This window comes from Halorarius halobius (assembly GCF_024298865.1).
Taxonomy (GTDB): domain Archaea; phylum Halobacteriota; class Halobacteria; order Halobacteriales; family Haloarculaceae; genus Halorarius; species Halorarius halobius.
In genome coordinates this window covers 226,861-283,043 of sequence record NZ_CP101162.1, presented here as the reverse complement: position 1 = coordinate 283,043, position 56,183 = coordinate 226,861, and the positions used below count along the sequence as shown (strand labels likewise).

Annotated in this window: 59 protein-coding genes, 1 pseudogene and 1 riboswitch (1 of these 61 running past the window's edge); of the genes and pseudogenes, 21 read left to right on the top strand and 39 right to left on the bottom strand. The window is 59.4% G+C overall.

The annotated features are described in order from the left end of the window. The 4 genes and pseudogenes from NL112_RS21150 to NL112_RS21135 all read right to left on the bottom strand — a co-directional run. Nucleotides 1–27, bottom strand: the 5' end (the start) of a protein-coding gene (locus NL112_RS21150) for a pirin family protein (protein WP_255152820.1). The gene continues 738 nt to the left of window position 1, outside the view; 27 of the gene's 765 nt are visible here — the first part of the coding sequence; it begins with the start codon at nt 25–27; its stop codon lies beyond the left edge, outside the window. 93 nt (nt 28–120) lie between these two features. Continuing rightward, complete coding sequence (gene crcB, locus NL112_RS21145) at nt 121–471, bottom strand: fluoride efflux transporter CrcB (protein ID WP_255152819.1); 351 nt, start codon at nt 469–471, stop codon at nt 121–123. After that, nucleotides 471–881 carry a fluoride efflux transporter FluC gene (locus tag NL112_RS21140; RefSeq protein WP_255152818.1) on the bottom strand — a complete coding sequence of 137 codons (411 nt, stop codon included), beginning with the start codon at nt 879–881 and terminating at the stop codon, nt 471–473. Before NL112_RS21140 ends, crcB begins: the two co-directional genes overlap by 1 nt. 6 nt (nt 882–887) lie before the next feature. After that, nucleotides 888–952: riboswitch (Fluoride riboswitch) on the bottom strand. Between the two features lie 293 nt (nt 953–1,245). Beyond that, nucleotides 1,246–1,427: pseudogene (locus tag NL112_RS21135) on the bottom strand (DUF8129 domain-containing protein). 231 nt (nt 1,428–1,658) lie between these two features. Here NL112_RS21135 and NL112_RS21130 point away from each other — a divergent pair. Together NL112_RS21130 and NL112_RS21125 are read left to right on the top strand one after the other, a co-directional pair. Next, the gene (locus tag NL112_RS21130; protein ID WP_255152817.1) at nt 1,659–2,378 is read left to right on the top strand and encodes an SDR family NAD(P)-dependent oxidoreductase; all 720 of its coding nucleotides are present in this window, start codon (nt 1,659–1,661) and stop codon (nt 2,376–2,378) included. A gap of 88 nt (nt 2,379–2,466) precedes the next feature. Continuing rightward, nucleotides 2,467–3,450, top strand: a complete 984-nt coding sequence (locus tag NL112_RS21125; protein WP_255152816.1) for a glutathione S-transferase family protein — start codon at nt 2,467–2,469, stop codon at nt 3,448–3,450. Nucleotides 3,451–3,920: 470 nt separating this feature from the next. Here NL112_RS21125 and NL112_RS21120 read toward each other — a convergent pair whose 3' ends face one another. The 4 genes from NL112_RS21120 to NL112_RS21105 form a co-directional block, all read right to left on the bottom strand. Next, nucleotides 3,921–5,486 (bottom strand): FAD-dependent oxidoreductase, encoded by a 1,566-nt coding sequence (locus NL112_RS21120; protein WP_255152815.1) that lies wholly within the window; start codon nt 5,484–5,486, stop codon nt 3,921–3,923. A gap of 28 nt (nt 5,487–5,514) precedes the next feature. Beyond that, nucleotides 5,515–6,159, bottom strand: coding sequence for a cysteine hydrolase family protein (locus NL112_RS21115; RefSeq protein ID WP_255152814.1), 645 nt, complete (start codon nt 6,157–6,159; stop codon nt 5,515–5,517). Between the two features lie 2 nt (nt 6,160–6,161). Continuing rightward, on the bottom strand, nt 6,162–6,395 hold the full coding sequence (locus tag NL112_RS21110; RefSeq protein ID WP_255152813.1) for a hypothetical protein: 234 nt from the start codon (nt 6,393–6,395) through the stop codon (nt 6,162–6,164). A 353-nt stretch (nt 6,396–6,748) separates the two neighbouring features. Further along, nucleotides 6,749–8,083 carry an APC family permease gene (locus tag NL112_RS21105; protein ID WP_255152812.1) on the bottom strand — a complete coding sequence of 445 codons (1,335 nt, stop codon included), beginning with the start codon at nt 8,081–8,083 and terminating at the stop codon, nt 6,749–6,751. Between the two features lie 139 nt (nt 8,084–8,222). On the opposite strand from NL112_RS21105, the gene NL112_RS21100 reads away from it, so the two are divergent. Further along, a complete protein-coding gene (locus tag NL112_RS21100; RefSeq protein ID WP_434084212.1) occupies nt 8,223–8,480 on the top strand; it encodes an ArsR family transcriptional regulator in 258 nt (85 codons plus the stop codon). 255 nt (nt 8,481–8,735) lie between these two features. Next, on the top strand, nt 8,736–9,854 hold the full coding sequence (locus tag NL112_RS21095; protein WP_255152811.1) for a redoxin domain-containing protein: 1,119 nt from the start codon (nt 8,736–8,738) through the stop codon (nt 9,852–9,854). Between the two features lie 254 nt (nt 9,855–10,108). Here NL112_RS21095 and NL112_RS21090 read toward each other — a convergent pair whose 3' ends face one another. The 5 genes from NL112_RS21090 to merA form a co-directional block, all read right to left on the bottom strand. After that, complete coding sequence (locus NL112_RS21090) at nt 10,109–10,414, bottom strand: putative quinol monooxygenase (RefSeq protein ID WP_255152810.1); 306 nt, start codon at nt 10,412–10,414, stop codon at nt 10,109–10,111. Nucleotides 10,415–10,626: 212 nt separating this feature from the next. Next, the gene (locus NL112_RS21085) at nt 10,627–11,400 is read right to left on the bottom strand and encodes a DUF63 family protein (protein ID WP_255152809.1); all 774 of its coding nucleotides are present in this window, start codon (nt 11,398–11,400) and stop codon (nt 10,627–10,629) included. Nucleotides 11,401–11,463: 63 nt separating this feature from the next. Continuing rightward, the gene (locus NL112_RS21080) at nt 11,464–11,703 is read right to left on the bottom strand and encodes a glutathione S-transferase N-terminal domain-containing protein (protein WP_255152808.1); all 240 of its coding nucleotides are present in this window, start codon (nt 11,701–11,703) and stop codon (nt 11,464–11,466) included. 144 nt (nt 11,704–11,847) lie between these two features. Then, on the bottom strand, nt 11,848–13,224 hold the full coding sequence (lpdA, locus tag NL112_RS21075; RefSeq protein WP_255152807.1) for a dihydrolipoyl dehydrogenase: 1,377 nt from the start codon (nt 13,222–13,224) through the stop codon (nt 11,848–11,850). 118 nt (nt 13,225–13,342) lie between these two features. Next, complete coding sequence (gene merA / locus NL112_RS21070; protein ID WP_255152806.1) at nt 13,343–14,800, bottom strand: mercury(II) reductase; 1,458 nt, start codon at nt 14,798–14,800, stop codon at nt 13,343–13,345. A gap of 118 nt (nt 14,801–14,918) precedes the next feature. On the opposite strand from merA, the gene NL112_RS21065 reads away from it, so the two are divergent. The 4 genes from NL112_RS21065 to NL112_RS21050 all read left to right on the top strand — a co-directional run bounded on the left by NL112_RS21065 (nt 14,919) and on the right by NL112_RS21050 (nt 17,446). Continuing rightward, nucleotides 14,919–15,284 (top strand): ArsR/SmtB family transcription factor, encoded by a 366-nt coding sequence (locus NL112_RS21065; protein ID WP_255152805.1) that lies wholly within the window; start codon nt 14,919–14,921, stop codon nt 15,282–15,284. Next, a complete protein-coding gene (locus NL112_RS21060; protein ID WP_255152804.1) occupies nt 15,274–15,510 on the top strand; it encodes a hypothetical protein in 237 nt (78 codons plus the stop codon). Before NL112_RS21065 ends, NL112_RS21060 begins: the two co-directional genes overlap by 11 nt. Before the next feature lie 562 nt (nt 15,511–16,072). Next, entirely contained in the window at nt 16,073–17,053 is a 981-nt protein-coding gene (locus NL112_RS21055) for a hypothetical protein (protein WP_255152803.1), read from the top strand. Nucleotides 17,054–17,185: 132 nt separating this feature from the next. Further along, nucleotides 17,186–17,446, top strand: a complete 261-nt coding sequence (locus tag NL112_RS21050; RefSeq protein WP_255152802.1) for a winged helix-turn-helix domain-containing protein — start codon at nt 17,186–17,188, stop codon at nt 17,444–17,446. A gap of 17 nt (nt 17,447–17,463) precedes the next feature. Here the strand turns inward: NL112_RS21050 and NL112_RS21045 are convergent, their stop codons facing one another. Genes NL112_RS21045 through NL112_RS21030 form a run of 4 tightly spaced genes read right to left on the bottom strand, consistent with a single transcriptional unit; the run spans nt 17,464 to nt 21,722 of the window. Further along, nucleotides 17,464–18,249, bottom strand: coding sequence for a sulfite exporter TauE/SafE family protein (locus NL112_RS21045; protein ID WP_255152801.1), 786 nt, complete (start codon nt 18,247–18,249; stop codon nt 17,464–17,466). Further along, nucleotides 18,246–19,514, bottom strand: a complete 1,269-nt coding sequence (locus NL112_RS21040; protein ID WP_255152800.1) for a M20 family metallopeptidase — start codon at nt 19,512–19,514, stop codon at nt 18,246–18,248. Before NL112_RS21040 ends, NL112_RS21045 begins: the two co-directional genes overlap by 4 nt. A gap of 19 nt (nt 19,515–19,533) precedes the next feature. After that, entirely contained in the window at nt 19,534–20,016 is a 483-nt protein-coding gene (locus tag NL112_RS21035; RefSeq protein WP_255152799.1) for a dihydrofolate reductase, read from the bottom strand. Then, a complete protein-coding gene (locus tag NL112_RS21030) occupies nt 20,013–21,722 on the bottom strand; it encodes a glutamate synthase-related protein (RefSeq protein ID WP_255152798.1) in 1,710 nt (569 codons plus the stop codon). Before NL112_RS21030 ends, NL112_RS21035 begins: the two co-directional genes overlap by 4 nt. 268 nt (nt 21,723–21,990) lie before the next feature. Here NL112_RS21030 and NL112_RS21025 point away from each other — a divergent pair, with 268 nt between their 5' ends. The 3 genes from NL112_RS21025 to NL112_RS21015 all read left to right on the top strand — a co-directional run bounded on the left by NL112_RS21025 (nt 21,991) and on the right by NL112_RS21015 (nt 24,463). Continuing rightward, on the top strand, nt 21,991–22,395 hold the full coding sequence (locus NL112_RS21025) for a hypothetical protein (RefSeq protein ID WP_255152797.1): 405 nt from the start codon (nt 21,991–21,993) through the stop codon (nt 22,393–22,395). 55 nt (nt 22,396–22,450) lie between these two features. Further along, nucleotides 22,451–22,849: a hypothetical protein gene (locus NL112_RS21020; RefSeq protein ID WP_255152796.1), complete on the top strand. Its 399-nt coding sequence runs from the start codon at nt 22,451–22,453 to the stop codon at nt 22,847–22,849. A gap of 141 nt (nt 22,850–22,990) precedes the next feature. Next, complete coding sequence (locus NL112_RS21015) at nt 22,991–24,463, top strand: potassium channel family protein (RefSeq protein WP_255152795.1); 1,473 nt, start codon at nt 22,991–22,993, stop codon at nt 24,461–24,463. Nucleotides 24,464–24,468: 5 nt separating this feature from the next. On the opposite strand, the gene NL112_RS21010 is transcribed toward NL112_RS21015, so the two are convergent. The 3 genes from NL112_RS21010 to NL112_RS21000 form a co-directional block, all read right to left on the bottom strand. Further along, complete coding sequence (locus NL112_RS21010) at nt 24,469–25,701, bottom strand: cation:proton antiporter (RefSeq protein WP_255152794.1); 1,233 nt, start codon at nt 25,699–25,701, stop codon at nt 24,469–24,471. A gap of 43 nt (nt 25,702–25,744) precedes the next feature. Continuing rightward, nucleotides 25,745–27,730 carry a thiamine pyrophosphate-binding protein gene (locus NL112_RS21005; RefSeq protein WP_255152793.1) on the bottom strand — a complete coding sequence of 662 codons (1,986 nt, stop codon included), beginning with the start codon at nt 27,728–27,730 and terminating at the stop codon, nt 25,745–25,747. A 119-nt stretch (nt 27,731–27,849) separates the two neighbouring features. Next, on the bottom strand, nt 27,850–28,929 hold the full coding sequence (locus tag NL112_RS21000) for a two-component system sensor histidine kinase NtrB (RefSeq protein ID WP_255152792.1): 1,080 nt from the start codon (nt 28,927–28,929) through the stop codon (nt 27,850–27,852). 155 nt (nt 28,930–29,084) lie between these two features. On the opposite strand from NL112_RS21000, the gene NL112_RS20995 reads away from it, so the two are divergent. Further along, a complete protein-coding gene (locus tag NL112_RS20995; RefSeq protein ID WP_255152791.1) occupies nt 29,085–30,305 on the top strand; it encodes an MFS transporter in 1,221 nt (406 codons plus the stop codon). Between the two features lie 30 nt (nt 30,306–30,335). On the opposite strand, the gene NL112_RS20990 is transcribed toward NL112_RS20995, so the two are convergent. The 4 genes from NL112_RS20990 to NL112_RS20975 form a co-directional block, all read right to left on the bottom strand. Further along, on the bottom strand, nt 30,336–31,850 hold the full coding sequence (locus NL112_RS20990; protein WP_255152790.1) for a hypothetical protein: 1,515 nt from the start codon (nt 31,848–31,850) through the stop codon (nt 30,336–30,338). A gap of 124 nt (nt 31,851–31,974) precedes the next feature. Further along, entirely contained in the window at nt 31,975–32,331 is a 357-nt protein-coding gene (locus NL112_RS20985) for a hypothetical protein (protein ID WP_255152789.1), read from the bottom strand. Between the two features lie 89 nt (nt 32,332–32,420). Further along, the gene (locus NL112_RS20980) at nt 32,421–33,857 is read right to left on the bottom strand and encodes a dihydrolipoyl dehydrogenase (protein WP_255152788.1); all 1,437 of its coding nucleotides are present in this window, start codon (nt 33,855–33,857) and stop codon (nt 32,421–32,423) included. 244 nt (nt 33,858–34,101) lie between these two features. Beyond that, nucleotides 34,102–34,524 (bottom strand): hypothetical protein, encoded by a 423-nt coding sequence (locus tag NL112_RS20975; protein WP_255152787.1) that lies wholly within the window; start codon nt 34,522–34,524, stop codon nt 34,102–34,104. Between the two features lie 118 nt (nt 34,525–34,642). On the opposite strand from NL112_RS20975, the gene NL112_RS20970 reads away from it, so the two are divergent. Beyond that, nucleotides 34,643–35,326, top strand: a complete 684-nt coding sequence (locus tag NL112_RS20970; protein WP_255152952.1) for a haloacid dehalogenase type II — start codon at nt 34,643–34,645, stop codon at nt 35,324–35,326. 99 nt (nt 35,327–35,425) lie between these two features. After that, a complete protein-coding gene (locus NL112_RS20965) occupies nt 35,426–36,088 on the top strand; it encodes a class I SAM-dependent methyltransferase (protein ID WP_255152786.1) in 663 nt (220 codons plus the stop codon). Between the two features lie 24 nt (nt 36,089–36,112). Here the strand turns inward: NL112_RS20965 and NL112_RS20960 are convergent, their stop codons facing one another. The 3 genes from NL112_RS20960 to NL112_RS20950 all read right to left on the bottom strand — a co-directional run bounded on the left by NL112_RS20960 (nt 36,113) and on the right by NL112_RS20950 (nt 38,774). Next, complete coding sequence (locus NL112_RS20960; protein ID WP_255152785.1) at nt 36,113–36,820, bottom strand: class I SAM-dependent methyltransferase; 708 nt, start codon at nt 36,818–36,820, stop codon at nt 36,113–36,115. A gap of 4 nt (nt 36,821–36,824) precedes the next feature. Beyond that, nucleotides 36,825–38,276: a radical SAM protein gene (locus NL112_RS20955; RefSeq protein ID WP_255152784.1), complete on the bottom strand. Its 1,452-nt coding sequence runs from the start codon at nt 38,274–38,276 to the stop codon at nt 36,825–36,827. A gap of 87 nt (nt 38,277–38,363) precedes the next feature. Beyond that, nucleotides 38,364–38,774, bottom strand: coding sequence for an arsenate-mycothiol transferase ArsC (locus NL112_RS20950; RefSeq protein WP_255152783.1), 411 nt, complete (start codon nt 38,772–38,774; stop codon nt 38,364–38,366). A 90-nt stretch (nt 38,775–38,864) separates the two neighbouring features. Between NL112_RS20950 and NL112_RS20945 the strand changes: the two genes are divergently transcribed. Further along, nucleotides 38,865–39,842, top strand: coding sequence for a DUF3179 domain-containing protein (locus NL112_RS20945; protein ID WP_255152782.1), 978 nt, complete (start codon nt 38,865–38,867; stop codon nt 39,840–39,842). A 34-nt stretch (nt 39,843–39,876) separates the two neighbouring features. Here the strand turns inward: NL112_RS20945 and NL112_RS20940 are convergent, their stop codons facing one another. From NL112_RS20940 to NL112_RS20925, 4 genes are all read right to left on the bottom strand, one after another. Beyond that, nucleotides 39,877–40,359, bottom strand: coding sequence for a hypothetical protein (locus tag NL112_RS20940; RefSeq protein ID WP_255152781.1), 483 nt, complete (start codon nt 40,357–40,359; stop codon nt 39,877–39,879). Nucleotides 40,360–40,474: 115 nt separating this feature from the next. Next, a complete protein-coding gene (locus tag NL112_RS20935; protein ID WP_255152780.1) occupies nt 40,475–41,599 on the bottom strand; it encodes a DUF3179 domain-containing protein in 1,125 nt (374 codons plus the stop codon). Between the two features lie 302 nt (nt 41,600–41,901). Continuing rightward, nucleotides 41,902–42,210: a hypothetical protein gene (locus tag NL112_RS20930; RefSeq protein WP_255152779.1), complete on the bottom strand. Its 309-nt coding sequence runs from the start codon at nt 42,208–42,210 to the stop codon at nt 41,902–41,904. 9 nt (nt 42,211–42,219) lie between these two features. Beyond that, complete coding sequence (locus NL112_RS20925) at nt 42,220–42,504, bottom strand: PadR family transcriptional regulator (protein ID WP_255152778.1); 285 nt, start codon at nt 42,502–42,504, stop codon at nt 42,220–42,222. A gap of 630 nt (nt 42,505–43,134) precedes the next feature. On the opposite strand from NL112_RS20925, the gene NL112_RS20920 reads away from it, so the two are divergent. Then, entirely contained in the window at nt 43,135–43,257 is a 123-nt protein-coding gene (locus tag NL112_RS20920) for a hypothetical protein (protein WP_255152777.1), read from the top strand. Between the two features lie 105 nt (nt 43,258–43,362). Here the strand turns inward: NL112_RS20920 and trxA are convergent, their stop codons facing one another. Then, on the bottom strand, nt 43,363–43,704 hold the full coding sequence (trxA, locus tag NL112_RS20915; protein ID WP_255152776.1) for a thioredoxin: 342 nt from the start codon (nt 43,702–43,704) through the stop codon (nt 43,363–43,365). A 150-nt stretch (nt 43,705–43,854) separates the two neighbouring features. Here trxA and NL112_RS20910 point away from each other — a divergent pair, with 150 nt between their 5' ends. Continuing rightward, nucleotides 43,855–44,193 carry a DsrE family protein gene (locus NL112_RS20910; protein WP_255152775.1) on the top strand — a complete coding sequence of 113 codons (339 nt, stop codon included), beginning with the start codon at nt 43,855–43,857 and terminating at the stop codon, nt 44,191–44,193. A gap of 9 nt (nt 44,194–44,202) precedes the next feature. Here NL112_RS20910 and NL112_RS20905 read toward each other — a convergent pair whose 3' ends face one another. Next, entirely contained in the window at nt 44,203–45,126 is a 924-nt protein-coding gene (locus tag NL112_RS20905; protein ID WP_255152774.1) for a sulfite exporter TauE/SafE family protein, read from the bottom strand. 726 nt (nt 45,127–45,852) lie between these two features. On the opposite strand from NL112_RS20905, the gene NL112_RS20900 reads away from it, so the two are divergent. Next, nucleotides 45,853–47,280 (top strand): FAD-dependent oxidoreductase, encoded by a 1,428-nt coding sequence (locus NL112_RS20900; protein WP_255152773.1) that lies wholly within the window; start codon nt 45,853–45,855, stop codon nt 47,278–47,280. Nucleotides 47,281–47,293: 13 nt separating this feature from the next. Beyond that, nucleotides 47,294–48,007 (top strand): DUF547 domain-containing protein, encoded by a 714-nt coding sequence (locus NL112_RS20895; protein WP_255152772.1) that lies wholly within the window; start codon nt 47,294–47,296, stop codon nt 48,005–48,007. 6 nt (nt 48,008–48,013) lie between these two features. Here NL112_RS20895 and NL112_RS20890 read toward each other — a convergent pair whose 3' ends face one another. The 3 genes from NL112_RS20890 to NL112_RS20880 all read right to left on the bottom strand — a co-directional run bounded on the left by NL112_RS20890 (nt 48,014) and on the right by NL112_RS20880 (nt 50,842). Continuing rightward, nucleotides 48,014–48,337, bottom strand: coding sequence for a DUF7853 family protein (locus NL112_RS20890; RefSeq protein ID WP_255152771.1), 324 nt, complete (start codon nt 48,335–48,337; stop codon nt 48,014–48,016). A 114-nt stretch (nt 48,338–48,451) separates the two neighbouring features. Next, a complete protein-coding gene (locus NL112_RS20885; protein ID WP_255152770.1) occupies nt 48,452–48,958 on the bottom strand; it encodes a redoxin domain-containing protein in 507 nt (168 codons plus the stop codon). A 12-nt stretch (nt 48,959–48,970) separates the two neighbouring features. Beyond that, nucleotides 48,971–50,842: a plastocyanin/azurin family copper-binding protein gene (locus NL112_RS20880; RefSeq protein WP_255152769.1), complete on the bottom strand. Its 1,872-nt coding sequence runs from the start codon at nt 50,840–50,842 to the stop codon at nt 48,971–48,973. A gap of 535 nt (nt 50,843–51,377) precedes the next feature. Between NL112_RS20880 and NL112_RS20875 the strand changes: the two genes are divergently transcribed. After that, on the top strand, nt 51,378–53,150 hold the full coding sequence (locus NL112_RS20875; protein ID WP_255152768.1) for a bifunctional metallophosphatase/5'-nucleotidase: 1,773 nt from the start codon (nt 51,378–51,380) through the stop codon (nt 53,148–53,150). Between the two features lie 51 nt (nt 53,151–53,201). On the opposite strand, the gene NL112_RS20870 is transcribed toward NL112_RS20875, so the two are convergent. From NL112_RS20870 to NL112_RS20865, 3 genes are all read right to left on the bottom strand, one after another. Further along, a complete protein-coding gene (locus tag NL112_RS20870; RefSeq protein ID WP_255152767.1) occupies nt 53,202–53,594 on the bottom strand; it encodes a winged helix-turn-helix transcriptional regulator in 393 nt (130 codons plus the stop codon). A 362-nt stretch (nt 53,595–53,956) separates the two neighbouring features. Next, nucleotides 53,957–54,124 (bottom strand): DUF7837 family putative zinc-binding protein, encoded by a 168-nt coding sequence (locus NL112_RS23065; RefSeq protein WP_491543654.1) that lies wholly within the window; start codon nt 54,122–54,124, stop codon nt 53,957–53,959. 201 nt (nt 54,125–54,325) lie between these two features. Beyond that, on the bottom strand, nt 54,326–55,321 hold the full coding sequence (locus tag NL112_RS20865) for a DUF3179 domain-containing protein (protein WP_255152766.1): 996 nt from the start codon (nt 55,319–55,321) through the stop codon (nt 54,326–54,328). A 114-nt stretch (nt 55,322–55,435) separates the two neighbouring features. Here NL112_RS20865 and NL112_RS20860 point away from each other — a divergent pair, with 114 nt between their 5' ends. Continuing rightward, nucleotides 55,436–56,161 carry an NAD(P)H-hydrate epimerase gene (locus NL112_RS20860; RefSeq protein WP_255152765.1) on the top strand — a complete coding sequence of 242 codons (726 nt, stop codon included), beginning with the start codon at nt 55,436–55,438 and terminating at the stop codon, nt 56,159–56,161. Nucleotides 56,162–56,183: the final 22 nt, after the last annotated feature.

Sequence of the window (56,183 nt, the reverse complement as noted above, 5' to 3'; positions counted from 1 at the left end):
GGTCTGTGCCGAAGGCGACTCGTCCATTACCTGCTGGTAGTCGTTCACCCGCTAAATGGGTTCTGCGCGACAGTGGCGTCTATGAATGTCACCGCGGAACGCGACAACAACTGATCAGAATTAAACTATCGTCGCGACGGTTGCTCCAACAGCTGCCCCGAGCAGACAAAGCAGGAGTGTACCGCCCGCATAGAGTATCGCCCAGAAGCGATCACCACTCTCCCATAATTGGACTGTTTGGACAGAAAATGAGGAGTATGTTGTGAAAGAACCACACGCCCCCGTACCAACAAAGAGGACGACTTCATCGGTGAGGGTGGCGAACACAACCAGTCCAAGGACGAAACTACCGAGAACGTTCACTACGAGCGTTGGGAAAGGGAAGCGATCGTGGGAAAATGCTAGCCCGACGAGATATCTGAGAATTGCCCCAATCGCGCCACCAGTCCCGAGCAGATGGGCGGGCTCCATTATTCACTCACCTCAGTGGAGTGGGCTGTTTCAGCCGTTATCCAGCGGGCTGCTTCGCGACCGAGCAAGACAGCTCCGAATCCCAGCGCATAGCTCCCGATGATGTATCCAATTGCGACCGTTGGCGTTGTTGTGAGTGCGTCGATGACGAAAGTACTGTAGGTGGTGAAGGAGGCGATGAATCCAGTCGCCATGAGTGTCCGGCTGGCTTCAGAGATCCGCCCCGACAAGAGATTCTCGTATATTATGAAACCGAGAGCTAGGGAACCTAGGATGTTGACCAGCATCGTTGCTGCCAGTGAGTTCGGAACATACAATTCAACGAAGTATCGGAGATTCGAGCCAGCGAATCCGCCGATTCCGACGACTACGACAGATTCCAGATGTTCGAGGGGATGTGTTCGTGCCATGGCTGATTCATAGTAGGAGTCATCAGCCGGGATGGCGGTTGGGACAGGCGGACTCCATCGCCCGAACAGCCCACAAGAGGGCGCTGTATTCGGTTTTCTCCAGTTGCTATGTTAAAATTGCGATGTTCGAGTTGTTTAGGTGGTAACTCCGCACGCAGTTTCTGTAATAGTCGGTCCGTGGCAGATAGACACTCTGTTCGCCGACGATTCTTATTGACGGGACATGGGAATTTCGTAGCCTACTCAAGTCTTGAGAGGTCGCTGCTGGTTGTCCAGCACCCGTTCAGGGGCCAGAAAACGGGACTACTTCGCGTTAACCAACTATAGGCAATCTTACGCCCGGATGGTTGGTTAAGGACTAGTCCTACTCTTCGTCCTCACGCAGCTCTTCAGGCTCCCACTTGAGCCGTCGCAGAATTTGCGTCCGATCCTGGGGGAGTTCTCCTAAGCAACACCCTCCTGGAGGGGTTCCATATCTGGAATTGTCTCGATCCCCGCCTTGATCAGGCGCGTGTTCAGTGTTTCCAGTCGTTTCTCCGGGGACAACTCGTCACTGTCCTGTCGTCAACTGTCCTCATCTCGAAAAGCCTCCAGCCCTGTGGGTCGATAAAAACGATTCTCTATACAATATCATCCTTTCCCGATTCGTTGAGCGGGAACTGCTCAATCGCGCGCTTACCAACCTCGGTGAGAGTGGTGAACTCGCTTCCCGGCTGTCGACCGATCAGTAGGCGGCCCGTCACCACGGCTTTGCCGGTCCGGTTCGTAGGTCGGCCCATGGCTCGCACAGCAGTTATTGCAGGTGTCGGTCCTGGACTCGGTGAATCGCTTGCACGGAAATTTGCAACTGAGGGCTGTCAGGTCGCACTCTTCGCTCGGTCGGAGAACTACATCGAGGAACTCGCTGAGGATCTTCCGGACCCCGGTGAAGGGCTTGCCGTCCAGACTGATCTCACCGACGTCGATCAGATCCGAGACGGGTTCGACGCGGTGCACGATGAATTCGGGCCGGTCGATATTCTCGTGAACCACGCCAGCGCCGCCTCCTGGAAGGGACTCATGGACGTGGATGCTGAGGAATTCGAACGGGCGTGGGCGGTCAACGGACGAGGTGCGTTCGTCTGCTCGCAGGAAGCCGTTGGCGACATGCTTGAGACGGGCGGTGGGACGGTCATCTTCACAGGCGCGACCTCTGCAGTACGGAGTCTTGGGGGCGCAATCGGATTTACGGCCGCGAAGTTCGCCGCTCGCGGGATGGCGATGGACATGGCACAGGAGTTCGGCCCCGATGGGATTCACGTCGCGCACGTCGTCATCGACGGACAGATCGACACGCCGGGCGTCCGTGACCAGTTCCCTGACCGGGAGGACGAGACGTTCCTCGACCCTGACGAGATGGCCGAGACCTACTGGCACCTCGTCGAACAGGACGATATCAGTACACAGCCGTTCGAGGTCCACATTACGAACGGCCCGCAGAACTCCGAATTCATCTGACTGATTCGCAATCACGACACGCACCGGTTGTGCTTGATGAGCACGACTGGGCGGCAGGACTGTATGCGAGAAGCTCTTCTACTGTACTATGGGCCGGAATATGCTCGTCGACGGGGAGTGGAAGACGGATATCGAACCATACACCGACGAGAGTGGCGCGTTCGATCGGGCTGAAACCTCGTTTCGTGACTGGATTCAGGACGCCCAGGGTAGCAAATTCCAGTCGGCCACCGGTCGCTACCACCTCTACATCGCAAGGAACTGTCCGTGGGCACACGGCGCTGCGCTCACGCGCCGACTCGCTGGGCTGACCGACATCGTCTCGATGGACATCGTCGACCCGTGGCGTGAAGACGAGGGCTGGGAGTTCACACCCGAGAAAGATGGCTGCACTCCCGACACCGTCAACGGCTGTGAATACCTCCGGGACGTGTACGTCGCGGCAGATCCCGAGTACACTGGTCGGGTGACTGTTCCGGTTCTCTGGGATCGGGAGCACGAGACCATCGTCAACAACGAATCCATCGAGATCATGCGGATGTTTGCCACCGAATTCGCCGACTACGGCGACGATGGCCGTGAGCTGTATCCGGAGGGCTACCGCGACGAGATTGATCGGATCATCGATTCGATCTATGATTCGATCAACAACGGCGTCTATCGAGCCGGCTTCGCGGACTCACAGGCCGCCTATGACGAGGCAGTCACCGACGTCTTCGATGCCCTGGACCACTGGGACGAAGTCCTCGCCGACCAACGCTACCTCGCCGGCGACCGGCTGACACTCGCCGACGTGCGCATGTTCCCCACGCTGATTCGGTTCGACGAGTGCTATCACACGGCGTTCAAATGCAACCGCCAGTACATCCACCAGTACGACAACCTCTGGCCGTATCTGCGGGACCTCTACCAGACGCCGGGGTTCGCGGAGACGGTACGGATGGAACACATCAAAGATGACGGCTACTACCAGGGGGATATCACACCGATCGGGCCAGGACTCGATTACGAACAACCGCACGATCGCGACCGTCTCCCGACTGCCGACGGAACGACGGCCCAAACGCCGTAGTCCTGGGCTGGTGAAATCTCTCGAAACGACGTACAGGCTGGCGAAGTCAAGGTTTCTGAACGGCGAGTCTTAGAGTTCGAGTTTGGTCGCCGATTCAACCTCAACTTGGAGGACTTCGGCCTTGTTGAAACCCTTCATCACTGATATTCGAAAGAGACGCTCTCCCTGCCGCCCACGACCAAACCCGTGGAAATGATTCTCTATACGAAACCGCAAGACGTGAAGAGGATTTCAACAGAGCCAGGAATTCATATTCACCTGCGAGCAGGTCGGAAAGCGCCTTCTCGAACGCTCGAAAGTGGTCGGTCTAGGAGTGGATCTTCAATTGAATGCCGTTTTCGTACTGTTCGAAGAATCGCCCAACGTTCGGCTCCGAGACGTTCGTGCCCGGCGTGGTAGTTGTCTGTCTCGGTTTTCCGTTCGATGGTTCCCACCGCGTAAGTCAGAATTCTGCTCTCGTCGATAGAATGTTAGCGGATGGTTTTTGTTCGATTTTTTGATCTCGGTACGGGCTTCTCGGCGAGGTCTTCTTGGGCAGGGCCATCGATGACGGTCCCATCCCTATTATACCGGGACCCGTCACAGGGACAGTCCCAGCTTTCCCCGGCGCCGTTCCACCGGAGCACGCAGCCACTGTACGTACAAGAACCGGAGACAGCGTGCCATTCGCCGCTGGCGTCCCGGTAGACACCGACCGGCTCGTTGTCTCTGGCCACGACCGTTCCCTCACCAGGATCGAGAGGCGGCAGATCGTCCTCCTCGCTAGGATTACGGTGCCCTTTGATGAACTGCTTCATCATTTTAGCGCCCGCGTTGGGCAACCGCTTCAGGGACTTCAATGGCGGCATCCGATTGGGGGTGTACAGCTCCGCCCACTCGTTGTCCCGTCCCGCAATTAGGTCACTCAGCAGCAGTCCGGCCACCGTTCCGTGAGTCATCCCCCACCCACCGAATCCAGTGACGACGTAGACGCTCTCGGAGAACGGCGAGATGGGCCCCATGTAGGGAACCCGATCCATCGTCATGAAGTCCTGTGCGGACCATCGATGGGTGATGTCCTCGACCGGGAAATGCGAGGTGGCGAACGACTGGACCTGTCGGGTGAGTTCCATGGTGTCTTCCCCGATCCCGGTCGGGTGCTTCTTCCCCTCCACGAGCAGCATCGTGCCGTTTTGGGTCGGAACCGGACGGAACGAATGCAGGTCCGTACCGGCATTGTAGTACATGCCCTCTGGCGGTTCGCCCTCGACGTTCACGGTGATGATGTGCTCCTGTCCGGGGAGCGTTCGCGGCAAGTACAGCATCCGCTTGACAAACGGGTAATGGGTCGCCACCACGATGTCGTCTGCTTTCACCTGACCCTCGGGGGTTTCGAGTCGGTGTGGAGGGCCGTATTCGATGTCTCTCGCGCGGGTGTTCCCGTAGACCCGTCCCCCTTCCGCCTCGAAGGTCTCGAGCAGGGAGAGGAGATACGCCCGTGGGTGAAAGTGAGCTTGCTCATCGTACCGGATGCCAGCCGCCACGTCGACGGGGGCTGGAACGTCCTCGACGTGTTTCGCATCGAGACCGAGACGGCGAGCCGCAGTTACTTCGTCTTCGATTTGCTGCGTGTCGTCTCCCGGTGGAACGTACGAGTAGGCCGGTGCCCGTCGGAACGCACAGTCGATACTCTGGTCGGCGACGCGGGACGAGACTTCCTCGAGGGCCGTCCGGTTCGCGTCCGCGTAGAGTTTCGCCTTCTCTTCGCCGAACGTATCGATCAGGTAGTTGTAGCGCAGTCCGTGGGCGACGGTCACCTTGGCCGCTGTGTGGCCAGTTGTCTTCGTTGCGATCCCGTTCGCGTCCAGGAGGACGACGGAATGTCCATCTTCGGCGAGGAATGTCGCTGTCGAGAAGCCGGCGATGCCCGCTCCGACCACAGCCACGTCCGCCGCGACATCCTCGGCCAGATGAGGATGTGCCGGTTGGTCAGTCGAATCGACCCAGTACGACACTGCGGAGTCGGGTAACGAGACGGCGGGCGTGTCTGGATGCATGGTGGGAATCGGAGTGAAAGAGAGGGTGTTAGTCGGTGCTGCTCGCGACCGTGGTACTGTCCTGCAATCGTGAAACGACGTCGTCGGTTTCGGCGGTTTCGTGGGCGATGAAGCCGAAGTTCGTCAGCGCCGCCTCGAGCGCCTCCCGACCGGCGGCGGCAGTGGCGTCGGTGACGGTCAGCACCTCGAAGCCGTTCTCGACGGCGTCGCGTAGGTGCGACTCGACGCAGAGGTTCGCGCTCATGCCCGCGAGCACGAGCGTGTCGATGCCACGCTGGCGCAGTTGGATCTGAACGTCGTTGCTCCAGAACCCCGAAAGCTGCTTGTGCGGGGAGAGCACGAACGTGTTCTCGTCCGGTTCGAGTTCGGGGATGATGTTGGCGCCATCGCCCGCAGCGTCGAACATTCGGGTGTCGAACATGATCTGGTCGATGTTGTTGAGGTGCTCCCACTCCTCGTACTCCGCGTCCTCGTACACGTGAGGGGAGTAGAACACGGGAATATCGCCTTCGTTGGCGGCATCTCGGAGTCGAGAGAGATTTTCGACGACCGCGTTCTCCTCCACGGTCTCGCCGACCTTGTCCCAGACGACGCTCTCGGGCTTCAGAAAGTCGACCTGCGGGTCGGTGATCAGCAATGCAGTTCTGTCGGGATCGAGTTCGATCTCGGCCATGGTTACGCAAACGCCTCCGGGAAACCGGGCATCTCCGTCTGACTGTCCGCAAAGCGGTTCTCCGTCTTTGTGTCGTTCCCGCCGTAGGGGAGGTATCCCTGGCTCCCGTCGCCGGAGTCGCTGTCCCCATCTTCTTCGTCGCCGTTTTCGTCGTGCTCACTCGCCTGAACTGTCCCCGGTTCTGGCGATGTTCCCGTGCCGGTATCTATCGATTTCATCAGGTTTCCACGTTCCATGTGTCATCTCCTCAGTCGGCGGTTCCGCCCTCTATACCATCTGTGAGTATAGCCAGCCCATGGTAATAAATTGTTGACAATTTTATCCTCATCTGGTTTTTGATTAGACGAATAACGGGTTCTGCCCGAAAGTCCTCTTGATGACAGATAGGCGGGAGGTGTTCGTTGTCAACTGACACGTTTAACCGAATCACACCGACACGCCCGAGTGGAAGCAGATCGACCTATTCATTCCAGGGGCTCTGTTGAGATTTCCCGTCAGTGACAGGTTTTGATTGGCGTACGAGATACAGCTCGCATATTGATCTCGAAAAGACGATGAACGGACAGGGTGAGCTGCTCTCGTCGACAGCTCAGAGACCCGGCTCGAACTCCTTGATTTCCTCCTCGATGATATCGCGCTCGAAGTAGAGGAGTTCAACGGCGATCACGACGACGGCGATACCAAGCACTACATAAAACGTGTTCGGCTCGCGAGTGTAGAGGTTGTACAGCATCAGCGGGAAGAACGCCAGCGCGCCGATTGCCCCGACTGCGGGAATGACAGCGTTCACCTTGTCGTGATCACGCTGGCGGAACGCGAGGTAGCTCATCGACCCGAATACGAGGATGAACGCCAGCGATGCGAACGAGGTGATAGCACCGAGCCCCCCGAACCACGTGAACGCCGCAGTGATCGCACCCAAGACGAGGACCATCCGCTTGGGAAGGCCGTCAGCGCCCGAGCTTCCGATCTGGTCGGGGAGGAGATCGTCGCTCAGCATTCCCTTGGCCAAATGCGCCGACGAAAACAGGGTGGCTGTGATGGCGCTGCCCGTCGAGAATAACGCCGACAGCGCGAGAACGACCGCTCCGACCTGTGCCAGCCCGTAGGGCTGCATCATCAGTGAGGCGGCATCCTTCAGCGCGACGTGCGGGTGGGATGTGAGCGCCTGTGGAACGAGGTTCACTGTCACCATTCCTACGACGATATAGATTGCAACGGCGACCGGGATAGAGATGTACACTGCCTTCCGGATGGTCTCGACGGGATCCTCAATACTTTCCTGGTCGTAGTACAGGAGTTGCCAGCCCTGGAACGCGACGAACGAGATGGCCGCCGCCATCAGGGGCCCAAACCCACCAAGTTGCCCACCGCCATATTCGAACCGCATACCACTGAACCCGAACGCATACACCAGTCCGAGAATACCGAACACGACAAGAATGCCGACCTTCAGTGCGACGAGGACGTTTTCAGCGGCTCCGGTGATCCGCGACCCGAGCAGGTTTAGCCCGACGAACCCGGCCACCGCCACGACCGAGATGAGCGGCCGGGTTGAGAAGCCCCCAACACTCCTCGGGATGACGGCGAAGGCGGCCGTGAACTCTCCGAAGGCGAAGGCGTACATGGCCATCGAGCCGATGTAGCCGAACAGGAGTGTCCAACCTGCCATCCCGGCTACCGTGGAGTTGCCGAGATAACACTGGACGAATGTCACACTGCCGCCCTGGTTGTCCGTGAGGCTGTTGAGCTTGTTGTACGAGTATCCTGCACACAGAGCGACGATGCCAGCGAGGAGGAACGCGAGCCATATGGCGGACATCGTGATCTCTGCTACCACGCCGAGAACGGCGTAGATGCCCCCTCCGATCATACCGCCAAGAGCCATTGAGATGCCCTCTTTCAGTCCAAGGCTGTCAGTCATGGCATCGTCTTCTTTCTAAACTTCTCCTCCCTAAGTCGTAGTGGCTTTCAAAAATTGAATCTTTGGCTCGTATCAATTTACTTGACTGGCCTCACGCACCCGAGGAATTGTTGTGGTAGTTCCCGTAGGTACGCATATCGTGGCTCCGGATGCGAATGAACACCTTGCTGATGCGCCACCAAGCGCCAAACTCGTCTATAAAACGCTGGAATACGAGGGGGAGCTGACCCAGAGTCAACTCGTCGATGAAACGCTGCTCTCAGCACGTACTGTCCGATATGCACTGACGGAACTCCAAGATCGAGACGTGATTTGCGAGGAGATATATTTCGCCGATGCTCGTAAACGCCTCTACTCGCTCACTTCAGCCGACGAGTCATCTGAGACCACTGGATAGGACAACCGACCCGGTGTGAAGGATTACTCATCACCCGACCGCTTGGTCTGTATATCCTGATCACGGATATGGCAATAATGGATCAAGTGAAACACTCATTGCCGCTGCTCTGCCCATTCGATGAGCGGCTCGAGACGCTCGCGCCCTTTCGGGCGGTCGGTGAGAATGGGGGCTTGTACCTCAATACAGGTGAGACAGTAGCAGCTCAACGGTGCCGTCGAGTATCCTTTTCTGGGTCGGCCGCTTCGTGGGTGTATGAACGATACTGAAACGAGTTCGTCTGATGAACTGTCCGTAGAAACGGTACTCGACCGTGTACGGACGCACGAATTCCACCCTGTTGATGAGACGAGCTTTACGGTCGATAGGACGCTCGAAGAGCACGGTATCGCGGATCTCGACGCCGACGATTGGCGCGTCCGACTGCTCGCCGTCCGTGACCTCGTTCGGCTCGGTGACGCCAAAACGTCTGAAATCGCCGTCGGACTCGAGGACGATGACGTACAGGTACGCTACGTGTGTGCAACGACTCTGGGAATTCTGCGAGCCCAGAGCGAGATCGAATCGCTCGAACGGGTGGTCCGCGAAGATCCGGACGCACTAGCACGATCGCAGGCTATCGTCGCGTTGGGGCAAATCGGTGCCACCCGGTCGATGGACTTGCTACGTGACCGGCACGCGAACGACGACTCGAAAGACGTCCGTCATCAAGCCGAACTCTCGATTGACCGCATCGAAAAGGGCGCGGTCGCCGAGCCCAAGCTGGAGGCCGCGTACCGAAATCTCGACGAGGACACGTTCGAACAGCTGGCAGTCGGTGAGTCTGCGCCCTCATTCGAATTGCCGGATACTGACGGACGGACGTGGGACCTCGAGGACTCGATTGGAGACGACGAGTGGACGGCTCTGATCTGGGTGTTCGCCGACTGGTGTCCTGTCTGTCACCGTGAGTTCGATGAACTGATCGAGCTTCGCGAGGAACTACAAGAGGCAGACGTCAATGTGGCGACGATCGAATGTCACGGCGGCTACCGCGGTAGAGTGATGGTCGGTCGGGAACTCGCACCGGAGTACTGGTTCGCTGAGGAGTCGTTTATTGAGTCGTACGCGGAGCAGATCTGGTGGCCACACCTACTCGACCGTGCAGGAGCGATCGGCGCGAAATACGGCGTTGATCCGATGGCCTATGCCGTCCACGCCGAGTATATCAATCGGCCTGCGACGATCATCATCGATCCGACCGGAACTGTTCGGTTCGCGTATTATGGAACATTTTGGGGCGATCGGCCGTCTATCGAAGAGACGTTGGAAATGATCCGATCGGAGCAGTTCGAGTTCGAGCATCCGGAACGACGTCAGATTGCGTCCGAATGATGCCCGTTGACCCAGAAACACACCTCGTTGCTGTGACGGCACACAAAGCCTTCTCGTCGCGGTCCTCCGACAGATACGATGCCGATCAGCGAATCAGGTATCCGGAACTGATAGAGTACCTCGTCCTCGCCACGGGTATTGTGGAAAAAGATCTCCCCCTCGGTTGGGATGGGGGGCGTTGACCGCCCTGAGGCTAAAACGACTCCGCATAAAGCACTGACTGATATCGGATGGAGTCCTCGGAGTCCCTATCGTCAGAGCTCGAGTTCAGTCGCTGAGTCGACCTCGAACCGGAGAACTTCGGGCTCACCTGCGAGCAGGTCGGGGAGCCGCTCTTCGAACTCTTGGAAGTGGTCTCTCTGCGAGTGTGCTTCGAATGCATCGGCGTCTTCGTACTGTTCGAAGAACCGCACGACGTTCGAGTCCGCGATGTCCGTCGCGGCGCGGTAGTCGACCATCCCGTCTTCCTGCTGAGATTGTTCGACGAGGTTTTCAATCAGATCGAGCGCTTCGTTACGGGTTGCCGGATCGAGTGGGAATGTCGCGTGTAAAACAATCACTGTGTGACAACTAGAGGGAACTCCACAATAAATCCTCACCGGATTGGTGCTTGAACCACCCGAACGAATTCAGTGACAGGCTGTTCTGTGGACGGTCATCGACGCGAATGGCGTTCTCTCAGGTAGGATTCGCGTCCGTCTGGTGAGTCGATCTGATTTCACGCATTCCCAATAGGGAGCGATATAGCGACTTACTGTGGTGCGATGCCTGGTTAGTGGATTGTAAGCGCGAACAGGGTGAGATTGTGAACCGCAGGGATGAGACCGGCGCCAGCGGCGATGACGAGCAGGCCGACGGTCTCTCGACCGAGCTGGTCTCTATCTATGTCGAGGGCGGCTAGGATGAGCATGGCGGCCGTTATTTTTACGAGGAGAAAGAGGACGACGCCGGACGGGCCGATGCCGTCTCCTACCTGAATGATCGTCGCGGAGATCGGATTCCGTTCGTTCGTCCCGAGGTACTCGAGTCCGATCCCAGTGGTCGTTGCGTCGAGGACGTGCGCGAAGAGGACTCCACCACCGAGCCATCCGTGGGTAGATAGATATCGATCCTGAACCGCTCGCAGAACGAGTCCGGTGATACCGATCGCCAACACGATTGCAACGGCGTTCCAGACGAGAACCCGCCAGTGGAGCGCCTCCGTTGCGAGAAGACTCACTCCGCCGACGGCGATAGCTGTGAGGACACCGCTTACGGCTGTCCATCGTGAGATATCGTTCACATCGGCGGCATCGAGTATCATCCACAGTCCTGCAACTAGCGCCGCAACCACGAGGTATACCGTTGGGCTCTGAAAAAATCCAGCGGCCAGTCCCGACAAGGGTGTCGAACGTCCGATAGCAACCGCGACGCCGATGACGGCGAACCACGGAAGTGTAGCCGCGATCTCGACGCCGGTCACGGCAACGTGGCGACGACGAAGGGCCCACGCTATCGCGACAACTGAAACACTGGCGAGGACGAATGCGATGACGGAGTCGGTCATTTTGGCGGTGTTGGACACCGGTGTGCGGAGGATCGCCGTCCTCGACAGTCGTCTGGAACCACGTCAGGCGTACGTGTTCTCAAGATGGGTGACGATGTCGTCGCTCTCTGCCATTCCCTCGATCCCGTGTTCGGGGTCGACAAGCACCGGTACCCCGGACTGACCGCTCACCGATTTCACTTCGAACCGGAGGAACCGGAAGGGGAGGACAGTACGCGATTTGTAGTCGAGATCGAGATCCTCCAGCGCGCGTTCAACTTTTGCACAGTAGGGACAGCCAGGGAGTCGATAGAGTTCCAGCATCGAATCTTGGTAAAGCGCAGGTGGGATCATACTAAACCCCGTCGCGGATGCGAAACGAAACTGCACGACCGTTGGACGGCTCAGTTGCGAGAGAACGGGATCGAACGCCTCGCGATCGGTTTCCAGACAGTGACCCGAGACGTGCTACGATGGCTTGTGAACGCCACCGGCAGCAGAGTTGATGCTTTCCGGAAGTGTTGGATGGATGTGCATCGTCTCCGCGATCTGGTCGGCCGTTGCGCCGAGTTCGATCGCGAGGACGAGTTCGTGGACGATTTCGGCACCCTGGCTTCCGACGACGTGTGCACCGAGTAACTCGTCGGTGTCGGCGTCCGTGACGAGTTTGACGAACCCAGCCGTCTCACCGAGTGCCTTCGGCTTGCCCTGGTCGGCGAAGTCCTGGCGGCCGATGCCCACCTCGTACCCCTCGTCCCGGGCTTCTTGTTCGGTCAGCCCGACGTGGCCGACCTGCGGGTCGGTGAACACTGCCCACGGAACGGTTCGGCCCTCGGTGCTGATCGCCTCATCTTTCGCGAGGTGGCGGTACAACAGGTCTGCGTCGTCGCGCGCGGAATGGGTGAACATCGGCGGCCCGCTCACGTCGCCGATGGCGTAGACACCGTCAGCAGTCGTGCTGAAGCTGTCGTCTGTCTCGACGAACCCCCGCTCGTCGAGTGACACGCCGACATCTTCGAGCCGGAGACCGTCCGTGTTTGGTGTCCGTCCAGCGGCGAGCGCAACATCCGAGACGGTGATGGCGTCAGTACCATCGGCGTCGACACGGATACCGGAATCAGTCTCTGAAAGTGCTGTCACAGGCGCGTCGGTTTGGACGGTGATTCCCTCGTCTTCGAAGGCGGTCTCGATGACTTCGCTTACGTCCGGATCTTCATCAGGGAGGAGGCGATCACCGCGCTGGAAGACGGTGACGTCAGCCCCGAATCGACTGTACATCTGGGCGTATTCACAGCCGACGTACCCTCCGCCAATGACGGCCAACGAGTCGGGGACCGAGTCACGCTCCAGCAGATCCGTGCTGTCGTGAACATTAACGTCGTCGAGACCGTCGATTGGCGGCTTCGTCGGTCTGGCACCCGTGTTGATGACGATGTTCTCGGCCGAGAGAGTTCGGTCGTCGACCTGGATTTCGTGAGGGGAGGCGAAAACTCCGTGCCCCTCGATGAAGTCGATGTTCTCGTTGCTCTCGACGTTCTCGTAGGCGCCCTCGCGGATGCTCTCGACGATGTCGTCTTTGCGGTCGACGATCGCGTCCATGTCGGCCTCGATGGCGCCGTCGATGTCGATGCCGAACTCCTCGCTGCGGCGGGCGAGGTCCGCGATCTCTGCACTCCGGAGCATCGTCTTCGTCGGAATACACCCACGATTGAGACAGGTTCCGCCGAGAAGATCCTCCTCGACGAGTGCCGTCTCCATTCCAGAATACGCGCACTTCATCGCGACCGGGAGGCCGGCCATTCCGCCCCCGAGAACGAGCAGGTCGTAATCGTATCCGTTACTCATCGTCCTGCCCTCGGGGCTGTCTGGTGTCGTCGGCTGCCGTTGCTTCTCGGGTGGTGCATAGTCCAGGAATCACTGTATTGTTAGATTCGGTCATAATTCGAATAATGCTGGTGGGGTTTTACTCGATGCAGCAGCTCATCGTCGACGTATCCCGCCGGAACGCCTGACACGCCTGCTTGAATGCCTCGCTGAACGTGGGGAACGGGTGGACGGTGTCGATGATATCGTCGACGGTGAGGTCGAACTTCACCGCCAGCGTCGCTTCCATGATCATGTCGGCGGCACGGGGCCCGACCATGTGGACGCCGACGATTTCGTCGGTCTCGTGGTGCTTGACGACTTGGACGAGTCCATCCGTGTTCTTGACGGCTTTCGCTCGCGGGACGTCTTCCATCTGGACGGTCCGGCAGGAACAGGTGCCGTGTTCGTCCATGTACTCCAGTTCGGTGGTGCCGACTGCGGCGACCTCGGGACTGGTGAATACGACTGCTGGGACTGCATCGTAGTCGATGCTGACGCCCTCGTTGCCGAACGCGTTCTTGACGGCATGGTTGCCTTCCTTGGCGGCGACTGTCTCCAGTTCGGGTTTGCCAATCACGTCGCCGGCAGCGTACACGTCCGGGTTCGTCGTCTGGAAGTGCTCGTCGACGTGTATCGTCCCGTCGTCGTTCGTTTCGATTCCCACAGTTCCGAGCCCGATTCCTTCGCTGTTGGGCTGGATGCCAGTCGCGACGAACAGCGCGTCGCCGGTGACTGTTCGCTCGGTGCCGTCGACGGTTGTTTCGACGGTGACGCCTGACTGTATCGTTTCGGCTCCACCGTCGGCTGCTGACGTGCGAACGCGCTGGAAATCGTTGCCAGTAACCACCTCGATGCCTTCCTCTTCGAAGGCGCGCTGCATTTCGCGACCGAGTTGGCCCTCCATGTCTGAGAGGACGCGCTCGGAGCGCTGGAGGATGGTCACGTCGACGCCTACGCGGTGGAGAATCTGGCCCCACTCTAACGCGATGTAGCCGCCACCGAGCATGACGATACTCTCGGGGAGGTCCCGCTCCTTGAGGATGGTCTCGCTCGTGTAATAGTCGACTTCGCCCAGGCCGTCGATGGGTGGCGCCCACGGTGAACTTCCGGTCGCGACGAGCGCCTTCTCCCCGGTGATGCGCGCGCCCTCGTCGGCGCCGTCGACGACCTCGATGGTCGTGTCGTCGACCAACTGGCCGTAGCCCTCGTAGATGTCAGTCTCGAAGTGCTCGGCGACATCGATGTAGTTCTCCTTGCGGAATCCCTCGACAAGTTCGTCGGTGCCGTCCAGCGCGGTCGCCCAGTCGACGGTCGGTTCGCCGTCGCTGTACTGGACCGCCTCGAACGGATTCTCCTGCGGTGTGGCTGCCTGTTCGCCCAAAGCGAGCAGGTGCTTGCTGGGGACACAGCCGACGTTCACGCAGGTGCCGCCGAGCGGCAACCCTGTATTCACCAAGGCCGTCGAGAGTCCTCGGCCACTTGCTTCGGTGATGGCAGCGAACGCGGCTGCCCCACCGCCGAGAATCACGAGATTGTAATCGGTTGACTCAGACATTCTAATAGTCGTTGTGTTGTTTGGAGCTTTAACATTCTGCTCTAGATGGCTATAGAGGCCATTCTCTGCCTCCTCTTCTCCGAAAGGACTATGACCAAATGGAAGTTTGGTTATTGTAATGAGTATCAATCTCCTCCAATCGAACGACGACGTGAACGAGGCCCGCGCGAACATCTTCAGCGCGCTCGGTGATCCAACCAGACTCCGGATCTTCCAGACACTCGTCGAGGCCGACGAACCGCTCAACGTCAGTGAACTGTGCGATCGCGTCGATCTCGGGACGAATCTGGTTTCGCATCACCTCCAGTGTCTCAAGAACTGCCAGTTGGTCGACGCGGAGCGCGACGGCCGCAAGAAGTACTACGAGGTGAGCCGGCCAGAAGCCGTCGAAATGCTCTCACTGGCCGATGACTGTATTCGCCAGAATATTGAGAGCGTCCTCGGGTGCGAGGTCGTTACCGAGGCTGAGACCGATGAGCGATGACGCTGACTCGTGGCTCCCGTATGCGGGAGTCGGTGGCGTCGTCGCGTGCTGTCTCGGCCTCGAGGTGCTCGGTGGGGCGGTGGTGGTCGGTGGCCTTGCGACCACCATCGGTCTCTCGATGGGCGTGACGTATCTGGCGGTTGTCGGCCTGGGCGGGTTGGTTGCGTTGGGCCTCGCTGCTGGCTATCACCACATCGGAGAGGCGAACGATGGCTTCCTCGGCTGATGGGTCGCCCTGGGGGCTCCTCGGACTTGCGGGGGCACTCAGTCTCTGTTGTATCGGCACTGCGACCCTCGCAGGCGGGGCTGCAGTCGACGGCGGAACAGCTGCTGGCGTGACTGCTGTCAGCGGTGCCGTGGGTGGACTCGGTGGAATTCTCGTGACCGCACTCGTGACCGCACTGCCGCTACTCGTCATCGGGCTCGTTCTCCGTCGGAGGGGGCGACAATGACGGGACGGGTCTGGTCTGTGGCGACGCTTCTGCTGTCGTATGCTGTCCTCCAGAACGCAAAGGGGGTAACACAATATGCCGTATGAGTGGGTTCGGCCTCCAGACAGATGCCACCGTATTCACCCTGTATCAATGATTTCGCGACAGCAGACTGACCGTTCGGAGAGCCATGATCAGCGTACAGCACGGAGGATGGATTACCGTCTCCTGATTCAGGGGCTGGTCCTCGCCGGTGCATTACTGTTCGTGCCACCGGTAGCCGCCCATAGCGGCAGTACCCACGCCAGTACCCCACACTGGGCGTTTCTCGTGCTGATCCTGGGTGGGGGCGTGGGTATGGGAGGCAGTGCGCTTCTCGGAAAGCGAGTGTGGAGTGACCACCCGAAACGGACTCTCAGCGGGGTTCTGATCGGGCTCGGAGTGGCGCTACTCGGGACGATTGCCATCATCCAGATCCAAATCGAACCCGTCGGGACGACCCCAACGCTCCACGCGTGGTATCCGCCACTTGCCGTGGTCACAGCTGGGTTGCTCACGACGGGGAGCCTGTTGCTCGGCGTCTGGCGGTGGCCCACTCGCCTCGAATACAGCGTGCTCGGACTGGCACTCGGTATCTGGGTGGGGTATCCAGCCCTGATGCCGAACAGCGGGTATCGACACCCGGTCGGGTACCTGCTCGTGGTCGTCGTCCCGCTTCTCGTTGGCTACATCCTGTGGGTAGATGTGTGGCCCGTGGTCCGGAGCGACGCAGTCGATCAGCTCGCTGGACACGTGGGCGGTCTCGTCGCAGCCATGTTCAGCGTGTTCTTCTTGTTCTCCGCGGGGTTATTCACCGTGAATCCGGAGCAGGGGGTAAACGGCCCGACGACCGCGTTCGTCACGACGGCGAGCTTTGCGAATCCGCTGGTTGTCTGGCCTGCCGTCGAATTCTACGTTCCTTCGATCCCGCTTGCGGGGGCGATGTCGGTCGGGACCGCACTGCTCATTGGCACGCTGGTGGGGCTTATCGGGTTGAATGCATCGTTGATGACTGCGGTCTGGCAGCACAGTATGGAGTTTTCCTCCTCTGGCGGCATTCTCGGTGGGCTTGCCACGACGGGCGCGACGGCCTGTTGCTGCTGTGGACCTGCGGTGTATGCGGTTGCAAGCGTGTTCTTCGGCGTCTCAGCAAGCCCACTCTACTGGGCGTTCATCGATCCGGCATCGCCGCTCGGATCGCTCTTCTTCGCGGCTGCCGTCATTCTCTTGGTTTGGAGTGTCACGAGATTTGCGACCCGCCTTTCTGAGCCCGCCGTGTGTCGAGTATCCGCTGACTGACGATGGAGATGAGGTACGAACTATTTTTAGGTGGGCCTCGACGGCCGAGGTACTGCAAACGAGTGTACGGGTGTGCAATGTAATCGCACGTCTGATAGTCTGTTAAGACGGGCCCGTTCCCTCTTGATATTGATGACTGATCAGCCGTCTCTTACAACTCAGAAGACTTCTGCTACCCTCCACGATCTCCCGCCGAGTGCCAAACTCGTCGCGAAAACGCTCGAATACGAGGGTGAGAGTACGCAGTCGGAACTCGCCGAGTCAACACTTCTTCCACCTCGGACCGTTCGGTATGCCCTCACGCAGCTTGAAGAGAACGGAATCGTCACCTCCCGTATCTCGTTTATGGATGCGAGACAGCGGATTTATTCGCTCGAATCGGGTGACAGCTAACGTATTGGCGCCGACGTCTAGATCAGTCCCAGTCCACCCCCGACCAGACGAAATCCAACGACAGTGAGGAGACCCAAGACGACGAGTCGGCGAGTGCGCTCGCTGGTAGTAACTCGGAGGCGCTTGCCTACAGCGACCCCGATCGCGGCTGGAACGGCAGCGGCGACGGAAACGAGCAGGAGTATCCGGCTCGGATACAACCCGAACAACCCCGCCACAGCAACGCGAATTCCGTTGAGTCCCAGGAACACGAGCGCGACGACGCCGACGAATAGTCCGTGGGAGAGGTCGAAGCTCCGAAGATACGCGATGAGCTGTACCCCGACGTTCGTCCCGCCGAACAACAGTCCTGAGATGCCGCCGACACCGAGCATTCCGACTCGCGTTCGTGCGAACGTACCGATCCCACCTGCCGACCAGTCCGGGAGTGGAATCCGTCGCTGAGCAGTCGCGACGAACCCGAGCGTCAATACTCCGAGGCCGACACGTAGGGGGCCGGTCGGAATACGACTGAGGATCGCCATCCCGATAACCGTACCGATCAGCGCGGCACCGATGAGTGGGCCAAACCGTCGACTACAGGTTCGAAGCTCTTCTTGAGAGAGATCACGGACCAGCGAGAGATTCACCGCGAGAATCGGGATGATCATGAAGACGACCGCCGTTGCCGGATCGATTACCGTTGCGAGCGCCATCGTCCCGACGAGAGCGAACCCGAAGCCAGCAAGTCCATTCGTCGTCCCGGAGACCAGAATAACGAGCGTCATCAGCGCGACTGTCGGCTCCCCGATGGCTGCAATCATTCGTCAGCTCTCGTGAGTTGCTCGTAGAGGACTGGGAGTGTACCGTAGCTGATGGCGTTTCGAACCAGGGCCTCGGTCGTCGTGTATTCGTCAGTGCCGTGCGCTGTCTGGGTGCCGAAGCCGAATTCGACCGTTGGAATCCCCTCGTGTCGAAGCACTTTGGCGTCACCGCCACCGGTTGCGCTCCGCCGGTAGACTTGGTCGTCGACGACGTGGTCGGCTGCCCGCGCGCTCGCTTCGACGATCGGACTCCCGAGCGGCTCGTACGACCCACGGGTCCACGAAATATCAGTGATCTCAATGCCGTCCATCCCGGCCAAGCAGTTCCGGATCCCGCTGAGTGCTTCTCTGGTGTCGACGCCAGCAGTCAGGCGGATATCAACTCTCGCGCATGCCGAGGCCGGCACCGTGTTGATCGCCGTTCCACCCTCGATGATGCCGAGATTGATCGTCGGGTACCTGTACAGGCTTCGGGTGGCGTCGGCTCCAGCCTCAGGCTCGTAGAAGGCGACGGACTCCTTGATGATCTCGTCCATCGATGGATCGACCGACAGTTCCTGCTGACCGAATTCATTTCGCAACTGCTCAATCGCCTCGGTCAGGCGATCGATTGCGTTCTCTCCGATCATCGGTCGTGAGCCGTGTGCAGCAGTCCCTGATGCTTCGAGTGTGAGCCAGATGTTCCCCCGATCAGCGACCGAGACGGAGTATCGGCCGTTCCGAGAGGTGGTTTCGCCGACAACGCAGGCGTCAGGGTCGAACTCGGTCGTCTCTAACAGCGTCGTGAGGCCGGCGTCACCGCCTGTTTCCTCGTCGCTCACGAACGCGAACTGGAGTGTTACTGGCGGTTCTGTCCCGGTCCGGGCGTACGCGAGTGCGACCTGTAACATCGCGGCGACGGCCCCTTTCATATCGGTCGCCCCACGTCCGTAGATGCGATCGTCGTTTCGCTCCCCGAGCGGATCGTACGACCAATCGCCCTCGTCGAACGGGACGGTATCGAGATGGCCGTTGAAACACAGCGTGCGGTCGGTCTGTCCGGGAAACGTGGCGATGAGATTCGGCTTTTCGGGGTCGACTTCGAAGCGCTCGACGGACAACGCCGATTCCTCGAGCGTGGTTTCGAGCCACTCGATGATATCGACGGTTCGCCCGGGTGGGTTCTGCGTATCGTACCCGACGAGCGTCTTCGTGAACTCGAACAGGTCCGTACGATTCTCGGAGAGGTACTCGGCAACGGCCGTGGGTAAATCGGATGTATCCATACTTGAAGAGGGACGTTAGTTAGCTCTGTTTTCGAACCCACTCTTCGAGGGTGAAACTGTCGTAGGGAGTGCTGTCGACGAGGGTCCACTCATCGGTGTCCCAGTCCGGAAAGTACGTGTCACCGTCGTACTCGCCAGGAATCCGGCTGAGCACCATTCGGTCGATGACGGGCTGGAAGAGGTCGTATATACCTGCCCCACCGATGACGTAGGCATGGTCGCTCCCGAGCGATTCGACTGTTGCGACCGCATTGTCGATGCCCGACGCGTGGTGTGCTGACTCGACGTCGAACGCCGATTCCGACCGGCTCAACACGATCTGTGCGGTTCCCGGGAGGTCATCGCGCATCGAATCGAATGTCCGTCGCCCGAGAATCACGGGCGACTCCGCGATCCGATCTCTGTATTGTTGTTTGTCGGCCGGGATACTCTGCCACGGTATTTCTCCATCTTGCCCGATAACACCGTTCTCTGCCACCGCAGCGACTGAAATGAGGTTCATTGGTTTGGTTTCCGATCGTTCCCGACACCGGCATACTCAACGCCGGTCAGGTCGGCAATGTCTTGTTTCCAGGTCGTCAGATCCCGGCGTTCGAATCCCGAGAGACTGTCGTGGCCGCAGGCCCGGGCCATCACCTTCATCAGTTTAATTGTCGCCTCGAAATAGTTCTGTAGCCCGTCAGCGGCCGAGTCGATGACCAGCCGGTTTCTGAGATCCTCTCGTTGGGTGGCGATCCCGACCGGACAGTTGTTCGAGTCACAGGCTCGCATGCCGAGACAGCCGATGGCCTGCATCGCGGCGTTGGCGACCGCGACGCCGTCGGCACCGAGTGCCATCGCTTTGATGAAATCCGATTCCGTCCGGAGGCCGCCCGTCGCGATGAGCGTCACGTCCGACCGGCCGCGCGCGTCCAGATGACGGCGGGCACGGGCGAGAGCGGCCATCGTCGGGACCGAGATGTTGTTCTTGAACACGTCCGGTGCCGCGCCGGTGCCGCCGCCGCGACCGTCGAGGATGAGGTAGTCCGCGCCGGCCTCGAGTGCGAAGTCGATGTCCTCCTCGATATGCTGGGCGGAGAGTTTGAATCCGATCGGGATGCCACCGCCGACGTCGCGTACCCGGTCAGCCATTTCGGCGAAGTCCTCGGGCGTTTCTAAATCTTCGAATCGCGAGGGACTCACCGCGTCTGTTCCCGGTTCGAGGTCGCGAACTTCGGCGATCCGCCCCTGTACTTTTTCGCCGGGGAGGTGGCCGCCGGTCCCCGTTTTTGCGCCCTGTCCGGCCTTGAAATGGAACGCCTGGACTCGTTCGACGAGGTCGATGTCCCAGCCGAACTTCCCTGTCGCGTACTCGTAGAAGTACCGGGAGTTCGCTTCCTGCTCCTTGGGAAGCATGCCGCCCTCTCCGGAACAGATGCCCGTACCCGCCTGGTCTGCGCCTGTCGAGATTGCGATCTTCGCTTCTTGGCTGAGCGCGCCGAAGCTCATGTCGCTCACGAAGATTGGAATCTCGAGTTCCAGCGGGTTCTCCGCGTTCGGGCCGATCACCAGTTCGGTGTCGACGGCTGCCTCGTCGTCGAGCGGCGTTCGGGCGAGCTGGGCCGTCAGGATCTGCAGGTCGTCCCACGACGGCAGCTCCGCGCGTGGGACGCCCATCGCGGAGATGTCACCGTGTTCGCCGATCCCCTCGGGCCCCTGCTGGGCCAGCGTTTGGATGTAGTGAGAGTACGGCTCCTTCTCGTGCTCGGGGTCGCCGTAGAATTCAGGGTTGACGGCGCCGCCATCAATGTCGTCGGCGGATCCTTGCATCGCCCCGTCGCCGCCATCCCCGGGCTCAGGGTCGTCATAGGGTTGGGGGTTGTCTGCCGCCCAGGCAGCTACTTCGGCTGCGTCGACGTAGACGGCGTCTTCGTCCTCGTCGACCCACGCGGAGAACGTTTCTAACACATGGGAGTTGTCGTACTCGCTGATCCCGGTGTCGACCCGGTAGTCCCAGCCGTGGACGCCACAGATGAGGTCGTCTCCTTCGACGTGACCGTCCCCGAGAAGCACACCGCGGTGGAGACATCGTCCATAGAGTACTGACACCTCGTCGTCGTACCGGATGACAACGAGATCCACGCCCTCGACGCGTGCGTGTACCGGCTCTCTGTCGGGGAGGTCGCTCCAGGTGGCGACGTGTTCGGGGCGGGTGTCGGATGGACTCATCGGACCCATCCGTCGCTTATTTCGGGGTCAATCGTTCGGTCGGTCAGTCGCATCAGGGGTGTTCGCTGTTGGGGGTCAGTTCGCGCTGCCATGCTCGTTTGGCTTTGGCGTTCCATCGCATCGGGTCTTGGGGTGCCCTGTCGAGTCGTTGGAGGCATGTTGTCGACTTGAGAAACCGTCATCCGGACGTCTTAGAAGGTCTATGCGTCCGTGTAAGTGAGCCCCACGGCCGATGTGACCCTATGTACCACGGTAATGAATGTGGGGTATGGCATCCGAATACCCGGATCGTCAACCAATCGACGAGATAGAATCGACTGTCGGCTCGATCAAGAAGATGCTCATGGTCGGTGCCGTCTTCGCCGGCGTGGGCTACCTGTTGGTCGGTGCGGCGCTGTTCTTCGAGCTGACCGAGTTCCACCCGTTGCTTGAGAACTTCTTCACGACGTACCCCGACACGAGTCTCGCCGGCGGGAGCGGCGGCACCCGCGGCGCCGCGGTCAACGGCGCACTCGCCGCGATCCACAAGTGGCCCTCGACGCTGCTGTGGCTCAAGCTCGGCGGCGTCGCCCACATCCTCGTGGGAATCTTCTTCTCGCTGGTCGCCATCGTCCGCGCCCTGAGCATCATGCCCCACCGGCTGAGCTACGAGATGGAGCGCGCCCAGGAGTAACGCGAGGGACTCAGAGCGGAGCAATTACTCTTTCCCGCACGAATTTCAGTATCGTATGGACACACACGAAATCGGCGGCGGTGCACTCGTGGCCGGATTCCTGGTAGTGCTCCTCGCACTCTACCGGGACCCGGTGAATGGGATAGCTGCCGCGACCGACGGAGTCGCGACAACCGTCTACTTCGTCGTGCTCCCGGTCGCTGGCCTCCTTGCCGGCGTGTACGCCTACACCGACGGCCCTTACAGCGTCGTCCCGCTGTTTCTCCTCGGGAGCTACCTCGGGATATTCGGCCTCGCACTGATACTCGGGAGCGTCCTGGGCCCGAATCCGGTCGGGCTCCCCCTGGGAATCGGAGTCGTCCTCCTGTCGCTCGCTCTGGTGGCGCTGGTGGCGGGCGTCCTGCGGACGACTGCGTCCGTTCGATCCGACCTCTTCCGGTCCCCTTCCAATTGATATGGATATGAAGAATACAGTGACCCATCGACGACCGGACACTCCGCACACGCGTCGAGGCACTCACGCGAGGCGTGTAGCGTGACCGGCTGTACCGTTCGGTACACCGTGGATGGGTCGGAGCGGTGCTGTCCACGGTCGGTGGCCGCCGATCACGACCGGTGCGTGTTCCACCTTACGCCCGAAGAGCGCGGGGCGGCGGACGTCACCTTGTCGGCACTGCGGACGGCGTTCCTCGCGGATGTCGACGCGGACGACCCCGCTCGGCGGGAGTACGTCGACATTCACCTCGACGAACTGGACCTCTCCGCCCTCGTCGTCGATGGGAGCGATGTCGGCCGTATTACGCTCTGTGACGTCACAGTCGATGGGACGCTCGACCTCTCTGGGGCGGTCGTTCGACACCCAGTCCACATCAGAGACTGTCACATTTCGCAACTGGACACTACTGCAGCGACCTTCGAGATGGACGTCACGATCGACGACACGGTGTTCGGGACGGCGTCGGAACCGTCGACCTGTCTTCGGGCTCGTCGTGGCTCGTTCGAACGCAGCGTCCAGATTAGTAACGCCCAGTTCGACGGGGGTCTGGAGTTCGCTGCCTGCGATGTGACCAGATGGCTGGGTTTCGACGATGTCACAGTCGCCGGATCGGCACATTTTCCCAACCTCACCTTCGGAACTGTGCAGTTCGTGTCCACGACGTTCGAGCAGGGTGTCGAGTTCGTCGGTGCGGACGGGACCCGGGCGATATTCGACGGGACCCGTCTCGATACCGCCGACGGTACGCTCGACCTCTCGGAAGGGACGTTCGACCTGCTTCGTGTCCGCCCCGGTAGCGACCTGACGTGCCATCTCCAGGACGCGACCGTTTCGGAAGGGCGGCTCGATCAACCGGAGGATGCCGTCGCCTGCTACGATCTTACGGATGCCACCCTCGGTGACGTGAAACTCGACTGCGAGCCAGCCACCTTCGACCGATACCGGTTCTATCGAACGCGGTTCGACGGGTTCCCCTTCGCATCCTATCGCACGGTCTTGCGGGCGAATCGCTGGCGGCTCCACGAGTACGTCGGCAGTCCCGTAGAGGCGGACACGACTGAGGGGCTGGAACACACGTATCTGGAAGCCAAACAGGGGGCGTCAGCGACGGGCGACAGCGAGACGGCATCGATGTTCTTCGTCCGCGAGTTGCGCTACCGCCGCCGGCGGTACGCCGCTCACGCCCGAGCGGGGGATCACTCCCTCGCACACCGGGTCGATGCCGCGGTTCGCTGGCTCACGAACGGGTTTCTCGATCTGATCGCCGGCTACGGCGAGCGGCCACAGCGGACGCTCGCGCTCGCGGTGGCTGTCATCGCGAGCAGTGCCCTTGCATACCCGGCAGCCGGCGGACTCGTCACGGGCGACGAGGTGGTGCGGTACGCGACCCACGGTCCACTCGCCGCGCTAGACGGGCTCTATTTTAGCGTCGTGACGTTCGCGACGCTCGGGCTCGGAGACGTCCATCCGGCCGGCGACATCGGCCGGTTCATCGCCGCCTCGGAGGGGCTTTCAGGTGCGTTTCTGACCGCCGTCTTCGTCTTCTCCCTCGGCCGCCGTGTGACGAGATAACCGCGTCACCCGCCGCTCGAATCGCCCAGCCCCAGCCGCGTCAGGACGGCCGGCATCAACAGACCCTGGACGACGATACTGATCACGGCGACGCCGAACACCATCACCTGTAGTTCCTCGCGGAACGGGAATCCCTGCGGGAGCGACAACACCAGCGCGACCGGCACGACGGTATGCAGACCGCCCCAGACCATCACGTGCTGGCAGTACAGGGGGACCTGCTGGCTGCGTATGAGATTGGTCCCCGAGACCAGCGGGTAGATTGTGGCCGCGCGGACGATAACGACAAGAATGGCAGCGGAGACCACGAGCCCGGCGTTCCCGAGGAATGTGTCAATCCTGATTTCGGCACCGATGAGGACGTACAGCATCGTCGTGACGAGGAACGCCGCCGTCGTCCAGAGCTCCTGAACGTGGGACTCGCTCGTGCTCATCTTGTGGTGGGTCTCCTCGTGTGCCCCCATCAACAGTCCCGCGCCCACGACCGCGAGGATTCCGCTCATCCCGAGAAAATGTTCGGCAAGCAGGAAGCTCCCGTAGGCGACCAGCACGGTGAGCAGGAGGATGCTCATCTCGTCGTCGAGCCGACGCATTACGATATGGGCGAGGTAGCCGACGACCATGCCCAGAGCGAGCCCACCGCCACCGACGATGACGATGTCGCCGGCGATGGCGATGAGTGCGCCTGGCGTCGCGAGCGCCGTGACCGATCCGGAGGCTTCGAACGCGCTGATCACCGCGGAAAAAATCACGACCGCGACGCCGTCGTTGAGGAGGCTCTCGCCTTCGATGGTGACCGCGAGCTGTTCGGCGACGTCGAGCTCGTCAAAGATCGACAGCACTGCGGCAGGGTCGGTGGGGAGGATGATCGTCGCGAACAGCAGGGCGACAAGCAATGGGAATCCGAACGAAACCGTGCCGACCACGCCGAGAATCACGACAGAGAGGGGGAGCCCGACGACCGTGAGAACCACGATCAGGCTCGTGTTCCGCCACAGCTCCCGAACGTTGATTATCGTCGTCCCATGGAAAATGATCGTCGGTAAGAAGATCATCAGGATCAGGTCGTCGGTGAGCGGAAGGTCAAACGACAGTCCGACTGCCGACACGATCACGCCAATAAAAACGAGCGCGCTCGCAAACGCGACCCGATCCCGGTTGCGGACCACCAATCGGACGACCAACGCCAGTGCGAACACTCCGAGAACGCTCAGGAGAAGCGATGTAAACCCGCTCACGTATTCCCTCCGGCCGACGCCTCAGTCACGACCATCCGAAAGATCAGATTGGGTCCGAGTCGGTGAGTATTTCGACGAGTGCGGGGCCATCGTGGCCGATCGCGGTTGTGAGCGCCTCGTCGAGGTCGTCCGGATCGTCGACGAAGACACCGTGGCCGCCACAGTTCTCTGCGAACGCGGCGAACTCCGGGTTCACGAGGTCGGTCTGCCAGACGTCCCACCCGCCCGTGCGCTGCTCCTTGCTGATCTTCCCGAGTTCGTCGTCGTTGAGCAGGACGTGCGTGATATCCATGTCGTATTTGACGGCGGTCGTGAACTCGCTCATATACTGGCCGAACCCGCCGTCGCTGGAGACCGAGACCACCTTCCGGCCGGCAAACGGCGACTCGGGTTCCTGCGTGGCCGCCCATGCACCGAGTGCTGCGGGGAACGCAAAGCCGATCGAGCCGAGATATCCGGACATGAGCACGGACTGGTGTTCCGGCTCGAAGTACCGCCCGAAGGCGTAGGTGTTGTTCCCCACGTCGACGGGAATGATGGCGTCGTCGGGGACGAGCCGCGTCATCGCTTCGAAGGCGGTGGCGTAGTTGACACCACGCTCGGGCGTCTGGGCGCGTCTCGTCGCTTTTTCCTCGCGCCAGATCTCCCACCGGTCGGCGAGTTCCGCGCGCTGGCTCTCCGCCTCTACGTCGTCGATGCGACCGAGCAGTTCGTCGACGGTGACGCCGATCTCGCCCCAGACGGGCACGTCGATACTGTGGAACTTCCCGAGGGTCATCGCGTCGTAGTCGACGTGGATCGTCGGCTTGTACTCGGCAATCCCCGTGTGATTCGAGAAGCTCGCCCCGAAGACGGCCAGCAGGTCCGCCTCGTTCATGAAGTGGCTCGCGATAGGCGTCCCGCTTCGCCCGAGGACGCCCCCGGCGAGCGGATGCGAATCGGGAATCTGCCCCTTCCCTTTGAACGTCGTCAGCACCGGACAGTCGAACCGTTCGGCGAGGTCGACGATCCCGTCCATCTCGAAGCGCGCCCCGTGGCCGGCGATGATGACCGGCCGCTCGGCGGTTTCGAGCAGGTCCACTGCGTCTTGGAGCGCGTCCTCTGGCGGACTGATGTCGCGCTCCGTGATGCGTCCCTCGGGATCGCCCGGTTCGACGCCTTCGGCGGACTGGGTCTGGATCTCGTCCGGGAAGATCAGGTGCGAGACCCCCTGTTCGAGGATCGCGGTCTTGGCGGCGCGGGTCGCGAGTTCGGCGTGCTGGCTGTCCGGCAGGACGGTCGCCTCGAACTCCGCGACGTCGCCGTAGGCGGCCTCGAGGTCGACTTCCTGGAAGTTGCCCGTACCGAGCACCTGCGACTCGACCTGCCCTGTGAGCGCGATAGTCGGCGCACCGTCGACGTTGGCGTCCCATAGCCCCGTGAGCATATTCGTCGCGCCCGGCCCGGCGATGGAGAAACACGCCGCCGGACGCCCGGTGAGTTTTCCGTATGCCGAGGCGGCGAAGGCGCCGGCGCCCTCATGCCGAACGCCGTAGTACGCGAGGTTCCCCTGGTCGGCCTCGCGGCGGAGTGCGTCGGCGAGGCCGAGATTTGAGTGGCCGACAATGCCCCAGACCTGCCGGACGCCCCAGTTGACCAGTGTCTCGGCGATGACGTCGGAGACCGTTCGCTCGTGGGGTTCCTCCTCGGGGAACCCGACGTAGATACCGTCTTCGCGTTCCTCGACCGGAAACGTCTGGACGCAGTCGTCGTGCGGGCCGGGTGTCTCGCCCGTCAGGGGATCGAAATCCCACCCGTGCCACGGACACCGGAGGTAGCCTGTCTCGATCGACCCCTCGCCGAGCGGGCCGCCCTGGTGGGGACAGCTGTTATCGAGAGCGGCATATTCACCGTCGTAATGGGTTACAGCGACGGTCGTATCGCCACAGCTGACAGCCTTGACTCGGCCCTCAGGTAGTTCGTCAGGAGAAAGCGCCTTGTACCACGTCGTGTCCCCGTGTGGCGTGTTCGGGGACGAGTTACCGGTCATATCTTTGCCAAGCGTGGAGAACAGGGTTAATCACGCCGTGCGCGTTCAGTCGTGTTCCAACTCACCATAGTATTTATATACTGAGTGTCGAATCCAGCCTGTTTTCCACAATATGAGTCTCAGGACTGACTGATTTCGAATCGCGCTCCTCCTTCCTCGGAGTCACAGACGCTGATCTCCCATCCGTGTGCCTCGACAATCTCGGCGACGATAGCGAGACCGAACCCGGTGCCGTCTCTGGTTGTTGTCTGCCCCCATTCGAATACGGTATCCTGCTCGTCAGCTGGGATTCCGTCCCCATCGTCCTCGACGTAAAACCCTTTTTTGTCCTCTGAGTCGAACGTTCCAACCCGGACGGTTACTGACGCTCCACCGTGAGTCGAGGCGTTCTCGAAGAGGTTTGCAAAGAGTTCGTGGAGGCGGTCTTGATCAGCGCGAATCGTCGTCGATGACTCCGTCTCGAGAGTTGCTGACTCAATTTCACAGTCGTTCCAGACATCTCGTGCCAGGGCCCCCAACTCGATTTCCGTTTGCTCACCAACGAGATCTCCTTCCCGAGTAAGCTGCAGGAGTTCGGACAACATCTCGTCCATCCGATCGGCCGCGTTCTCGATGGCATCGAAGTGTTCGGGATCGCCAGTCTCCCGAGCGAGCGTTACATGGCCCTTGATAACCGTGAGTGGGTTCTTCAGGTCGTGTGAGACGATGCTGGCGAATCGATCCAACCGTTCGATCTTCTCTTCGAGTTCCTGGCGGTGTTCGACACGATCAGAGATGTCACGCAGCATCGCGATCATCTGTGTTGGTTCGGTTTCATCTTCGCCTGCATTGAGTGCGGCCCCAGAGATTTCGGTTGGAACCTCTTCTCCGTCTTTGGTGAGGCAGGTCAGATCGTCGGTGAATCCCGATCCTTCTTGGTAGATTTGCGAAATGAACTCCTCCCGGACGCGCTCGACGTCATTGGGATGAATATCCTCCGGATGCAACGAGAGGAGTTCCTCGTGGGAGTATCCGAGCAGCTCACAGGCTGCGGGATTGACATCGAGAAAGGACTCGGTCTCCAGATCAACGACCATCACTGCGTCGTTGTTGTATTCAAATATTTTGCGATAACGCTCTTCAGGAGACGAATCCGTGGCGGAGGATTTACTCGCCGAAAGATCACTCTCAGAGTGATCGCGATCCCGGTCATCGGTCATCTTCCTAGCGTGGATACGGATGCTTTCAGCATATATAATACGCTCTCCGGTGTGCAATACACCCGAACCCCCTCGTGAGATTTTATCCACTTTGATTAGTACACCAACGTGATGGATACGGAGTCACACACAAAATTGACAATTCGAAATCAGACATGAAGCAGGAACCCACGAAAACGAGTCGCTACCGTGTCCTCCTCGTTCTTGCTGTTGCCGAACTGCTTGCGATGACGCTCTGGTTCAGTGCATCAGCGGTCGGGCCGGAACTCGCGGCTCTCTGGGATCTTTCGAGCGCTGAGACGGCATGGTTGACGAACGCGGTACAACTGGGGTTCGTCGTCGGCGCCGTGCTTTCTGCGACGCTCACCCTCTCGGATACGATTCCGCCGCGGTACCTGTTTGCTATCTCAGCCGCCATCGGCGTGGGAGCGACTGCACTTATTGCCCTTGCCGTGTCGTCCTTCCTCCCGGCTGTTCTGTTACGGTTTCTCACCGGTGTCGCACTGGCCGGTGTGTACCCGACAGGCATGAAAATCATGGCTGGCTGGTTTCGGGAAGGACGCGGGTTCGCTATCGGCACGCTTGTCGGTGCACTCACGATCGGGTCGGCGATGCCGCATCTGCTCCGGGCGATCGGTGGCGTCGGCCGTCCGCGGCTAGTCTTACTGGGTGCAGCTGGGCTCGCAGCTGTCAGTGGTGTGCTCGTTCTCTTTGTACGTCCAGGGCCCTATCAAGCTCCGGCAGCACCGTTCGATCCCGGAGCCATTCGGCGGATGCTCGGTGATCGTGGGACGATGCTTGCCAATCTCGGATACTTCGGTCACATGTGGGAATTATACGCCGTCTGGGCTTGGATCCCGGTATATTTGGCTGCGAGTTTCGCTGCCAGCGGCGACCCGGCACCGACGCTCGCTGCGCTACTTGCGTTCGGAACCATTGCAGTAGGGGGTATCGGTGCCGTCGTCGCCGGTGTGTTCGCAGACCGAATCGGACGGACGACCGTCACGAGCGGAAGTATGGTCGTCAGCGGCACAGCCTGTATTGGTGCCGGTTTCGTGTTTGGTGGGCCCCTGCTTATCCTCGTTCCGTTCCTGTTGATTTGGGGGTTCGTCATCGTCGCCGACTCCGCACAGTTCTCGGCGGCCGTCTCCGAACTCGCTGAGGACAGTTACGTTGGGTCAGCTCTGACGCTACAGACCGCCATCGGCTTTCTACTCACTGTGGGGTCGATCCAAATAACACCGATTATTGCTAGTTTCGTCGGCTGGCAGTGGGCTTTTTCGCCACTGGTTATCGGACCGTTCCTCGGGACAGTCGCCATGCTGTGGCTCCGACGGCTTCCCGAGGCAACCGCACTGGCTGGTGGAAGGGGATGACCCCGCTCTCGCGCTGAGATGACGATTCCCTCACCTAATCTCTGTCGGCAGCACGAAGACGAGTAGACCGGTCAATGCGCCCCAGACTAGATGTCCGATGAGGGACACGACACCGAGATTCGGAACTGACGACGGTATTCCGACGAGATTTAGCCATATTCCCATGACGATGCCGGCAGCGACGAGCCAAAGTAGCATCCCATACACAAGACCGAGCGTGATAGTCCCAGAGAGGGTCTCAGCATATTGTTCGAGTCTATCGACAGTAACCGCGGCAACGAACATTGTTGCGAACACCACGCTGTGGAACAGGTGGGTTATCCACCCGACAACGATCGACTGAACCCCATAGAGCGCCCCGATAATTCCCATTTCACCAGTGAAGATCTGGAGGATCAGACCCATCGCTACCCCCGCTACGACACCAGCGACTGTGGCGTTCCGAAGACTATCCGAGCTGACTCCCGGTAGATCACTCTTGGGAGCCTGCTCGGATGTTCGGAGGAGAGTCACGACAACCGTCGTACCTTCCTCTCTATCGACGACATCGATGGTCCCTCCAAACTGGGTCACCAACAATCGGATGATCGGTATATCGTAATTGAGGTTCTGATCCTCATAGTCCTGGATGCCTTCGAGAAGTGTTCTTTGAGCGCTTTCGTTGAGCCACCGACCAGGAGCGGTAACCGAAACGTCGACGGTGGTTTCCTCTGGGGAGACTGCAACCGTCGCTTCGCGCTTCGAGGCCCGTTCGAGTGCGCCCTCGACGAGTTCCGTAAGTACCGTTTCGAGGTGCTCGTCAGCGCGGACTTGTACGGAGTCGGACGCGTCGATCGTAACCGTGGCATCATCCGGAAACTTGTCGGAGCACTCCCGAACGGTGGTCGCCAAATCGACCGAGGTAAGACTCACCGCAGTCTCATCGAGAGTTCGAATGAGAAATCCTACCTGTGCTATCGTTTGTTCGATGCGATCGACTCCATTACTGATCGCGTCGTAACTACTACCGGTACTCTGTTCGTTGTGTAACAACTCTGCATGGCCCCGAATTGCCGTGATCGCGTTCAAAATCTCGTGACGAAGAATCCGGTTCAACAAGACGACCTGATCGGACTGTCTCGAGAGCGATTGTTGGCGTCGCTCATCTCTCGCAGATCGGATACCGACGACTATTCCACCTGTTCCACCCCCGAGGACGGCATTGGCGACGACGATATCTGAGAATAGCGTCACGACTGGATCTGAGCTCTCGACGGCACCCAGAGCAACCATCGCGAATATGCCAACGCTACCGACGAGAAACCATGTCGCGACGGTGCGTGCGTAGGCTCTGTCGTGGGTACTGACAGCTAGGCTCACGCCGTAAATCACCAACCCCAGTCCTATGACGAGGGGCACTAATTGGAGTAGCGTGGCCAAGATCGAGCTGGCTGGACTATTGTAGACCACCCCAACCAAGAGGGTTCGAGTAAGGACGAAGGCGATCAGGGCGATGAGAAATCCCCCGGGTTTTATTCGAAGTTCGTCACCGGCAGATGGAAACATGGGTAAGGTGTTATGTATTCAAATAGTGTACGAGAAGAGCACTGGATTAAGCCGGGGGATGTAGTCGGTACATTAGCTGATTATTCGTTTTCGGAGACTGAGATGGGTCAGCCGTTTTCGAACGTCAGAACGTGATAATCTCGTAATCGTCGTCAACGAGCGACCGGATACTGGGATGCCCGTCGTGGTCGTCAAGTCGCACCACGCCAGAATCGTTCACTGCATCATCGACACCGAATGCTCCCGAGCAGAAATCACACGCAGACGCATCATCTTTGACGGCCTGGTAGAGTTCGTGATAGTCACTGTCCGAATCTTCGAGTTCGGGGATCCACTGGGTTCCAGCACCGTCGAAGATGAGTTCGACTTCGTCTCCTTCTGTCTCTGCGAACTCCTTGGCGGTTTCGAGCCCATTCACGAGACGGCCAACGTTCGCGTGACCTTCCGTTCCAGCGAGAATCACAACTGCTGCTTTTGTCATGCGATTCCATGTAGAAGAGTCAGCCTGAAAAACTCGCGCGAACCGACACGTAACGGAGTTACAGACCAGTAATCCCGGACTCGACGTGATCAGTGCTGGTGCTGGTGTCCGTCGTCACCACGACTGAACTGGCCGGAAAACGCTCGCTGCACGACCTCTGGGAGTGCGGGATGGATGTGGACGGAGGACCGGATGTCTCGGACCGTTCCCGAGCCGGCTTTCATTGCGACGACAACCTCCTGGACGAGTGACGATGCGTCCGGACCGATGATGTGGCAGCCGAGAATCTCCCCCTCGAGGTCGATGAGCACCTTCACGAATCCATCGGCCTTCATCGCATCGCCCCGAGCCGTGTCCTCGTAGCGGTATGTGTTCGTGGCGTACTCACGGTTCGCTGCCTGGAGTTCTTCCTCGCTGACGCCGACGCCCGCGACCTCGGGAGCAGCGAATACGGCAAAGGGCATCGCCGTGTAGTCGACTGGCTGTAAGTCGCTACCGAACATATTACGGGCGACTGCCTGCGCTTCGTGGTTCGCGCTGTGTTTGAGCAGGTACTCGCCGACGATGTCACCGAGCGCCCACACGCCGTCGGTGGTAGTTCGCAGATACTCGTCGGTCTCGATGAACCCTTGCTCGTCTGTCTCGACTCCCGTCGCATCCGGGTGTAGCGTATCGGAGTTGGGCACGCGCCCCGCTGCGATCAGCAGTTCGTCTCCAGTTGCAGTCACGACATCCCCGTCATCCACCACGCCGCCGTCGTCTCCGTATTCGTACGGTCTGGCCTCGACGGTTATCTCGCCACCCCCCTCGGAGACCGATGTCGCCGTGTACCCCGTCTGGACGGTGAACCGGTCAGCGTATCGGTCGGTGAAGGCCTCGGCAACCTCACCGTCGGCATCCGGGAGGAGATTCGGCCGACGCCCGATAATCGTCACGTCGCTCCCGAACGTGCCGAAAAAGTGTCCGAGTTCGGCAGCGATGTAGCCGCCGCCAACGATAATGAGGTGGTCCGGAGGGGTTTCCAACTGAAGAGCCTCTGTACTCGTGCGGTAGTTCACGTCCTCGATTCCATCGATGTCCGGAATCGACGGTCGAGTGCCTGCAGCGATGAGCACGGTCTCAGCTCGAAGCCGCGTTCCTTCGTCGTCGCCGTCGACAAGTTCGACGGTTCGATCGTCCACGAACCGGCCCGTGCCCTCGAACAACTCATGCTGGGAGGACGAGCGCAGGCCGCTGCGGATCGACTCCGCGTCCGCGTCCACTTCTTCGTTTACCTCGTTGACGATGTCGGCGAATGCGACATCGGACACGTCCGCATCGATGTGAAACTCGCCGGCCCGTTCGATTGTTTCGAGGACATCAGCATGATAGAGCAGCATCTTCGAGGGAATACAGCCCCGATTGAGACACGTCCCACCGAGCGGCCCCTTTTCGACGACAGCGACGGATTGTCCTTGATTCGCCGCTACGTTCGCGACATCGAGCCCGGAGCCCGAACCGATTACCAGAAAGTCGAATTCCTCCATACGAGTAGTAACCGCCCCTGACTAATGAAATCCCACTTACGACTGAGTAACTGGCGACACGTGCTTCGATGACTGACTTTTGGGTTTCTGACGGCGTGACTAGTTCAATCTGATCCTCGAAATCGAACGATGACGTCTCGGTATTCGGATAGATCTCTCCCGGGAGAACTCGGCAACCAAGGGAAGAACACAACAGTTGCGGTATGGAATCGAGTGTCCATCAGGATATTCAGCTGGGTTGGTCTCACATCCCACTAGAGGCTGTATTCATTGATCCATTTCGCGTCATAATGAGGCCACTGGCGAGCATCAACACGGCGAGGGCGACCATCCCAGCGTCCCATCCCATTCCGGCAGTCATGCCGCTTCCCCCCATCCCGTTGTTCATTCCCATGCTACTGCCGTCATCCATCATTCCAGTTCCGAGAAGAGCCTGATTGAGGAGCATCACTACTGCATACACAATCATCAATTGACCACTGGTAGTCCCGAGTCGGTTCGCATAGTCCGTGAGAAGGAGTGCGCCGTGGACGAGCACGACGACGCCGAGCGCGCCCATGAGCCAGCTGCTGGTCATCATTCGTGACGCCGTGGACGCGCTCCAGAGTGAGTATAATCCAGATACGAACGCGATTGCTGCACCGTACAGACGCGTGTTGGAAACCATATTGACGTGAATAGACGCGAGCTATAAAGAGGGTCGTGACGCTCGGGTCCGTGTCTCGAAGTCACCAAGCGGTCTGGAACGCGGAATACTATCACTCGTGACGTCGGTACAGTAGATGATGGCTTTCGACACCGACCGTGTTTCGACAATTACGTTCGACTCGTACAGCACGCTCGTTGACGTAGATGCAGCCGAGAAGGCACTCGCTGATCGTGTTGCCGATCCAGAACCAGTGTCCCGCCTCTGGCGGGCGCGGTCGCTGGAGTACACGTTCGTCGCGAACCAAATCGACGCCTACCAGCCGTTCTACGAGATGAACCGTGACGCCCTCCAGTACGCGCTTGACGCGCACGGTGTCGACCTCACTATGGAGGAGCGCGACGATATCCTCGCGGTCTACCACGAACTCGATGTCTTCGACGACGTCCGCGACGGCATCGAACGGTTGCGGGATGGGGGCTACGGCTGCTACGTCGTCTCGAACGGAAACCCAGAGATGCTCGAGTCGATGGTTGAGCATGCGGATATCGGCGATCTGATCGAAGACACCGTCAGCGCCGACGAGATCCGAATGTTCAAACCCGCCGCCGCTCTCTACCGCCACGCTGCTGGCCGCACCGGGACACCGATCGACGAAATCGCCCACGTAACGGCTGGCTGGTTCGACGTCATGGGCGCACAACACGCTGGCATGCAGGGTGTTCGAGTCGATCGAAAGGGCGCGCCCTGGGAGACCTTCGGCGGTGAACCAGATCTGACCGTCGAGACCTTCTACGATCTCGCTGACGAACTCGACGTGTAACTTCTCTCTTGGTTTGCGGTCTTGCTCCTTCCAGTTGTTCCCCGAAGTTGCAGAGACGAGAATCAAGTAGCGCCCCTTCCTCGTGTGTGTACACAACAGATGGGTACTGGCACCGACACAAAATACGGGGGTCGAATCTACGACTGGTGGAGTCGACATCCGAGAGCACTCGATCTTCTGTATCAGATGGCATTTCTCGGCCGTGAGAAAGAGTTCCGCCACCTGGCTATCGAGACGCTCGATCTCACGCCGGGCGAATCGGTTCTCGAAATCGGCTGTGGCACGGGGAACAGCTTCGAATCGCTACGGCAATCCGTCGGTCCGGACGGGACGATCGTCGGTATCGACGCAAGTCGCGGTATGACGCACGCGGCTCGAGATCGGATTCGACGGAAGGGATGGCAAAACGTCCACGTGTTGCGGGGTGATGCACGGCGCCCTCCGGTTTCGGATGGCACGCACGATGCAGCCTACGCCGCGATGTCACTCAGTGCTGTTACCGACCCGGAACGGGCAATCAGGTCGATCGAGACCGCACTCCGGCCCGGCGGTCGTGTCGTTGTTCTGGATGCGCAACTCTTCCAGCGGATTCCGTGGACACTTCTCAACCCGATCATCACCCCAATCGCCGAATCGGCCACGAACTGGGTACCCCAGGTCGACTTGGTGGCCGCCCTACGGCGGGAGTTCGGAACTGTGGACGTCACTACGTTCAACGCTGGGTCGATACTCGTCGCCTGCGCTCGAAAGAGCCACAGGTGATCAGCCAGCTATCCGTGCGGTCGATCACGATTGGCTGGTCGCGACGATCGAGACGTAGCCGACCTGCCCTGCCTCGATGGCAGTTTCGAGTTGGCTGGCTCCGTCTCGGAGCTGTGTTCCCCGGTCACCGAGCACGTCAACGAGTCGATCAAGATCGAGCGCTTCCCGCAACCGATCACGCATTTCCAAGAGATCCTCCCGGTGCGTTTGCACGTCGTCGATCTCGAAGCCCGCACTCGCTATCTCCTGGCAGATGTCGTCTCGGTCGCGAGGGCCATCGAGACAGAGAAGTTCGTCGATCGGTGGCGGCAGGTCCGGTGTGTCGCCTGTGACCGTCACATCCGACAGGGCGAGTTGCCCGCCCGCGTGGAGAATACGGTTGACGTCACCCAGGGTTTGATCGAGAGCAGGCGAGAGACACAAGACACATTCCCCGAGCACCACGTCGAAGCTGTCGTCGCGGAACGGAAGCGCGGATATGTCGCCGCAGACGGCATCTGTACCCGGTGGCTCGCGATCGAGTCCGATGGCGCGAGCGCCCCGTTCGCGGGCGACGTGGAGCGAATCGCCAGCACCGCAGCCGATATCCAGAAGTCGTGTCTGCTCGTCTACTCCGGCTCGGTCCAACAGCGTCTCCGTGGCCTCCCTCCCCCCGGGATGAAGCGGCCCATCCAGTACCATCCCGAGGATCTGCCACGGATCACGGAGGATAGCGTCGAGTGGCTGTTGCATAGTGTTAGTCGTCCTCGGAACCGGTGGTGGCTGGCTCGCCTTCAGAGACAGGGGCCGTTGCACGTGATCCGTCTGACTCAACCTTGTCCCGACCACCCCAGCCGTGGCGGTTCCGGAGCGCGTACCGCCCGTCCTCGGTCGTCATGTTGTACGCGCAGAACGGAACGAGATCGCCATCAGGCGTCGGTACAGAGATACAACAGTTGTCGAGGCGGTCCACATCTGCTGCGTCGGCGTCCATGAATCCAGTGAGCGTGACGGGGAGAACGGGCCCCGCGCTGGGAACCTCGAATCCACAGCAGGTGCTCGCGACCTCGACAGTGTCTCGACCGGCCGCGGTGCCAGCGAGCAGTTCCATCCAGTCGGCCTCGTCGATGAGTCCAGAGAGCGTATCCCAGTTATCGAGGTCGAGCAACCCCGTGAGCGGGACCACTCCCTCCTCCCCGTTCGGCACGAGGGCCGTACTCATCTGACAGTACGACGAACAGCAGGGTACGGGCAGGAAGTCCTGGGGTTCGAGCCCGTCGAGCTGGTCGGCGACTCGCCGGGCAGCCTCGTCGAGCGAGAACCGGCCCTCGTTCTCGGCGTAGCGACCGAAGTGCGCGACGGGCTGGAAGTTGATCGACTGGACCACGTCGAGGTTGTCGAGGGCGAACCGGACGACGTCGCCCATCTCGTCGTCGTTCGTTCCCGGCACCACCGTCGGCACGAGGATAACGGGGAGGCCCGTGTCCCGGCATGCCTCGATAGCCTCGTGTTTGATCTCGAGGAGATCGACTGCCCGGATCGTTTCGTAGGTGTCGCGTGTGACACCATCGAACTGGAGGTAGATCGCGGTCACGCCGGCGTCGGCGAGCCGTTCGGCGTATCCTTGCTGGGTCGCGAGCTCGATGCCGTTCGTGTTCACTTCGACGTGTTCGAACCCCATCTCTCGCGCTCGCTCGACGAGTTCGGGAAGGTCGTCGTGGACCGTTGGTTCGCCGCCGGAGAACTGGATCGGACGAGTCCCCCCTTCGGCCCGCACAGTGTCGAGCAAGTCGACGACCTCGTCGAACGGTAGTTGCTTCCCGCCCGGGCCGGAGCTTGCAAAGCAATACGAACACGAGAGGTTGCAGTCCTGCGTGATTTCGACGACGGCGAGGCAGGCGTGATCGCCGTCGACCCGTAGGCCACCCCCGCTCGAACATGTCCCCCCACTACAGCAGCCAGTGTCGCTGGTCGGATCTCCGGTATCGGAGCCACCATCGTCGGCGACGTCAGTTTCGGGGCCGAACTGTCGTGCCCAGCGCCAGTGATCGAGAGATTCCCACACTTTTCGACTCGTCGTTCCGTGGTCGGGACACGATCGCCTGAGAAAGACGGCGTCGTCTCGGGCCTCGTAGGTGCCGGGGACGCGTTCGAGACATGTCGGACAGAGACTCGTCGTAGACGAAAGGTGCGTACGCTCTTCGGACATGCGTTCGACAATGAACACGAACCGGGTAAATGTGGGAGTTACCTGGAGGAAACTCTGTGTATGCGTCTTCGGAGACCGGCTGTCCTCTCACTGGGCCATCTCGTCGAACAGCGTTTCGACCCGTGTTTCGATGTTGTCACGGAGATCTCTGACTGCATCGAGTTCCATTGTCTCGGGATCGTCCAGCCCCCAGTCGATACTCGTCTCGCTCCAGGCGGCTGGGCAGACACCCTCCGCGGTACAACCCATCGCCACGACGTACTCGCAGTCGGCGAGCTCTTCCTTACTGATCTTCCGCGGTATCCGGTCGCGCAGGTCGATGCCGCGCTCGTCCATGACTTCGATGACCACGTCGTGGAGTGAGATTGCCGGGCGCGTCCCGCCCGTGACGATCTCGATTTCGTCTTCGAGCCCACGTCGCGACTGCTCGCGCTTCGCGAACGCGGTCGCGATCTGGCTCCGTCCCGCGTTCTGGATACAGACGAACGCCACGTTCATACTCGAGTTCTTCTGCGTATGAGGCAAAGTCGTTTCCCCGCTCGGACTTGTGGCGTTGGTGCTATTACCGACTGATGTCTACCCGTGGGTGTGAACGTCTGTCAAGTGATTCCGCAGGATGCGATTCCGAGCGTTGACGATCCGTCCTTCGGTGCCACGTACGACGGCGATGCCGACGATGTAGTCGTCGTGGTCGAAGGTCCCAGGCGACCCCGTGCGTACCCGGTACGGTACCTCCATTATCACGAAATCGTCAACGACGTACTCGACGCCGACGGGGAGACCGGTGGTGGCGATCCAATCGCTGTGACGTGGTGCCCGCTCTGTGGGAGCGCCGTCGTCTATGACCGCCGTCACGAGGGGCACACGTTGGAGTTCGGTGTTTCCGGAAAGCTTGCCGACGACGACCTCGTGATGTACGACCGCGAGACCGGCAGCGAGTGGAAGCAGTCCAGTGGCGAATGTATCAATGGTACCTTCGAGGGCGATTCGCTCGCTGTTCGTCCAGGAACGCTGCTTCCTTGGCAAGAGTTTCGGAAGTCGTACCCCGACGGCATCGTGCTCCAGCCACCGGGTGGAGAGAGCGAAGCCGCGAGCGCCGACGACTCGCCTGCATCGATCGAATACGACACCTCACCGTACGATGCGTACTTCTCTCGGGAGGGGTTCGGGCTCGCCGCACACCGGGGAACGGGTACCAGCCGCGAGTGGAACCGTGATGACGACCTCTCCCCGAAGACTGTCGTTCTCGGTATCGAAGTCGATGACGTCGTACTCGGGTTCCCGCTGACTCGCGTGAGAGCAGCCGGTGGTGTCGTACAGACTACGGTCGGAGACCGAGATATCGTTGTATTCGCGACTGAAGATGACGGTATCCACGGGTTCGAGGACCCTGGGATATCGTTTGAATTCACCGAGAACCAGGTCGTCGCCGACGGAACGACTTGGAATCCTGCAACCGGTCGCGCTGCGGACGGGCGGCAACTTGAGCGGCTATCAGCCCGGCGCTTGTTCGCGTTTGCGTGGCAGGACGACCACGGAGCCGATTCCTTCTATCAGCCTGGTTGACGACGTCCCTGCCACTGTGGTAACCGATTTCGGCCTATAGGAGGGCTGGATTGACTTGGCGACCGACTAACAGGAGGCTGCCGACGAGGAGGACGACTGCGATGGGTATCAGTAGCTGGAATCCCGTGATAATCGTGGCGCTGGCCTGTACGCCGATCACGAGAAGAATTGTCGGTCCGCAGCACGCAGCGCCGGACAGCAGTGCGGGGATGCCGGCCAGAATACCAGTCGAGGATTCCAACCCACAGGCGCGCGGTTGAACCAGACCGAGATACGTGAGCGCGACGTTCGCGCCGACGAGGCTCGAAAGCACGAGAGCGACAAGCAGATTGAGCGGCGAAAACAGGTACGTGAGTGGACCGAGTGAGACGACAGCGATTGCGCCGAACCGAAAGAACCCGAGGCTGGCGAACGCACGCGAGAGGTCGTCGACGGTTCGAATCGTGAGCGGACCAGTTCCGCCGCTGGAGAACGAGAGGTCGCCCACTGTGAGAAGATACAGGACGAGATAGCTCACTCCAGCCGCAAATAAAACACTGCGCGAATCCAATCGCCCTCCCGCAACTCTGAGGGCCGCACCTGTCCGACCGAATATCCCTACGTCGCTACTAATCATGGTGGGATGACTGGGTTCAGGCATATAGGGTCGTGTCGGGATAGAAGCCGCTCCAGGCGAACCACATCGCGTCGAAGGCGTGTATCCGTTCCAAGGGGAGCGCCTCTGGTGAATGAGTGTCCCCAGCGCCGTCTACAACGTGTCCGTCCTGGTACTGGACCTGTTGGCGTTCGGGATTCTGGTAGACGTAGCCCGTGTCGAGCTCAGGTTCGTAGATTGCAACCACGGGCGTCTCGCCCAGTTTGCCCTCGATGAGCTTCGTCTCTCTGAGCGTCCGCTTCTCGAAGGCAGCAGCGCCTTTATTCGTTCGAGCGCCGATGACGACCGTCTTGGGTTGGAGGCGATCGTCGTCGGAAAGTGCCGGAAACATCGGGGCTGCTTCCTGTGAATAGTATCCGCCGCGCGGATTGTAGGACCCGTACGGGTCTCGATCGTAGTTTTGAGCGTATCCCGTGTCGCGAGAGAGCACCTGCGTATCCGGGTGTTTGCTTACCCAGCGCTCCCACGTCGTCCAAATGACGCGAAACTCCTGTAGCGACCGGATTGGTGGGTCTTCGTTCCACGACCCGGGGATCGAGGTCGCGAGTACCTGTGGCCACCACGTCTCCGTCGCTCTGTCGTACATGATGAGGTTGTTGTTCACGAGGCGTCCGGAGACGCCGAACATCGTCTCGCCGCGCTCGAATCCCATCGCGGTTCCTGTCAATGGACAGTACGTGACGCTCACAGGGGTGTTATCTACGATATCGTTACAGATCTCGTGCAAGACGAGGATCGATTGTGGGTAGGCCTTCACCGTCCCCTCTGTCGCGAGACCGAAGACCGGATCATCTGGTTTGATCTGTCCTGAAACGTCCTCGGCGGAGACGAATTTTGGCTCGTCGATCGAGGGGATCCCGTCTTTCGGTGGCCCACCGGACACTGCGTGTTCTCGGAGCGATGATGGCTCCATCGGAAGCAGTAGTTGTTCTGCTTTCGTTGGCGGCATGTTCTCTCCAGTACGTGATTGCCCGCCCTCTTCCGGCGCTCCACTCGCCGACGTGTCCCCAGGGGTTCCAGGTTGCCTACTACCGATGCATCCGGAGAGGGAAGCGACTCCGACGCCAGCAAGAACGGCTCTCCGGGTCACGAGTCGCTGCATGTGTTATCATTTGTTCCGGACGGCCAAAACTCCGCCCTAACCACGACGTAACTCCATATCCACAGTAACGGGATGCTCAGTCCATTACTGGCTGGTTGCCGTGAGATTATACATCTCGAATACTGACGTAGACATGGAATCGGCAGCCAGTGTCACGCGCTCTGGACCCCCGATGCCGATTCCCCCTCTCCCCCTTCCCTTGTGCCCCTCTTTCACGAACCGCGTCCAGCTCTCGTCATTTGATGAGCGACGAGCTGATGGCAGTTTGTTACTGAGTAGGGGGGAGAGGACTCGCTCCTGACCTATTTTGAATCCCGGGGTTCGTTAGCCTCATCACCAGATCGCTGCTCCAGATATTCACCGAGCCGGTCGGTGAATCGATTAATAAACTCCTCCCAATCGTCTGTCGAACTTTGAGGAGTCTCCCAAATCCGCCCCCGGAGTATCTGAGCGTTGCTCATCTCACCGTTGGCAACCGTTAGCTGAATCACCTCGCCTTGATAGAGGACGATGAGGCGGGTCTCGTTTACATTGAGAAACTCTATCCCCTGTTCTGTGAGCAGCCTCTGTAGATTTACTGGCTGATCGAGGTGCTTCGTAAATTCGCGCATCTCGGGTCGTCACCCATCGGGTAGATCGATATACTGCTGTTCCCAGTCACGGCGGGCTTTCAGCTCTTGCTTCCCCCGACGCGTTAGCGTGTATGCATTCGTTCTATCGTCTATTTGTCCTTTATTGACGAGGCCTTTCTCGACGAGCGAATCCAGGTTGGGATAGAGACGACCGTGGTGAATTTCACCCTCGTAGTATCCCTCCAGTTCATCTTTGATTGCAAGCCCATAGAGTTCATCGAACCCACCAATAACGTAGAGGAGATCGCGTTGAAACGCTGTGAGATCGTACATCTCCTATCCAACAATCGGTAGCAACTGTCTTCAATTTCCGCTAACGTAGTGGTAACTCTCCAGTAGCTAGTCTTCCACTGTCCCGGTTGCAAATTGTACTCCCAGCTCACTCACATGGGCATACACGTCCATTACAACTGACTGACCCTCCCGCGTAATAGTTCCGTATTCTCAACAAAGAGCGATTTCGACTGGTATTGGAACGGGCGGACTTGCAATAGTGGATGACCCAGACGTACTCGTCGACGCACTCATCGGCTATTGACTCAGCGGCGACGTGCGAGACCCGGCCCGACAGCTGATTGAGGAGATGAATCGACAAAAGGTGTCGATCGTGTTACCGGATGTGCTCTCGAGAGTCGATGTGCCGACCGGTGAGACGCTTGGCATCGCGACGGAGCCAGAACGGGCGTCATCCCCGCACTTTTGAAATGGCGCTCACGGCTGTCACAGGGTCGCTGTATCGCCTTGATATCTGAATCTCACGCGCAGTCTACGACCGTCGGGATATCGAGTATGAGATTCCCTTCGGGACGCAGGAGTGGATCGAGCTCTAGGTGAGCAAGACGTAACCCGGTAACGAACTACACAGATTATCTTCAAGACGTTGGCCCTCATCTATGGTACTGTATGGCACACGATCACGACCACGATCACGACGAAGAGTTCGAATGTGGCAAGTGCGGAGCGACCTTCGATACAGAAGAGGACCTTCAGACCCACGCGAGCGAAGAACACGACATGGGAGACTAAATCCAAGTGGTGGCTCTAGTTCGTCAATCTCCACATCCTCTCGTTTCGCGACTTCTTCAGCGATAGGTACGCCGGTGATTCCACCTGTCCTGAAGTCGTGCGTCACTAGATCGTCTGTGCGAGTGTCTCCTTATTTTGCATCCCAATGAGGTGCTCTTCGACCGCCCCCTCTTCGAATACAAGGAATGCCGGAATCGAGCTGACGCCGTACCGCGCAGCGACCTGTGGTAGTTCTTCGACGTCCACTTTTGCGACCGGCACCTCGGTCTCGGCAGCGAGTTCGTCGACGATCGGGGCCATCAGCTGACAGGGACCACACCAATCTGCGTAGAAGTCGACGAGAACGCGGGCTTCGTTGTCGACCAACCGGTCGAATGTGTCTTCTCCCTCGATATGGTCCGCTGATGAGGCCGACTCATCGGTCGGCTGGGTGGAACTATCCGCCATCACACGTTCTTCGTGATACCGAGTGTTAGACCTTCGCGAACCCACTCGTTATTCCGTTACTGGACGGTTATCTGCCTGTCAGACCGTGTCTGCCGTCCGAGCTTGCCGTCGAATGAATTCTTTTGCTGTGACGTGTTCAAACCGTAGTTCATGAACGTGGTTTTCCACCATTCAAACGACGATCCGGAGCTGCATGACCGTGTAGTCGGGAATATTGCAAATCTCCTTGACGACGAGACTATCGATCTAGATGCGGTCGCACTCGTCGCGAATAGTGGCGGACTCACTCTCTTACTCGAAGACTCACCGCAGCGCGAACGGGTTGCCGAGTTACAGCAACGGGGCGTTCAGTTCAAACAGTGCAGGAACACGATCAAGGGAACGAGTGTTACTGAAGCAGATCTCATCGATGGCGTTGAACTCGTGTCGTCGGGTGTGGGCGAACTGTCCCGGTTACAAGCTGACGGATATGCGTATCTGAAACCCTGAAGAGACCGATTAGAGGAAGAGCGCTGGGATCGTGTTCCGAAAGATATTGAGCGAGATGAGAAAGAGAAGTCCGATGACGAACCAGTTGAATCTCTCCTCATCGATCTCCAGTCGTCGCAGGTACGTCCCGAGCAGAAGCCCGACAATCGTAACGACTGCGATGATCGACCCGAGCCAGAGGCGATAGGTCGTCATGAGATCTGTGAAAAACACCATCTGGAGAATCCGAACCGTGAAAATCGTCCCCAGTACCATCGAGAGTCCACCGATATACCGCTCGATGTCCCGCTCGAAGGTGTGGAAATAGGCCGGCAGCAGCGGACCGAGATTGGCGGCGGCCAGCAGGAATCCTTCGAAAAATCCAGCGATGCTGAGGCCGATCGGATGATGCGCCTCCTCGATAGTCACGAAGTTCTGCACGACCTGAAAGCCGACGTATCCGAAGATGATGAGTCCGATGAGGAACGGAACGATAGGACCTGTCTGGAACTGTGCGAGGAAGAATACGCCAAGGATCGACCCGATGATGGCGAGGCCCAGTAACACCCATTCCTCGCGAATGAACCCAAATCCTGTGTCGGTTTCGCCGATCTGGAACATGTTGATCATCCACGGTGGAATTGCGAGGACGACCACCGCGAGCGTCGGATCGATTACCGACGCGAAGATGGGCGTCGTGATAAGAGCATATCCGAACCCGATCATTCCCTTGACCGCACCGGCAACGATCGCGACGACGACGAACAACCCGAGGAGACCGACGGAGACGTTCGACTGCACGCCTTTCGTGATGTTGTCCACGCCGGGGAAGAACACGATCGACCCGGTGACTACCGCGAGGGTCGCCGCGACCATCATCACTTCACGGTATCGTAAGTCCCGCAAATTCTCAAGGAATTGTGCCGCGTCGAGTTGGGATTGGGGTGAACTCATATTGAATCAAAGCGTTTGTAGAACACTCAACTGCTGAGTGGAACACTTGGTCTACCATTCCAGATTATACTCCAGTACCCTTTTTCCTGTCTCCGCCGGTAATATACGGCCAAACCCCGAACACTAACAACTCAGAAAAGAACGGATACAGGTCATCTAGGGCCAGTTATTCGTATGAAACGGCAGAGAGAGAGTAGCATAGATAGCGGCAAAATATTGGCCACTCATGTCTCACCCATCGGTAACACGCTGCTCTGCCGTAATCAGAGCTGCTGACCTCACACTCTACATCAGTCACCTCGATTTCAACACATCTGCATCTGTGACCTTAGAAACTCTGCAAACTTCTGTGAATCACTACAAACAGGCGCCTACGCTTCCGATTCGATAGATTTCATCGATGCGTCGATCCACGACGTATCGACCTTCTACCAGCTCGATGAGGTCACTGAAAATCCCCTTAGCATTTCCTACGACCTGTGCGTCGAGAACTTCGCGTAGGTTGACGAGGGAACGACGGACGAGATGACTGGCGACGAAGCATTCGTGGCGGATCGTTCGTCCCAATCCTGATTTCGGAGTGCGGGTACGACGATGTCTTCGGATACAAGGAAATCCAATTCGTCCCCACACCACTCAACACGGCTCGACAATAGTCATCAGGGTAAACGTGGTTACTTCGACCTCACTCGTATAGTTACCTGTGTTCGACGTCACGACGTCCATATGACCGAGCCATTCGTCATCGTTGGTGGCGACGCCGCCGGCCTGAGTGCGGCGAGCAAACTGAAGCGCGAGAATCCGGATCGGGAAGTAATCGTCTTCGAGAAGGGCAGTTGGGTCTCCTATGCTCACTGTGGGATGCCGTACTACGTGAAAGGCGAGGTCGATTCTCTCACTGACTTGCTCTCGCTCTCGCCCGACGAGATTGCCGAACGAGAGATCGATCTACGCCGCCGCCACGAGGTCGTGGCAGTCGACCCGGCCGCCAGAACAGTTACCGTTGAGAGCGAAGCTGGTCGATTCGAACAGCCGTACGGCGACCTCCTCATTGCCACGGGAGCGCACGCCGTGTCTGCGCCGCTTGACGGAGTGTACCTCGACGGTGTGTTCACGATGCACAGCATGGACGCCGCCGGAGCACTCCGCGCGTATCTCACGCCTCCGGCGGACACCGAGGCAGCACACATCGACGGTGAATACGTCGACAGGGAGCGCGTCGAAACGTATGCCGCCATGGATCCGCCGGAGTCTGCCGCTATCGTCGGCGGTGGCTACGTCGGCGTGGAGATGGCAGAGGCATTCTGCGCTCACGACCTCGACGTCCATCTCTTCCAGCGCCCCGACCGGTTATTATCGCCGTTCGGTGACGCTGCTGGGGACCAAGTCGCGGAAACGCTCCGCGAGCACGACGTTACGCTCCATCTCGCCACCGAAGTCGACGAACTCGTCGGTGACGGACACGTCGCAGGAGTCGCGACCGACGACAAGCAGGTCGACGCCGATCTCGTACTGGTCGGCATCGGCATCCAGCCGAACACGGAGCTCGTCGGTGAGACGGCGATCGAACTCGGTGAGTCTGGAGCCATTGCGACCGACGACTACGGCCGAACGAACGTCGAGGATGTCTACGCCGCCGGTGACTGTGCAGAGATGTGCCATACCGTGACCGGGGCTTCCGACTGGGTGCCACTCGGGCTGACCGCCAACCGCGCAGGCCGCGCGATCGGACAGACGATCGCTGGAACCCCGACTCTGGTAGGCGATATCGCCGGAACGGCAGTCGTGAAAGCGTTCGACATGGAGTGTGGCCGAACTGGCCTCCTCGATCACGACCGAGCGAGAGCGGCTGGATTCGATCCTGTGTCGGAGACGATCACCGCGTCGTCTCGCTCGGGCTATTACCCGGGAGCCGCGGAGACGACGGTCACGTTGACTGCCGATTGGGACACTGGCCGGCTTCTCGGTGGCAGTATCGTCGGCGAGGATCGGGCTGCCATCCGTATCGACACACTCGCAACGGCGCTCGATCAGGATATGACCGTCTCCGAATTGGAGCGGCTCGACCTCGCCTACGCACCACCGTTCAGTCCGGTCTGGGATCCCGTGCTCGTCGCGGCGAAGGTGTTGAACGGCACGCTCGCCGACACGTGAGTGGGTTCGAGCGATGAGTGACCCCCACGACCTCGCAAAACTCTCTCACGAGTTTCTCGCTGCCGTCAAACACGGTGACGCGACAGACGCCTACCGATCGACGATCGCCGAGATGACCGAATCTCGACTCACTGCGCTTGGTGAGAACGAGGACGCTGCCACGGCGTTCTGGCTCAATCTCTACAACGCGTTCGTCCAGTACGACCTCGAGCGTGATCCATCTCTCTACGAGAGCAAGCGACGGTTCTTCGGCGAGGACCGTATCGATATCGCCGGGGCGGTGCTCAGCCTCGATGATATCGAACATGGGATTCTCCGGTCGTCGAAGTGGAAATACGGGCTCGGATACATCCCCCGTCCGTTTCCGAGCGACTTCGAGCGTAGTCACCGCCTCCCCGAGGTCGATCCTCGAATTCATTTTGCACTGAACTGTGGCGCGGAGAGCTGTCCGCCAATCGTCGCGTACACGGCGAGCGACATCGACAGCGAACTGGAGACGAGTACCCGGTCGTTCCTCCAACAGTCGTCGACGTATCATAGCGAGGACGACGAACTTTGGGTAACCCGCCTGTTCCTCTACTACCGCGGGGACTTCGGCGGCCGATCCGGCATCTACGAGTTTCTCGAACGGTACGATGTCATTGAGGCCGAAGCCCGTCCCCGCGTCCGATACGAACAGTACGACTGGACGCTTCACAAAGGGATGTATCGCGAGCAGATCGACTAGGGCCGGTCAGCGACCGACACTCGCCTGACATCGGCTATCGATCTTTTCGACGACGGAGCGTGCCGGCTCTCGGTCTCTCTCCGGAGCGTACTCGGACGTCGCGTGGTGGTCGCACTCGTACCGGAGTCGGTCCAATTCGAACGCGGTGAACGAGAAGTCACCATCCTCGATTTTCTCCAGGATCGTGATCTCGATGGTCGGCTGTGGCAGGTCGGTGTCGCCTCTCGTGGCCACCTCGATGTAATCGAGGAATGCCTGGTGGATTGCCCACTGCTCTTTCAGCGTGAACTCGAATTCGGACGCGGGTGCGGAGCTGGTTTCAACGGACATAGTTAGTTTCTCACCGTTATTGGATTACTTCTGGTAACTCATTGGAACCGGACGTACCTAAATCTGAGCCAACCTCATCGAAACCACGTTACTAGACGGTGAGGTGATGTCACGTCAGGCCGTCCCTTCGACGGTTTTCAGCTGATCGAGGGCTTCCTTGACCGCGGACCAGTCCGGTTGGACGGTCGGATCCTCCGTGCACCAGGCATACCGAATCGTTCTGTCCGTGTCGATGAGGAAGACCGACCGCTTTGCGATCTGTTTGTGGCCGTTGAATTCCTCGTAGAACACGTCGTATGCGTCGGCGATGCTCCCGTCACTATCCGAGAGGAGAGCGAACGCGAGTTGCTCATCCTCGGCGAACGCTCGATGACTGAACGAGCGATCCGTGGAGATACCGAACACCGAGATAGATTCATCGAGGTCGAACCAGGCGAGATCGTGGAGCTCGCACATATTCTCGGTACACTCGGGATGGAAATCGAATAGATAGAAATTGACGATAACTGGTCCCCGTTGGAGGGCGCTCTCGAGGGTGAACTCCGAGACCTGCGTCTCGTCCTGGGTCGGGCTCGTTCCGGGCAACGTGAAGTCGGGCGCTGTCGTACCTTCGTGTAGCATCTATGGTATCTCCTATTGTGGCGGTTGGTCGCTCTGGCCAGGGACTCCGCGACCGCCGAAGAAGTCTCCGGCCCAACTTCCAATCCAGATATCCTGATTCGCCGTGTAGAGCGCCCAGGACGTCGTGAACATGTCGTCGGCGACCGTCCACTCGTCAGCACTGGTGTCGTACTCGACGACGTCGTTGTACACGGCTGCCTGACCGTACTCTCCGCCAGCAGCGGGCGGGAGCGGGAGCGTGAACTCGGCAGCTTCGTCGCGGCTGTTCGGTCGTTCGGCTCGCTGGAGACGTCCCCTGTTGAACGTCTGATTGAAGTACTGGGCGTACACGTCCTGAATGTCCTCACCGAGGACGGCGTCGGCCGCGTTGATGCCTCCGGTGACGTCACCCGCGTCTCGCGAGGTGATGCGGTAGGTCGCGTCATCTGTTCCGGACGCGAAGGTTCCGGCTTGGTCGTCCCAGAGATCGTCCAGAAGGTAGCCGAGAACGTCAGCTGCGAGGCTCTGGTGGTCGACGCCGTCGATCTGAGACGCCCACAGGAGACCCTGTCCGATTGCCCCCTGCGTCGCGGCCTGGTTCTCGGCACCGTCAGCGACCTGCCCGTTGTCGGAGAGGTGTGCCTCCACTTCGGCTGCGAGGTTATCAGCGTAGCTTGCAGCCGACGACTGCAGGTCGTCGCTCCCTGAATGAGTGCCGTACCAGCCGATAGTGCCGAGCATCTGTCCAAGGTCCCTCGTGGATCCCATCTCGACGACGTTCGCGGGGCTGAACAGGTTCATCGTCGTCTTGGCTAGCCCGTCGGTCAGTTGCTGAATTTTCCCCTTGGGGATGAGCGGTTCCGGATTGGCGTAACCGAACCAGCCGTTCTGGGCGAGGCTCGTGAGATCGGAGAGGAACCACAGCATCGCCGAATGGTGGTTGGGACGGGCTGTCTCGTCGACGACCGTCCCGTCGGCCGGTCGGAACCCGGAGACGAGTTCCAACGAGTCGCCCTTCGTGAGTGCGCCGTTTCCGTCCGGACCGCCACCGATGAGCGTCGCATTCGTTCCGATCTGGGCGAGCGTGGTGAGCATCTGCGCGCGGAACTTTGCAGCGATCTCTGGCGGGAGCGTCTCGAAGTGCGACTGGAAGTTCTTCGCCCAGGTGACCCCTTTGAGGTGCGTCCACGCGACTGAGGACGGACTGACGACCTTCGAGGATTTCGACATGTCCCACTTCAGGGTCGACGCGTCAGGCCGCCCATCGCCTGCATCGAAGACGGGCTGTTGGGTAAAGTGCGGGTCGCCCTTCGTGAACGCGGCCATGTTCAGGTTCGGATTCTTGATCGGAGGTTTGTCCACGTCCGCGTGCTCGAGCATCGCGGGGACCCGCTGGTTGAAGGCCTGCTGTTGTTCCTCGTTGTGGGGGAACAGGACGCCGTTGCCGCTCATGGCGATATTGGTGCTCATATTGTATAACGAGTACCAGTAAGAGTCCCAGGTAGCGTCCTGCCAGGCGTACGCGTTGGTTCCTTCGCCATCACTGGCGGAGATACCTGCGACATCGAGCAACCGTGCGAGCTTCTGGGCAGCTGTGCTCTGTCCGACGTTATCCGTGGCAGTGGTTCCGGGTCCGCCCTGTGGTCCGCCGACGATGACGAGACCGACCATTCCGAGCCCCTCGTGTGGTCGGCAGTAGTAATTGTACACACCCTGCGTTTCGAACGTGTGTTCGAAGGTCTGTCCTGACGAGAGGATCCCCGAATCGAACGGCGCTGCGTTTTCTGGAATGCGAAGCGTGTGATCGTAGTCCGGGTGATACGCTGTGACTGAGTGGCTTCCCTCCGCAATATCCCACGTGACAGTCGCACCCTGCTCGATCCAGACGACAGCCGGAGTGTTCACGTACTGACCAGCACCTTGGTCAGACGATAGGACAGTCGCTTCCACCGTCGCGGAAGTCTGAAGATCGTTCGGGCCACCGAGCTGGTCTGCTCCCGGTGGCGCGTCGCCCCCGCTAGACGTTGATGTCGTCGTCGGGGTGGACGTTGCGGTCGTTGTTTGTGTCGGAGTGTTCTCGTTTCCTTGTTGGGTATTACACCCTGCAAGGGCACCGATTGCTGCGACACCGCTCAGGCGAAGCAACGTTCGTCGATCGATGTCGTCGAGTGACATAACTACAAGAAATCTAGTTAGGACTCGTAATCAACTTCAGCGAACCTCTTCCTCATGAGGTATTGCTGTGGATACTCGGTGAACTACCGGTTACGGAGAAACCAGAGGTGACTGGAGACATTTGCTCTCGTTCGAAGTCCGATAACCGAGAGCAGGATGAGAGTTTCCCTGTTCGTATACGTCCGAATTAGGGTCCTCAGTATAGCTACGGCTCTGACGACATCGCACCGTGAGTTCCTTGGTAGAGAATCACAACTGTCGGTGTATGGTGGACGACTCGTACGTCGGCGACTGGCGGCGTCTCGACGGCGGTCCAGCGCCAAACGGGGCGGCAGACCTGACACTCGCACATCTAACTGACCTCCACGGCCAGTTGACGCCATCACACCAGGTATACTACGACAATCCACAGTCACGACCCGATATCGAGTTCGAAGGGGACCGAACAGTTCGTCCTGTTCGTGGACTCGCGACCCATGTAGCGAAACTATCGCAACTTCAGCAGGATAGTGATGGAGACCTGCTGACGCTCGTGAGCGGAGATACCTTTCACGGGACTGCCGAGACGACGTACACGAACGGCAAGATACTACTTGAGCCGCTCAACGAGCACGTTCAGCCGGATGTCTACGTCCCGGGGAACTGGGATTTCGGCCACGAAGCGGTTAAAGATGGCAGTGCCCGCGAATTGATGGACGCAGTCGATGCGCCGACGCTCGCATGTAATCTTCGGGATAGCGACGGGGAGCTACTCTACGACGGAACCATCTGTTTCGAGCGTGGCGGTGTCACTATCGGCATCGTCGGGATGACGAACGTCTACGTCGACCGGATGGCTCCCGCATTCCACGCTGGAAAGTACCGGTTCGATAAGGACCCGACGCTCCTCGACGAGGCGGCGCGAAATCTCCGCGACCAGGGGGCTGATTTCGTCGTCGCGCTCACCGAAATCGGTCTTCCGTGGATGGTACAGGCGGCCAAGGATTTCGAGAGTATCGACCTCATGCTCAGTGCCCACACCCACGAGTACACGCACGCCCCGATCGTGATCGAGGAAACAGACACCGTTGTCGTCGAGTCAGGCATGGGGGAGGCACTGGGACGCGTCGATCTCCGGTTCGATACCGAGGGGATCGCGTTCCGTCACCTTCTCTACTGTTTCGTCGACGATCACGAGTACACTCCCGACCCCGACTCGGACACGCGTGAAACGATAGAACGACTCCGTGCACCTTTCTTCGACGACGACCCCGGGTACGAGCGCGGCGACGCGACACTTGACCGGCCACTCGACACAGTCGTCGGAGAGACAGCCCGGCCGCTCTTTCGACAGTCGTTCCTCGAGAGTGCGTGGAACACGCTCTTCAACGACGCACTCCGTGCCCACTTCGACGCTGATCTCGCGGTCGCCCACGGATTCCGATACGGACAGGCGATACCCAGTGGTGAGATTACGCTCGGCGACCTCTACACCTTCTTCCCGATGACGGCACCAGTCGCCGTCGGCGACGCGTGGGGGCAACAGCTCCGGTCACACATGGAAGACTACCTCATCGACAACTTCACACCCCACGTCTACGGACAGGAGGACGGTCGCGTTAGGAGCTACTCCTCGAACGTCGAGTGTGTGCTCGACCCAACCGCCAAACGGGGGCGTCGACTCGTCGAAATGCGTGTCGACGGCGAGCCGGTTGCCCCCGACGAGACGTATCGCGTCGCGACGTTCCGCCGACCAGGAGATCCCGAACGTGACCTTGGTGGCTGTGGATTCCCATTCCGTGACGTGCGAGTCGAAAATGAGACGATTCCCGTCGATGTCGTCGAAGCGTACCTCGAAGACAACTCACCCGTCGAGTACGACGTGATGGGTCTCATTGAAACAGTCGGTAAGGGGGCGCAGAATACTCCTGCCGACGGTCCGTATCCGTATATCCAACCCGGTGTCGATTATGCATCCGGAACTCGGTACGTCGAGACGAGTATGGTGCCACGGCGATACGACCATCCGAATAACCGCCCCATCGAAAATCGGGAGTGACGGTCCGTTGGATGCGTCTTCAGTTATGGGTGCCCGGACATCCAGAGAGGCTCAGACGATTGACGAACTCTTGTCGTCTGGTTCCGTGATATGTTCCAGGCCCCAGTCTCGCATGGCGTAGATAACTGGTTCGAGTGACTCACCGTGCTCGGTGAGCGAGTACTGGACGCGGACAGGCTTCTCGCTGATGATTTCACGGTTGACGAGCTGTTTCTCGCCGAGATCCTCCAGACTGTCAGAGAGCACTTTACTCGAGATCCCGTCCACGTTCTCCTTGAGTTCGTTGAAGCCGCTCGGCCCATGTTCGAGGAGTCGATGGACGATAACGGGGTGCCACTTCTTTCCGATGAGTGTTGCGGTGGTCGTAACCGGACACCACTCTTCACCAGCGCACCACACCTCGAGTTTGTCGCCCGCGTCAGTTTGCTCGGTGCTGCCAGACATAGTTGACTATTGCATCCCGGGCACCATAATAATAACCCATAGATACTGAATTACGTATAGTAACTATGGCGTCATATGACTAGGGCCAATATTTCCCGGTCTCCGAAGAGGCTACTCTTAGGAATTATCGTAGCCAACCGTATATTTCGATTATCGGAAGTCGGCGACGTGTCTCGACAACTAGACCGGGAATCGATGAACTTCTACGATAATCTCTATCTGTAGATGAGCAAGGCCCCCGGTTCCAGCCCAGAGTTTACTACCACGACTTCACCTGCGGATTCCACTCCAGATCAGGATTGTGGACTGTAACCTCACATATCCTAAAGCTCAGGATTTCACGGTCCAGTCCGTAGAGGATGTCAATTTGAGCTATGCTCTCGTGGGTCAACGACACGTTCACATGACGGACATTCCGCAAACACGCCGATCGAGTCATCTGCACGACGGTAAGAAATAAGCTCGTCTACCGTTCGGATGTCGTGCCCACAGTTTGGGCAGGTACCGAGGCGTCCGTCGTCGGGTGTCATTGAAAGAGGGGATGGAGCGTGTGACATCTCGCCCCATTCAGTAATCGGACTACCTGGAAAATAAGTATTCAGCGGGAATGCAACGCAACCACACAGTATCTAGTTCTGTGTCAACCGCCTCGGGGTCAAGCCCCGTGGCATCCGCCTCGTACCGGCTGTGAAACGGTTTCCTGCACCGGTTCGAGTCCATCGAACGGGTTGTCAGCCCAATCCGTAGAAACTCTCGCGGCCATGATCGTCCTGCCAGGCAAAGGCGTAGAGGCGACGGGCGGGGACACGAGTCAACTTCCGACTATCGCTACCCTCTCCAGTCGTCAGGTCCCACGAGGCGCCGTCTCCACGTAACGTTTCGTCTCGGAGTTCGAGCGGCTCGCCTGGATGCTCGAACGCGTAGATCTCACTCCCGTCGCTGACAACGAGAACATCGTGCCCTCCTACTGAATCGGAGACGATGCCCCCGTCGGCACGAACCTGTGGGATGGGATAGCCAACGGCTTCGCCGTTGAGGACGATCCCGAGCACTGTCGTCTTCGCGTCGATATCATCCCGTTCCCAGGTACGTTCAATCCCCTCACCGCGCATCGCTCGCAGCCCGAACGCGTCTGCAGCATCGTACTCGTTGTACCGAGCCATATCGTATGCCGCACGTGAGGACCGTCCGTGTTGGTCGTTTTCGCCGCCGTGGACGGGCTGTAACACAACACCGTTCGGATACACGGATCGAAACTGCCGCCACGACATCATAAGTGCGGGCACGACCTCCAGTTCGTGGCCGTCGAGTGGGCCACTGATAGCTTTCCCGAGCGGTTGTTTCCACTCGGATTCGGTTTCACGGTCGTACATCACCAGGGCGTCATCAGCAAGTTTCCCAGAGGTGCCAAACGTCAAGACCTGCCCATCGACTACACGGACGTAGACGGCGGCACTCGCACAGATCGGACACCAGGTCACTGCGATCGGTAGCTGTTCGTCGTTCGCGTCCGTGGCTGACGGGGCAAATTTCCTGGACTCGTGAGGTTCTTCGAGCACATCGTTAACGATCTCGTGATAACTGAGGATACGCACCGGATACGCCCGCGGTGGGTCGCTCTCGACGACGATCACCTCATCGTCGTCATCACCAAAGTACGCAGTACCGAACGACGGGTCGTCGACACTCGGAATCGCATCCCGAGGGAGCACATCCTGAATATCCATATACTGGGCGCACGGCTGGAACGCGCATAATCACTTGGCTCAGAGATCACTGGTCAGGAAGATCCCATTCAATCCGCTGGGGAGTATTTGTCCTTCCGCGGTGATACTGCTGATATGACGAAGAACCTGTTTCGAACACCGGCCGGCGGTGTCATCACTGCGGTGACAGCAGCTGAGATGCAGGAAGTCGACCAGGTCGCTGTCGAGGACGTGGGGTTACAGCTCCTCCAAATGATGGAGAACGCTGGTCGGATTCTCGCGTGGCACGTTCGTGATATCCAAAAAGAGGAAACCCCCGTCCTGGTCGTGGCCGGCAACGGGGGAAATGGTGGCGGGGGGATGGCCTGTGCGAGACATCTCGCGAACCGTGGGGCTCCTGTCCGACTCATCGTCGACAGGCCGCCCGACGAACTGTCCGGAGCCGCAGCCACACAGTACCGCATCCTCGACGAAATGGATATCCCAATCACCACCGATACGGAGCGGCTCTCTCAATCAGAAGGTCAGCGAGTGATCGTAGATGCACTCATTGGCTACGGACTTGACGGCGAGATCCGACCGCCAGCGAGCGGGTTGATCAAGCGCATAAATGGGGTATCCGAATCGGTCGTATCACTTGATGTTCCATCTGGTATCGACGCGACGACAGGTGAAACCCTCGGGATAGCAGTCACGCCGGATCGAACCGTTACACTCGCACTTCCAAAGACCGGTCTCGAAACGGTCACAGGGGCGCTCTACCTCGCTGATATCAGTATCCCTCAGACGGTGTTCGAACGGCTGGACATCGAGTATGACCGTCCATTTGGACGTGATGACTGGATCGAACTGAAACGATAGCACGCCGTTTTGCTCCCGTGTA

Bases quoted from the DNA above. Each gene is read 5' to 3' on its own strand.
- NL112_RS21130 (WP_255152817.1), top strand. From the start codon at position 1,659: ATGGCTCGCACAGCAGTTATTGCAGGTGTCGGTCCTGGACTCGGTGAA.
- NL112_RS23065 (WP_491543654.1), bottom strand. From the start codon at position 54,124: ATGACACCCGACGACGGACGCCTCGGTACCTGCCCAAACTGTGGGCAC.
- NL112_RS20980 (WP_255152788.1), bottom strand. From the start codon at position 33,857: ATGGAGGAATTCGACTTTCTGGTAATCGGTTCGGGCTCCGGGCTCGAT.
- NL112_RS21125 (WP_255152816.1), top strand. From the start codon at position 2,467: ATGGGCCGGAATATGCTCGTCGACGGGGAGTGGAAGACGGATATCGAA.
- NL112_RS20990 (WP_255152790.1), bottom strand. From the start codon at position 31,850: ATGTTTCCATCTGCCGGTGACGAACTTCGAATAAAACCCGGGGGATTT.
- NL112_RS20935 (WP_255152780.1), bottom strand. From the start codon at position 41,599: ATGCAGCGACTCGTGACCCGGAGAGCCGTTCTTGCTGGCGTCGGAGTC.
- NL112_RS20925 (WP_255152778.1), bottom strand. From the start codon at position 42,504: ATGTACGATCTCACAGCGTTTCAACGCGATCTCCTCTACGTTATTGGT.
- NL112_RS20900 (WP_255152773.1), top strand. From the start codon at position 45,853: ATGACCGAGCCATTCGTCATCGTTGGTGGCGACGCCGCCGGCCTGAGT.
- NL112_RS20965 (WP_255152786.1), top strand. From the start codon at position 35,426: ATGGGTACTGGCACCGACACAAAATACGGGGGTCGAATCTACGACTGG.
- NL112_RS21045 (WP_255152801.1), bottom strand. From the start codon at position 18,249: ATGATTGCAGCCATCGGGGAGCCGACAGTCGCGCTGATGACGCTCGTT.
- NL112_RS20970 (WP_255152952.1), top strand. From the start codon at position 34,643: ATGGCTTTCGACACCGACCGTGTTTCGACAATTACGTTCGACTCGTAC.
- NL112_RS21025 (WP_255152797.1), top strand. From the start codon at position 21,991: ATGGCATCCGAATACCCGGATCGTCAACCAATCGACGAGATAGAATCG.
- NL112_RS20885 (WP_255152770.1), bottom strand. From the start codon at position 48,958: ATGCTACACGAAGGTACGACAGCGCCCGACTTCACGTTGCCCGGAACG.
- NL112_RS20975 (WP_255152787.1), bottom strand. From the start codon at position 34,524: ATGGTTTCCAACACGCGTCTGTACGGTGCAGCAATCGCGTTCGTATCT.
- NL112_RS21040 (WP_255152800.1), bottom strand. From the start codon at position 19,514: ATGGATACATCCGATTTACCCACGGCCGTTGCCGAGTACCTCTCCGAG.
- NL112_RS20930 (WP_255152779.1), bottom strand. From the start codon at position 42,210: ATGCGCGAATTTACGAAGCACCTCGATCAGCCAGTAAATCTACAGAGG.
- crcB (WP_255152819.1), bottom strand. From the start codon at position 471: ATGGAGCCCGCCCATCTGCTCGGGACTGGTGGCGCGATTGGGGCAATT.
- NL112_RS20960 (WP_255152785.1), bottom strand. From the start codon at position 36,820: ATGCAACAGCCACTCGACGCTATCCTCCGTGATCCGTGGCAGATCCTC.
- NL112_RS21005 (WP_255152793.1), bottom strand. From the start codon at position 27,730: ATGACCGGTAACTCGTCCCCGAACACGCCACACGGGGACACGACGTGG.
- NL112_RS20950 (WP_255152783.1), bottom strand. From the start codon at position 38,774: ATGAACGTGGCGTTCGTCTGTATCCAGAACGCGGGACGGAGCCAGATC.
- NL112_RS21080 (WP_255152808.1), bottom strand. From the start codon at position 11,703: ATGCTGGAACTCTATCGACTCCCTGGCTGTCCCTACTGTGCAAAAGTT.
- NL112_RS20870 (WP_255152767.1), bottom strand. From the start codon at position 53,594: ATGTCTGGCAGCACCGAGCAAACTGACGCGGGCGACAAACTCGAGGTG.
- lpdA (WP_255152807.1), bottom strand. From the start codon at position 13,224: ATGAGTAACGGATACGATTACGACCTGCTCGTTCTCGGGGGCGGAATG.
- NL112_RS21030 (WP_255152798.1), bottom strand. From the start codon at position 21,722: ATGAGTCCATCCGACACCCGCCCCGAACACGTCGCCACCTGGAGCGAC.
- trxA (WP_255152776.1), bottom strand. From the start codon at position 43,704: ATGGCGGATAGTTCCACCCAGCCGACCGATGAGTCGGCCTCATCAGCG.
- NL112_RS21035 (WP_255152799.1), bottom strand. From the start codon at position 20,016: ATGAACCTCATTTCAGTCGCTGCGGTGGCAGAGAACGGTGTTATCGGG.
- NL112_RS20920 (WP_255152777.1), top strand. From the start codon at position 43,135: ATGGCACACGATCACGACCACGATCACGACGAAGAGTTCGAATGTGGC.
- NL112_RS21105 (WP_255152812.1), bottom strand. From the start codon at position 8,083: ATGACTGACAGCCTTGGACTGAAAGAGGGCATCTCAATGGCTCTTGGC.
- NL112_RS21120 (WP_255152815.1), bottom strand. From the start codon at position 5,486: ATGCATCCAGACACGCCCGCCGTCTCGTTACCCGACTCCGCAGTGTCG.
- NL112_RS20955 (WP_255152784.1), bottom strand. From the start codon at position 38,276: ATGTCCGAAGAGCGTACGCACCTTTCGTCTACGACGAGTCTCTGTCCG.
- NL112_RS20860 (WP_255152765.1), top strand. From the start codon at position 55,436: ATGACGAAGAACCTGTTTCGAACACCGGCCGGCGGTGTCATCACTGCG.
- NL112_RS20905 (WP_255152774.1), bottom strand. From the start codon at position 45,126: ATGAGTTCACCCCAATCCCAACTCGACGCGGCACAATTCCTTGAGAAT.
- NL112_RS20995 (WP_255152791.1), top strand. From the start codon at position 29,085: ATGAAGCAGGAACCCACGAAAACGAGTCGCTACCGTGTCCTCCTCGTT.
- NL112_RS21020 (WP_255152796.1), top strand. From the start codon at position 22,451: ATGGACACACACGAAATCGGCGGCGGTGCACTCGTGGCCGGATTCCTG.
- NL112_RS21000 (WP_255152792.1), bottom strand. From the start codon at position 28,929: ATGACCGATGACCGGGATCGCGATCACTCTGAGAGTGATCTTTCGGCG.
- merA (WP_255152806.1), bottom strand. From the start codon at position 14,800: ATGTCTGAGTCAACCGATTACAATCTCGTGATTCTCGGCGGTGGGGCA.
- NL112_RS20865 (WP_255152766.1), bottom strand. From the start codon at position 55,321: ATGGATATTCAGGATGTGCTCCCTCGGGATGCGATTCCGAGTGTCGAC.
- NL112_RS21110 (WP_255152813.1), bottom strand. From the start codon at position 6,395: ATGGAACGTGGAAACCTGATGAAATCGATAGATACCGGCACGGGAACA.
- NL112_RS21085 (WP_255152809.1), bottom strand. From the start codon at position 11,400: ATGACCGACTCCGTCATCGCATTCGTCCTCGCCAGTGTTTCAGTTGTC.
- NL112_RS21065 (WP_255152805.1), top strand. From the start codon at position 14,919: ATGAGTATCAATCTCCTCCAATCGAACGACGACGTGAACGAGGCCCGC.
- NL112_RS21055 (WP_255152803.1), top strand. From the start codon at position 16,073: ATGGGAGGCAGTGCGCTTCTCGGAAAGCGAGTGTGGAGTGACCACCCG.
- NL112_RS20875 (WP_255152768.1), top strand. From the start codon at position 51,378: ATGGTGGACGACTCGTACGTCGGCGACTGGCGGCGTCTCGACGGCGGT.
- NL112_RS21115 (WP_255152814.1), bottom strand. From the start codon at position 6,159: ATGGCCGAGATCGAACTCGATCCCGACAGAACTGCATTGCTGATCACC.
- NL112_RS20890 (WP_255152771.1), bottom strand. From the start codon at position 48,337: ATGTCCGTTGAAACCAGCTCCGCACCCGCGTCCGAATTCGAGTTCACG.
- NL112_RS21060 (WP_255152804.1), top strand. From the start codon at position 15,274: ATGAGCGATGACGCTGACTCGTGGCTCCCGTATGCGGGAGTCGGTGGC.
- NL112_RS20895 (WP_255152772.1), top strand. From the start codon at position 47,294: ATGAGTGACCCCCACGACCTCGCAAAACTCTCTCACGAGTTTCTCGCT.
- NL112_RS21140 (WP_255152818.1), bottom strand. From the start codon at position 881: ATGGCACGAACACATCCCCTCGAACATCTGGAATCTGTCGTAGTCGTC.
- NL112_RS20910 (WP_255152775.1), top strand. From the start codon at position 43,855: ATGAACGTGGTTTTCCACCATTCAAACGACGATCCGGAGCTGCATGAC.
- NL112_RS20985 (WP_255152789.1), bottom strand. From the start codon at position 32,331: ATGACAAAAGCAGCAGTTGTGATTCTCGCTGGAACGGAAGGTCACGCG.
- NL112_RS21050 (WP_255152802.1), top strand. From the start codon at position 17,186: ATGACTGATCAGCCGTCTCTTACAACTCAGAAGACTTCTGCTACCCTC.
- NL112_RS21095 (WP_255152811.1), top strand. From the start codon at position 8,736: ATGAACGATACTGAAACGAGTTCGTCTGATGAACTGTCCGTAGAAACG.